This is a genomic window from Aquabacterium sp., assembly GCF_036279675.1.
GTDB lineage: Bacteria > Pseudomonadota > Gammaproteobacteria > Burkholderiales > Burkholderiaceae_C > Aquabacterium.
The window spans coordinates 1-57,671 of sequence record NZ_DASUIS010000156.1 but is presented as its reverse complement, the minus strand read 5'-3'; the positions used below and the strand labels follow the sequence as shown (position 1 = coordinate 57,671).

At 63.1% G+C, this 57,671-nt stretch carries 44 protein-coding genes (1 of these 44 running past the window's edge); 16 read left to right on the top strand and 28 right to left on the bottom strand.

The window, feature by feature from the left end; all coding sequences use genetic code 11:
* Positions 1 to 417: the end of an EAL domain-containing protein gene (locus VFW93_RS18645; RefSeq protein ID WP_329695448.1), read on the top strand. Its footprint begins 2,133 nt before the window's first position; only the last 417 of its 2,550 coding nucleotides appear in the window; the start codon falls outside the window, past its left edge; it ends in the stop codon at positions 415 to 417.
* Here VFW93_RS18645 and hemH read toward each other — a convergent pair.
* The 11 genes from hemH to VFW93_RS18590 form a co-directional block, all read right to left on the bottom strand.
* Positions 400 to 1,497, bottom strand: a complete 1,098-nt coding sequence (gene hemH / locus VFW93_RS18640; protein ID WP_329695447.1) for a ferrochelatase — start codon at positions 1,495 to 1,497, stop codon at positions 400 to 402. The two genes, VFW93_RS18645 and hemH, sit on opposite strands and share 18 nt — an antisense overlap.
* Entirely contained in the window at positions 1,494 to 5,153 is a 3,660-nt protein-coding gene (locus VFW93_RS18635) for a PAS domain S-box protein (RefSeq protein WP_329695446.1), read from the bottom strand. The genes hemH and VFW93_RS18635 overlap by 4 nt, the downstream gene beginning before the upstream one ends.
* A 67-nt stretch (positions 5,154 to 5,220) precedes the next feature.
* Positions 5,221 to 6,150, bottom strand: coding sequence for an adenylate/guanylate cyclase domain-containing protein (locus tag VFW93_RS18630; protein WP_329695445.1), 930 nt, complete (start codon positions 6,148 to 6,150; stop codon positions 5,221 to 5,223).
* A gap of 177 nt (positions 6,151 to 6,327) precedes the next feature.
* The gene (rpoD, locus tag VFW93_RS18625; RefSeq protein WP_329695444.1) at positions 6,328 to 8,622 is read right to left on the bottom strand and encodes an RNA polymerase sigma factor RpoD; all 2,295 of its coding nucleotides are present in this window, start codon (positions 8,620 to 8,622) and stop codon (positions 6,328 to 6,330) included.
* A 124-nt stretch (positions 8,623 to 8,746) separates the two neighbouring features.
* A complete protein-coding gene (gene dnaG / locus VFW93_RS18620; RefSeq protein ID WP_329695443.1) occupies positions 8,747 to 10,921 on the bottom strand; it encodes a DNA primase in 2,175 nt (724 codons plus the stop codon).
* A gap of 96 nt (positions 10,922 to 11,017) precedes the next feature.
* Complete coding sequence (gene adk, locus VFW93_RS18615; RefSeq protein WP_329695442.1) at positions 11,018 to 11,674, bottom strand: adenylate kinase; 657 nt, start codon at positions 11,672 to 11,674, stop codon at positions 11,018 to 11,020.
* A 180-nt stretch (positions 11,675 to 11,854) separates the two neighbouring features.
* Positions 11,855 to 12,607 carry a 3-deoxy-manno-octulosonate cytidylyltransferase gene (kdsB, locus tag VFW93_RS18610; RefSeq protein WP_329695441.1) on the bottom strand — a complete coding sequence of 251 codons (753 nt, stop codon included), beginning with the start codon at positions 12,605 to 12,607 and terminating at the stop codon, positions 11,855 to 11,857.
* A 2-nt stretch (positions 12,608 to 12,609) separates the two neighbouring features.
* Positions 12,610 to 12,822 (bottom strand): Trm112 family protein, encoded by a 213-nt coding sequence (locus VFW93_RS18605; RefSeq protein WP_329695440.1) that lies wholly within the window; start codon positions 12,820 to 12,822, stop codon positions 12,610 to 12,612.
* Positions 12,823 to 12,833: 11 nt separating this feature from the next.
* Positions 12,834 to 13,934 (bottom strand): tetraacyldisaccharide 4'-kinase, encoded by a 1,101-nt coding sequence (gene lpxK, locus VFW93_RS18600; RefSeq protein WP_414639731.1) that lies wholly within the window; start codon positions 13,932 to 13,934, stop codon positions 12,834 to 12,836.
* Positions 13,935 to 13,985: 51 nt separating this feature from the next.
* Positions 13,986 to 14,432, bottom strand: a complete 447-nt coding sequence (locus VFW93_RS18595; RefSeq protein WP_329695452.1) for a biopolymer transporter ExbD — start codon at positions 14,430 to 14,432, stop codon at positions 13,986 to 13,988.
* Positions 14,433 to 14,456: 24 nt separating this feature from the next.
* A complete protein-coding gene (locus VFW93_RS18590; RefSeq protein ID WP_329695451.1) occupies positions 14,457 to 15,095 on the bottom strand; it encodes a MotA/TolQ/ExbB proton channel family protein in 639 nt (212 codons plus the stop codon).
* Positions 15,096 to 15,598: 503 nt separating this feature from the next.
* Between VFW93_RS18590 and xseA the strand changes: the two genes are divergently transcribed.
* The 7 genes from xseA (at position 15,599) to zapE (ending at position 25,290) form a co-directional block, all read left to right on the top strand.
* Positions 15,599 to 16,933 (top strand): exodeoxyribonuclease VII large subunit, encoded by a 1,335-nt coding sequence (gene xseA / locus VFW93_RS18585; protein ID WP_329695438.1) that lies wholly within the window; start codon positions 15,599 to 15,601, stop codon positions 16,931 to 16,933.
* Between the two features lie 104 nt (positions 16,934 to 17,037).
* Positions 17,038 to 17,619 (top strand): superoxide dismutase, encoded by a 582-nt coding sequence (locus tag VFW93_RS18580; RefSeq protein WP_329695437.1) that lies wholly within the window; start codon positions 17,038 to 17,040, stop codon positions 17,617 to 17,619.
* 317 nt (positions 17,620 to 17,936) lie between these two features.
* Positions 17,937 to 20,795 carry a 2-oxoglutarate dehydrogenase E1 component gene (locus tag VFW93_RS18575; RefSeq protein ID WP_329695436.1) on the top strand — a complete coding sequence of 953 codons (2,859 nt, stop codon included), beginning with the start codon at positions 17,937 to 17,939 and terminating at the stop codon, positions 20,793 to 20,795.
* A gap of 116 nt (positions 20,796 to 20,911) precedes the next feature.
* Positions 20,912 to 22,192, top strand: a complete 1,281-nt coding sequence (gene odhB, locus VFW93_RS18570; protein WP_329695435.1) for a 2-oxoglutarate dehydrogenase complex dihydrolipoyllysine-residue succinyltransferase — start codon at positions 20,912 to 20,914, stop codon at positions 22,190 to 22,192.
* Between the two features lie 109 nt (positions 22,193 to 22,301).
* Entirely contained in the window at positions 22,302 to 22,634 is a 333-nt protein-coding gene (locus tag VFW93_RS18565) for a PspC domain-containing protein (RefSeq protein WP_329695434.1), read from the top strand.
* A 45-nt stretch (positions 22,635 to 22,679) separates the two neighbouring features.
* Positions 22,680 to 24,107: a dihydrolipoyl dehydrogenase gene (gene lpdA / locus VFW93_RS18560; protein ID WP_329695433.1), complete on the top strand. Its 1,428-nt coding sequence runs from the start codon at positions 22,680 to 22,682 to the stop codon at positions 24,105 to 24,107.
* Positions 24,108 to 24,177: 70 nt separating this feature from the next.
* Entirely contained in the window at positions 24,178 to 25,290 is a 1,113-nt protein-coding gene (zapE, locus tag VFW93_RS18555; protein ID WP_329695432.1) for a cell division protein ZapE, read from the top strand.
* Positions 25,291 to 25,292: 2 nt separating this feature from the next.
* Here the strand turns inward: zapE and VFW93_RS18550 are convergent, their stop codons facing one another.
* Together VFW93_RS18550 and VFW93_RS18545 are read right to left on the bottom strand one after the other, a co-directional pair.
* Positions 25,293 to 26,429: an acyltransferase gene (locus VFW93_RS18550; RefSeq protein WP_329695431.1), complete on the bottom strand. Its 1,137-nt coding sequence runs from the start codon at positions 26,427 to 26,429 to the stop codon at positions 25,293 to 25,295.
* Positions 26,430 to 26,451: 22 nt separating this feature from the next.
* Entirely contained in the window at positions 26,452 to 27,219 is a 768-nt protein-coding gene (locus tag VFW93_RS18545; protein WP_329695430.1) for a PP2C family protein-serine/threonine phosphatase, read from the bottom strand.
* 101 nt (positions 27,220 to 27,320) lie between these two features.
* On the opposite strand from VFW93_RS18545, the gene VFW93_RS18540 reads away from it, so the two are divergent.
* Entirely contained in the window at positions 27,321 to 27,524 is a 204-nt protein-coding gene (locus tag VFW93_RS18540; RefSeq protein WP_290645140.1) for a YdcH family protein, read from the top strand.
* Positions 27,525 to 27,546: 22 nt separating this feature from the next.
* Here the strand turns inward: VFW93_RS18540 and VFW93_RS18535 are convergent, their stop codons facing one another.
* Together VFW93_RS18535 and map are read right to left on the bottom strand one after the other, a co-directional pair.
* A complete protein-coding gene (locus VFW93_RS18535; protein WP_329695429.1) occupies positions 27,547 to 30,138 on the bottom strand; it encodes a [protein-PII] uridylyltransferase in 2,592 nt (863 codons plus the stop codon).
* Positions 30,139 to 30,207: 69 nt separating this feature from the next.
* Entirely contained in the window at positions 30,208 to 31,020 is an 813-nt protein-coding gene (gene map, locus VFW93_RS18530) for a type I methionyl aminopeptidase (protein ID WP_329695428.1), read from the bottom strand.
* 140 nt (positions 31,021 to 31,160) lie between these two features.
* On the opposite strand from map, the gene purL reads away from it, so the two are divergent.
* Both purL and VFW93_RS18520 read left to right on the top strand, forming a co-directional pair.
* Positions 31,161 to 35,195 carry a phosphoribosylformylglycinamidine synthase gene (gene purL, locus VFW93_RS18525; protein ID WP_329695450.1) on the top strand — a complete coding sequence of 1,345 codons (4,035 nt, stop codon included), beginning with the start codon at positions 31,161 to 31,163 and terminating at the stop codon, positions 35,193 to 35,195.
* Positions 35,196 to 35,390: 195 nt separating this feature from the next.
* On the top strand, positions 35,391 to 36,524 hold the full coding sequence (locus VFW93_RS18520; protein WP_329695427.1) for a DUF898 family protein: 1,134 nt from the start codon (positions 35,391 to 35,393) through the stop codon (positions 36,522 to 36,524).
* Here the strand turns inward: VFW93_RS18520 and VFW93_RS18515 are convergent.
* The 6 genes from VFW93_RS18515 to VFW93_RS18490 all read right to left on the bottom strand — a co-directional run bounded on the left by VFW93_RS18515 (position 36,514) and on the right by VFW93_RS18490 (position 42,050).
* The gene (locus tag VFW93_RS18515) at positions 36,514 to 37,347 is read right to left on the bottom strand and encodes a class I SAM-dependent methyltransferase (RefSeq protein WP_329695426.1); all 834 of its coding nucleotides are present in this window, start codon (positions 37,345 to 37,347) and stop codon (positions 36,514 to 36,516) included. The genes VFW93_RS18520 and VFW93_RS18515 overlap by 11 nt on opposite strands.
* 273 nt (positions 37,348 to 37,620) lie before the next feature.
* A complete protein-coding gene (locus VFW93_RS18510; RefSeq protein ID WP_329695425.1) occupies positions 37,621 to 38,244 on the bottom strand; it encodes a class I SAM-dependent methyltransferase in 624 nt (207 codons plus the stop codon).
* Positions 38,241 to 39,149 (bottom strand): ribose-phosphate diphosphokinase, encoded by a 909-nt coding sequence (locus VFW93_RS18505; RefSeq protein ID WP_329695424.1) that lies wholly within the window; start codon positions 39,147 to 39,149, stop codon positions 38,241 to 38,243. The genes VFW93_RS18510 and VFW93_RS18505 overlap by 4 nt, the downstream gene beginning before the upstream one ends.
* 15 nt (positions 39,150 to 39,164) lie before the next feature.
* Positions 39,165 to 40,739, bottom strand: a complete 1,575-nt coding sequence (locus VFW93_RS18500; RefSeq protein ID WP_329695423.1) for a thymidine phosphorylase family protein — start codon at positions 40,737 to 40,739, stop codon at positions 39,165 to 39,167.
* A gap of 50 nt (positions 40,740 to 40,789) precedes the next feature.
* A complete protein-coding gene (locus VFW93_RS18495) occupies positions 40,790 to 41,104 on the bottom strand; it encodes a DUF2322 family protein (protein ID WP_329695422.1) in 315 nt (104 codons plus the stop codon).
* Positions 41,105 to 41,159: 55 nt separating this feature from the next.
* A complete protein-coding gene (locus tag VFW93_RS18490) occupies positions 41,160 to 42,050 on the bottom strand; it encodes a UDP-2,3-diacylglucosamine diphosphatase (RefSeq protein WP_329695421.1) in 891 nt (296 codons plus the stop codon).
* Positions 42,051 to 42,194: 144 nt separating this feature from the next.
* Between VFW93_RS18490 and VFW93_RS18485 the strand changes: the two genes are divergently transcribed.
* On the top strand, positions 42,195 to 42,578 hold the full coding sequence (locus VFW93_RS18485; RefSeq protein WP_329695420.1) for a translational machinery protein: 384 nt from the start codon (positions 42,195 to 42,197) through the stop codon (positions 42,576 to 42,578).
* 23 nt (positions 42,579 to 42,601) lie between these two features.
* On the opposite strand, the gene VFW93_RS18480 is transcribed toward VFW93_RS18485, so the two are convergent.
* Positions 42,602 to 44,569, bottom strand: coding sequence for a U32 family peptidase (locus VFW93_RS18480; protein WP_329695419.1), 1,968 nt, complete (start codon positions 44,567 to 44,569; stop codon positions 42,602 to 42,604).
* A gap of 40 nt (positions 44,570 to 44,609) precedes the next feature.
* On the opposite strand from VFW93_RS18480, the gene VFW93_RS18475 reads away from it, so the two are divergent.
* Together VFW93_RS18475 and rpiA are read left to right on the top strand one after the other, a co-directional pair.
* Positions 44,610 to 45,479 carry a heparan-alpha-glucosaminide N-acetyltransferase gene (locus VFW93_RS18475; RefSeq protein WP_329695418.1) on the top strand — a complete coding sequence of 290 codons (870 nt, stop codon included), beginning with the start codon at positions 44,610 to 44,612 and terminating at the stop codon, positions 45,477 to 45,479.
* Positions 45,480 to 45,526: 47 nt separating this feature from the next.
* Entirely contained in the window at positions 45,527 to 46,198 is a 672-nt protein-coding gene (rpiA, locus tag VFW93_RS18470) for a ribose-5-phosphate isomerase RpiA (RefSeq protein WP_329695417.1), read from the top strand.
* Between the two features lie 51 nt (positions 46,199 to 46,249).
* Here rpiA and VFW93_RS18465 read toward each other — a convergent pair whose 3' ends face one another.
* The 6 genes from VFW93_RS18465 to VFW93_RS18440 all read right to left on the bottom strand — a co-directional run bounded on the left by VFW93_RS18465 (position 46,250) and on the right by VFW93_RS18440 (position 54,518).
* Positions 46,250 to 47,560 carry a TIGR03862 family flavoprotein gene (locus tag VFW93_RS18465; protein WP_414639728.1) on the bottom strand — a complete coding sequence of 437 codons (1,311 nt, stop codon included), beginning with the start codon at positions 47,558 to 47,560 and terminating at the stop codon, positions 46,250 to 46,252.
* Positions 47,561 to 47,562: 2 nt separating this feature from the next.
* Positions 47,563 to 48,183, bottom strand: coding sequence for a glutaredoxin family protein (locus tag VFW93_RS18460; protein WP_329695416.1), 621 nt, complete (start codon positions 48,181 to 48,183; stop codon positions 47,563 to 47,565).
* A 19-nt stretch (positions 48,184 to 48,202) separates the two neighbouring features.
* Positions 48,203 to 50,254 (bottom strand): M3 family metallopeptidase, encoded by a 2,052-nt coding sequence (locus VFW93_RS18455; protein WP_329695415.1) that lies wholly within the window; start codon positions 50,252 to 50,254, stop codon positions 48,203 to 48,205.
* Positions 50,255 to 50,306: 52 nt separating this feature from the next.
* A complete protein-coding gene (folD, locus tag VFW93_RS18450; RefSeq protein ID WP_329695414.1) occupies positions 50,307 to 51,170 on the bottom strand; it encodes a bifunctional methylenetetrahydrofolate dehydrogenase/methenyltetrahydrofolate cyclohydrolase FolD in 864 nt (287 codons plus the stop codon).
* A gap of 121 nt (positions 51,171 to 51,291) precedes the next feature.
* On the bottom strand, positions 51,292 to 51,933 hold the full coding sequence (locus VFW93_RS18445) for a response regulator transcription factor (protein ID WP_329695413.1): 642 nt from the start codon (positions 51,931 to 51,933) through the stop codon (positions 51,292 to 51,294).
* On the bottom strand, positions 51,930 to 54,518 hold the full coding sequence (locus tag VFW93_RS18440; RefSeq protein WP_329695412.1) for a PAS domain S-box protein: 2,589 nt from the start codon (positions 54,516 to 54,518) through the stop codon (positions 51,930 to 51,932). The genes VFW93_RS18445 and VFW93_RS18440 overlap by 4 nt, the downstream gene beginning before the upstream one ends.
* A gap of 200 nt (positions 54,519 to 54,718) precedes the next feature.
* Between VFW93_RS18440 and aceE the strand changes: the two genes are divergently transcribed.
* Positions 54,719 to 57,421: a pyruvate dehydrogenase (acetyl-transferring), homodimeric type gene (aceE, locus tag VFW93_RS18435; protein ID WP_329695411.1), complete on the top strand. Its 2,703-nt coding sequence runs from the start codon at positions 54,719 to 54,721 to the stop codon at positions 57,419 to 57,421.
* Between the two features lie 20 nt (positions 57,422 to 57,441).
* A partial coding sequence (locus VFW93_RS18430; protein WP_329695410.1) for a biotin/lipoyl-containing protein occupies positions 57,442 to 57,671 on the top strand: 230 nt, incomplete at its 3' end.

Here is a 57,671-nt window from a genome sequence, read left to right as displayed (position 1 = left end):
CTGATACTGGAAGTGACCGAATCGGCCGCCTTGAGCGACCGCGAGCGCGCCACGCAAATCCTGTCCAGGCTGCGAGAAGAGGGCGTCAAGATCGCGCTGGACGACTTCGGCACCGGCTACTCGTCGCTGGGCATCCTGCAGGAGATGCCGCTGGACGAGATGAAGGTCGACCGCAGCTTTGTGACCGACATCGCCGAGTTCGGCCGCAAGCAGGCCGTGTTGCAGGCCATGATCGAGGTGGGCCATCGACTGGGCCTGACCGTGACCATCGAAGGCGTGGAGCACGGGGCCAGCGTGGACTGGCTGGCCGACCATGGCTGCGATGTGGTCCAGGGCTACTTCTTCAGCCGTCCGCTGGACGCCGATGCCGCACGTACCTGGCTGACCCGTCCGATTGAATCAGTGGCGACTGCCTGAGGCCTTGGCACGTTCGCGCTGTTGCGCCAGATCCGTCGCACTGACCTGTTCGCTCGCCAGAGTTGGCCAGCCTTGCAGGTGGCGCTCGACCAGCTTGCTCAGGGCACGAATCCAGCTCATCTGGTCGTTGAGGCAAGGGATGTAGTTGAACTCCTTGCCGCCCTCGTCCAGAAAGGCCTGTTTGCCCTCCATGGCGATTTCTTCCAGCGTTTCGATGCAGTCCGAGACGAAGCCAGGGCAAATCACGTCCACACGTTGCTGGCCTTGTCTGGCCAGTTCACGCAGTGTCGGCTCGGTGTAGGGCTGCAGCCATTTGGCTTTGCCGAATCGGCTCTGGAAGGTGACGATGTAGTCGTCCTTGCCCAGGCCCAGGCGTTCGGCCAGCAGCCGGCCGGTCTTGAGGCACTCGCAGTGATATGGGTCACCCAGCAGCAAGGTGCGCTCGGGCATGCCATGAAAGCTCATCACCAGCTTGCCGCCACGGCCATGGGTGCCCCAATGGGCTTTGACGCTGTCGGCCAGCGCATCGAGGTAGCCCGGGTCGTCATGGAAGTGGTTGATGTGGCGCAGTTCGGGCAGGGCGCGTGTCTGCCGGCCCCAGGCAAACACATCGTCCATCACGCTGGCCGTGGTCGCGGCGGAGTACTGCGGGTACAGCGGCACGATCAGGATGCGCTGTGCGCCTTCAGCCTTCAGGGCGCTGAGCTGGCTGCCGATGCTGGGCTGACCATAACGCATGGCGTGCCGCACGATGAGCTGATGCCCGCTTTCACCCAGAAAGCCTTGCAGCAAGGTGGTCTGTTTTTGCGTCCAGACGCGCAGTGGCGAGCCTTCCTTGGTCCAGATGCTGGCGTACTTCGCGGCCGATTTGGCCGGCCTCACTCGCAGGATGATGCCGTGCAGGATGGGCATCCATACCAGGCGCGGAATCTCGACCACACGCGTGTCACTGAGGAACTGCGCCAGGTAGCGGCGCAGTGCGGCAGGTGTCGGTGCTTCGGGTGTCCCCAGATTGACCAGCAGGACGCCGGTACGTGGAGGTTGACCGTGTTGGTATTCGGGTTCTTTGGCTACGCTCATGGCGCAGCATTGTCGCCTCTGGCGGCCAACCTGCACAGTTCTGTGGTTACCGCGACGATGTCGATGGGTTTGGTCCAGTAGCCTGTGAAGCCAGCGGCCTGAGCGCGGGCCACGTCTTCAGGCATGGCATCAGCCGAACACATGAAGGCCGGCGCGTCAGCCAGTTGGGGCAAGGTACGCAGGCATTTGAGCACATCGAAGCCCGACATGCCGGGCAGATGGGCATCCAGGACCAGCACGTCCGGCGCGCGGTCACGGGCCATGGACAGGGCCATCTGGCCATCCTCGGCCACCACCAGTTCAATCTGAGGGAAGGGCCTCAGGGCTTCTTCGAAGAGCATCGCATTGATGCGGTTGTCTTCTACGTACAGCACGTGCAAGGCGGGCAAAGCCGCAGCGCCGTCTGAACTCAATTCAGTCGGGGACATGTTCGATTCGAGCGGGCTGCCCGGCTCCGACAGAGGCGGATAGGCAGAGTCAGGGGCAGGGTCAATGTGGTTGGGCGCGCGGCCTGCCAGCGGGAGGATGATATTGACCCTGGTACCAGAACCGGGTTGACTACGAATATCCATGCGACCTCCCATGGCTTCGAGCAGCGAGCGCGTGATGATAAGGCCTAGACCAGTCCCCTCGATATTGGATGTTTCACGCCCAAGACGCTCGAAAGGTTGAAACAGCCTCGACAGCTGTTGGGGGCTCATGCCCGGACCGGCGTCCTCGATTGTGAGCACAAGTTCGTTTTCAGGCAAGCACTCTGCATACAGGCGCACCGAACCGCCTGCCTGGTTGTACTTGATGGCGTTCGAACCGATGTTCATGATCACCTGGCGCAGCCTCTGGCGATCGGCCACGATGACCCAGGGCTCCTGCAGCATGTTGAGCATCGTGATGTTGCGCTTGTCCGCCATCGGGCTCAACATCGACAGGCACTGGCTGACTTCTTCCGTCAGGGGCAGGTGTTCGGGCTTGAAGCTGAGGATCCCGGTCTCCACCTGCTGCAGGTCCAGCACATCGTTGACCAGGCCCATCAGGTGGCGGCTCGCATGCAGGATCTGTTCGACGTAGTTCTGTTGGCCGGCGTCCGCTTTTTGCTGCGTCAATTGCAGTTGCAGCAACTGGGCGAAGCCGTTGACCGCGTTCAAGGGTGTGCGGATCTCGTGGCTCATGCGCGACAGGAACTCGGATTTGGCCGCGCTGGCCGCTTCCGCAGTCTGCTTTTCGCGCAGGGCGCGTTCAGCCTGTTTGACCGGTGTGATGTCCGAATGGGTGCCCACGACGCGCAACGCATGGCCATCGCGGTGCCGGCTGACCACCTTCCCTCGTGACAGGATCGAGAGGTAGTGGCCGCTCTTGTGCTGCAGCCTGAATTCGGTCTGGTGGATGCCATCACCCACCTTGAAGTAGCGGTGCAGGCTGTCCGCCACCAGATCGCGATCGGAGGGGTGAACGCGGCTGAGGAACTCGTCGGCCGTGCTGGCGATGTCGTGTTCGTCGTAGCCCAGCATCGTCTTCCATCGCTGGGAGTAGTAGACGCGGCCGGTCTGGAGGTCCCAGTCCCAGACGCCGTCGCCGGCGCCTTCCAGCGCGAACTTCCAGCGTTCTTCGCTGAGTTGCAGCTCCTGCTGGGCGTGCCGCTCCTGGGTGATATCGCGCAAGGTGGCCATGGCCGCGAACGGCGGTGCCTGGGCATCCACCCGCAACAGGTGGCAGGAGATCTGGACCCAGAGGATCTCGCCGTCTGCACGGCGCAGCGGGTGCACCTGCTTGTCCACGCGTTGGCCTGTGGCCAGCACGACGTTGATCGGCCAGCGATCAAACGGCACGGGCGTGACCAGATCGTCCTCCAGCAGCGTGAGGCCGGGCAGGCCTGGGGCGGCCACATGGGTCAGTTGCTCAGGTGACACGGCCAGGATGCGGCTGGCAGCCTGATTGAGCGCCACCACGCGGCCGCCGAGCTCCACGATGACAAGCCCATCGCTGATGGTGGCCGCCACAGACCGATAGAGCTCCTCGCTGACACGCAGCTTTTCTGCCGCCAGCTGACGTTCGGTGATGTCACGTGTCAGGAAGAGCGTCTGCCCCTCCGGCATGGGCGTCATGCGCGCCTCAAAGTGCCGGCTGATGCCATCCAGCTTGGCCAGGTCGTATTCGAAGCGCTGAGGCTGGCCGGTGCTTTGCAGCCTCTGCAAGGCCTGTCGCTGCAGCTCGGCGGTTTCCGGCGGCAGGTGGCTGCCCAGCGGCGTCTTCTTCAACTCGGCCAGCGGTTTGAGCAGCAAAGGGTGGTCGGCGTGGCCATCGATGTAGCGACCCTTGTGGTCGATGACGAACCAGAGGTCCGGCAAGGCGCGCAGGACGGCGCGCAAGCGGGCCTTTGTCTCGGTGAGCGCCTTCTGCTTTTCGCGCAGCTTCTCGGCGTCCTTCTTGCTTTGCGTGATGTCCATGGCGAAGTGCACCACGCTGCCGTCTGGCAACTGGTGGTCCTTGACCAGGATCCACTGGTTCTGGAATTGCACCTCCCGTGGCTCGACCTCGGTGTGCAGGTTCAGTCGCCAGGCGATGTACTCGTCTTCGCGACCATTTGCATCCGGGTAGATGCCGGCGCGGACCAGCTTGCGCAGGGTCTCGGACCAGTAGGGGTTGGCGTCGTCATGGGCCTGCCCGGCGTGATCGCGCCAGTGTTGGTTGGCGAGGACCACGCGCCCTTGTGGATCGGTGATCATCACGCTGATGTGGAAGGACTCGATGGCCTGGCGCAGCAACTGGTCTGCGCGCCGCGCTTCGTGCTCGGCCTCGATCTGGCGCGTCACATTGCGGCTGGCGCCTCGGTAGCCCATGAACTCGCCACGGCTGTTGAACACGGGCGTGCCACTGATGCTGACCGTGATGGGGCCGCGAGGCGTCATGCGCACGCCGATGGCATTGCTGAAGGGTTCGCGGCGGGCGCGGGCCAGGACAAAACGGTCCCAGCTGTCTCGCGTCTCATCGTCGCGGGGGACGTACAGCCCGGCACCTTTGAGGCCGATCTCCGTGGCGGGATCCAGCCCCGTGTGCTGCTTCAAGCCCGCAGAGACCCACTGCAGGACCCCGTCCTTGTCGGTCTCCCACAGCCAGTCGCTGCCGGCCAGGCTCGCCGTGCGCACACGGGCTTCCATCTTGCGCAGGCGCTGGGTGTCCAGGTGTTGCTGGATCAAGGCGGCTGCGGTGATGGCGAGATCCTGCAGCAAGATGGCTTGCGCATCGGTCCATTCGCGCGGCTGCCGATCCATGGCGCACAGGGTGCCCAGCGCGTGGCCTTCCACCAGCAGGGGCATGCCGAGGTAGGCCTTGACCTGGGCGTTGCCCGCCACCATCGTGATGTTCCTGAAGCGTTCATCCCGGCTGGCATCGCAGACCTTCAGGCCTGCCTTGCGTTGCACGACGGTGTGGCAGAAGGAGTCGTCCAGCGAGGTTTGCCGCACATCCAGACCTTGGCGGGCCAGACTCCAGATTCGATGGGTGTCGACCAGGTTGATGGCCGAGACGGGGCAGTTCAGCGTGCTGGCAACCAGGCGTTGAATGGCTTCGAAGGCAGGGGAAACGTCTGCGTCCAGCAGTTTGGTCGCATGCAGCAGTGCGACGCGTTCATTTTCATCATGTGGAACATGGTTCTGGGTCATGCAGGCTGCATCGCAATGATGGACGACCAGCGACTCTAGCCTATCAACCCGCCTCCACAACCCCGCGTCAATACTGAGGCAGCGTGTCCGAGAAGCTCAGAACTTCGAAGTGAATCTGCGTGCTGGTGATGTCCGTGGGCGGTGCGCCCAGGCAGATGACGCCGCTGCCGTGCAAGGTGCAGGTGCCGCGTCGGAGGGTCAGGACCTGATCATCGTGATCGAACTTGACGTGCGTGCCGTTGTAGCTGAGGTCCGTCAGGTAGAAGTGACCGCTGTGGGATTCGATGCGCGCATGGGAGCGCGAGACACGCGAATCACTCACGCAGAACGAGGCCTGCGGGCTGCGGCCCAGCACCAGCGGCATGCTGGCCGTGGAGAAGACGCGCTCGGTGCCCAGCCAGGTCAGACGCACACCATCGGGCATGTCGCTGGGTTCGGCTTCCATGATCATGGTGGACATGGTGTCGCCAAAGCGGCGGGTGTCCATGCGCAGCACGGGCACAGGTTCCTTGCGGCCGCGCAGGTGCAGTTTGTCGATGCTGCGAAAGCGTTCGTGCTGATCGCTGGGCAGTTCGCGCAGAAGCTGGGCCGTGGTCAGCGTTTCGTTGTCCCCAGCCAGATCCAGCAGGCGCGCAGCCACGTTGACAGCATCGCCAAAGCAGTCACCATCCACCTCGACCATTTCGCCCCAGGCGATGGCCACCTTGAGCTTGATGGCGGCCGCCTTGATGGGCAGGCCTTCGGCGACCGGTGCGATGCGCTCCAGGGACTCCTGCATGGCCACGGCGGATTCGACGGCGCGCTCGGCCTCTTCGAACACGGCCATGAGGCCATCTCCGAGGGTCTTGATGACGCGCCCACCAGAGCGGGCCACGAGTTGACCGAGCATGGCCAGGCTGTGCGTGACGACGGTGGCCGCCTCGCTGTTGCCCAGTTTGAGATAAAGCGCGGTGCTGCCGCGGAGGTCCGCAAACAGGATGGCGCGTTCTTTGGTCATGCCCATAACGCAGTATGTTCGCGCGCTTTGCGATATGCCAGCGTGACGAAATGCACGGTTTTTGGGCGTGAGTTTGGGGCTGAGGGGCCGGATGCGACTTGGCTAAAAAGAAAAAACCCGGCGCGTGGCCGGGTTTCGGGTCTGATCAGGCTCGGCCTGGGGGCCGAGAGACGTGGATCAGAGGTTGTCCAGATAGGTCCTGAGCTTGTCCGAACGGCTCGGGTGCTTGAGCTTGCGGATGGCCTTGGCTTCGATCTGACGGATCCGTTCGCGGGTCACGTCGAACTGCTTGCCGACTTCTTCCAGCGTGTGGTCGGTCGACATTTCGATACCGAAGCGCATGCGCAGCACCTTGGCTTCGCGAGGCGTCAGGCTGTCGAGGATGTCCTTGACGACATCGCGCAGACCGGCCTGCATGGCAGCCTCGATCGGGGCGGTGTTGTTGGTGTCCTCGATGAAGTCGCCCAGGTGGCTGTCGTCATCGTCACCGATCGGCGTTTCCATGGAGATCGGCTCTTTGGCGATCTTCATGATCTTGCGGACCTTGTCCTCCGGCATTTCCATCTTGGCAGCCAGCGTCGGGGCATCGGGCTCGAAGCCGAATTCCTGCAGGTGCTGACGCGAGATGCGGTTCATCTTGTTGATCGTTTCGATCATGTGAACCGGGATGCGGATGGTGCGGGCCTGGTCGGCGATCGAACGCGTGATGGCCTGACGGATCCACCAGGTGGCGTACGTCGAGAACTTGTAGCCACGGCGGTATTCGAACTTGTCCACCGCCTTCATCAGGCCGATGTTGCCTTCCTGGATCAGATCCAGGAATTGCAGACCACGGTTGGTGTACTTCTTCGCGATCGAGATCACCAGACGCAGGTTGGCCTCGATCATTTCCTTCTTGGCATCGCGTGAGGCCTTTTCGCCTTCGTTCATGCGCTTGTTGATCTCTTTCAGATCTTCAATGGGCACGACAGCCTTGGCCTGCAGGTCGATCAGCTTTTGCTGCAGTTCCTGGATGGCAGGCAGGCTGCGACCCATCACGGCGCTGTAGGGCTTGCCGGCTTGCGATTCCTTGACGGCCCAGTCCAGGTTCAGGATGTTGGGCGGGAAGGACTTGATGAACTGTTCTTGCGCCATGCCGCACTTGTCGACCACGATCTTGCGCAGTTCGCGTTCGTAGCGGCGAACATCGTCGACCTGCGAGCGCAGCACATCGCACAGACGTTCGATGGTCTTGACGGTGAAACGGATGGTCATCAGCTCCTGGCTGATGGCTTCCTGGGCCTTGTTGTAAGGCGCGGACTTGTAGCCGTCCTTTTCGAAGGACTTGGCCATCTTGTCGAAGTTCGTGCGCAGGGCATCGAACTTGACCATGGCCTGGTTCTTCATCTCTTCGAGCTTCTTGGTCAGTGCCTTGGAGCCGCCATTGCCATCGTCGTCGTCGTCTTCGTCGAACTCGTCGAAGTCTTCTTCGGCCACGTAGTCGTCGGCCTCGTCAGCGGCCACGAAGCCGTCCACCACGTCGGTGATGGGCTGCTCGCCAGCGCGGATCTTGTCGGACAGCGACAGGATCTCGGCGATGGTGGTGGGCGATGCTGAGATGGCCAGCATCATGGCCTGCAGGCCACCTTCGATGCGCTTGGCGATTTCGATTTCGCCCTCACGGGTCAGCAGCTCGACGGTGCCCATTTCGCGCATGTACATGCGAACGGGGTCGGTCGTGCGGCCGAATTCCGAGTCCACGGTGGACAGGGCGGCTTCAGCGGCTTCTTCGGCTTCTTCTTCGGTGGCCGTGGACTGCGCGCTGTTGGAGATCAGCAGCGTGGCAGCGTCAGGGGCCTGTTCGTAAACCGCCACGCCCATGTCGTTCAACATGGAAATGATGGCTTCGAGGATTTCGTTTTCGACCAGCTTTTCGGGCAAGTGGTCGTTGATTTCCTGGTGCGTCAGGAAGCCACGGGTCTTGCCCAGCTTGATCAGGGTCTTCAGATCCTGACGGCGCTTGTTGACTTCGTCTTCGGTCAGCGTGGTGTCGTCGATGCCGAATTCACGCATCAGGGCGCGCTCCTTGGCGCGCGACACCTTCATGCGAAGGGGCTTGGCCTTGGGCTTGTCGCCACCAGCATCTTCGGCACCGTCTGCTTCGACTTCACCGACATCCAGATCGGCTTCGACTTCGGCTTCGATGTCACCCACATCGTCTTCTTCGAAGGCGGCCTTCTTCTTGGCCACGGCGCCCTTGGCGGCCGGTGCAGCTTCAGCGGTTGCAGCCTTGGGCTTGCGGCCACGCTTCTTGGGTTCGGCGGGCGCGGCGACCTCAGCCGTATCGGCACCCTTGGCCTTGGCGGCACGGGTCGTGGACTTGGCCTTCTTTTCCGGGGTTTCCGTGGTCTGCTCGATCACCTCGGCTTCGGCGGCTGTTTTCTTCGCTTTAGTCGCGGTGTCTGCTGTCTTCGCGGTTTTTTTCGCGGTCATGCGCTTCCTCGAAAGAGAATTCTGGGTGCTTATCGAACCTTCCATTATCGCGCAATGAAAGGGGGGCGTCAAAAATCTTGGCCAAATAGCTGTTGAAATACTCAGTCCGGCGGCAGAGAAACGCTCATCCTGAGATGGGGCGCCGGCGGCTGATTTCAAGTTTCATGGCCAGGGTCAGCCGAACGAGCTCCATTTTTCGAGCCTCGGCTGCCTCTGAAAGTTCACCTGACTGGGTCAGCAGATCGAGTTCCTCGCGCAAGGCGACGAGTTCGATTGGCCGGATCAGGTTCATCAATTCCTCCACGGTGTCTTTGTTGTCCGGCACATCGACAAACTGGGTGACACGGCGTGCCAGCGTCTGGAAATGTCCGGTTTCTTCGGGGTGCTCGGGGTCGGCGGCATCTCCCCGCATGAGCTTGAGCAGGTCGTCGGCGTTGAGCAGGCCCTGGTCCAGCAGGATGCGGTCCAGCCAGCGGAAAAACTCGCCGTAGGGCGCCGGTTGATCGCACAGCAGATCATGCGTGGCACTGGGCAACTGCTCCCAGAACTCGCTGTGGCTGACCAGCACCCAGGCGATGCGGTCCAGCGGCGTGGCGGCCTGGGGCAGGGGGCGTTGCTCCACCGGGCTGCCCCGGCTTTGCCAGCGCGAGCCACTGCCGCCTTTCCAGGGCTTCCAGGGTTTGCCGTCGCGGCGTGTGCCACCATGGAAACCGCCTTGCTGATAGCCGCCTTGTTGCTGGCCTCGGCCTTGATACGGGCGGCTGGACTGGCCGCCCGATTCGTCGCCGCCGGATGGCTCGCCACCGTCGCCGCTGTAGGTCCAGTCATCACCGCCGGTGCCGCCGTCGGGCTCGAAGGCCGGGATGTCGCCGAAATCGCCGTCCCAGTTGCCTGATGAAGCACCGCCGGCACCTGCAGATCGCTGGCCGCCACTGGCCGCACCACCGCTGTAGCGGTCTCGCCCTGCGGCTTTCTGCTGCGCCTTTTGCAGATGCTCGGCCAGCCTGCGTCGCACCTCTTCCGGTGCGGTGCGGGCCATCTGCGCCAGCTCATCGGCAATCAGGCCTTGCAGCGCGCCCTCGGGGAACTGCGCCAGCAGCGGGATGGCCTGAACCAGCAGACGGGCGCGCCCTTCGGCGCTGTCCATGTCGCAGTCGGCGCCGGCGTGTTCGAGCACCTGGCGTGACAGCGGCACGGCCTGTTTGATGCACTGCTCGAAGGCTTCAGCGCCGAACTCGCGGATGTAGCTGTCCGGATCGTGCTCGGCAGGCAGGAACAGGAAGCTGATGCGGCGCGTATCGGTGGCGTAGGGCAGGGTGGCTTCCAGCGCGCGGCCGGCAGCGCGGCGGCCTGCGGCGTCGCCGTCGAAGCTGAACACCACCTGGTCGGTGAAGCGAAACAGTTTCTGGGCGTGGTCCGCCGTGCAGGCGGTGCCCAGTGTGGCCACCGCGTTGCCAAAGCCCCACTGGGCCAGGGCCACCACGTCCATATAACCTTCGGTGACGATGGCGTAGCCCTTGTTGCGCAAGGCAGCGCGGCCCTCGTACAGGCCGTAGAGCTCGCGTCCTTTGATGAACACGGGCGTCTCAGGCGAGTTCAGGTATTTGGGCTCGCCTTTGTCCAGCACGCGCCCGCCAAAGCCGATGACATCGCCTTGCGGGTTGCGGATCGGGAACATGATCCGGTCGCGGAAGCGGTCGTAGCGCTTGCCCTCGGACTCGCCAGGATCAGGATCATGCGCGATGACCAGGCCGGACTCCACCAGCAGCGGGTCATCGTACTTGGGGAACACGCTGGCCAGGCCGCGCCAGTTGTCCGGTGCGTAACCCAGGGCAAAGCGGGCGGCGATCTCGCCTGTCAGTCCACGGCCTTTGAGGTAGTTGACGGCGCGTGGCGTACTCTTGAGCTGCTGCTTCCAGTGGTGTGCGGCCTTGGCCATCACATCGGTCAGCGAGACTTGCTTTTCCTTGATCTGCTTCTGGCGCTCGCGCTCTTCCGGGCGGACGTTGTCGTCGGGCACCGGCATGCCCTGCATCTGGGCCAGGTCCTTGACCGCATCCACAAAGCCCGTGCCACCGAACTCCATCAGGAAGCCGATGGCATTGCCGTGCACGCCGCAACCGAAGCAGTGGTAGGTCTGGCGGCTGGGGCTGACCACAAAGCTGGGAGATTTTTCGCCGTGGAAGGGGCACAGGCCCTTGTAGTTGATCCCAGCCTTCTTCAGGGTGACGAACTTGCCCACGACATCGGCGATGTCCGTGCGGGCCAGCAGGTCCTGAATGAATGACGGTGGGATCACGGCAAAAAATGCAACGGTGAGGCTTCAAACGCAACGGCCCCGGCGCGACGGGGCGACGGGGCCGTTGCTGTCAGCCTCGGAAGGCCGACGGATGTCTTACTTGGACAGGGCTTCCAGCGCGCGGCCGGTGATGTCGTCCACCGAACCCACACCGCTGATCTTGCGGTATTGCGGTGCAACTGCGTCGCCAGTTGCGGCCCATTGGCCATAGTAGTCCACGAGCGGGCGCGTCTGCGAATGGTAGACGTCCAGGCGCTTGCGCACGGTTTCTTCCTTGTCGTCTTCGCGCTGGATCAGGTCTTCACCGGTGGCGTCGTCCTTGCCTGCCACCTTGGGCGGGTTGAACACGACGTGGTAGGTGCGGCCCGAAGCCACGTGCACACGGCGACCACTCATGCGCTCGATGATCGACGAGTCGGGCACGTCGATTTCCAGCACGAAGTCGATCTTCACGCCAGCAGCCTTCATGGCTTCGGCCTGGGGGATGGTGCGTGGGAAGCCGTCAAACAGGAAGCCGTTGGCACAGTCAGGCTGCGTGATGCGGTCCTTGACCAGGCCAATGATGATGTCGTCGCTGACCAGGCCGCCTGCGTCCATGATCTTCTTGGCTGCCAGCCCCAGTTCGGTGCCGGCCTTGACGGCTGCACGCAGCATGTCGCCGGTCGAGATCTGGGGGATGCCAAATTTTTGGCACAGGAACGCAGCTTGCGTACCTTTACCGGCGCCGGGTGCGCCCAACAGGATGAGTCTCATGTATCTCCTCGGTATCCGGTCTCACTGATGGCCGTGGGGCGATCAGTCCTTCAAGGGCGGGAGGATAGCATGCGTACCCCTCCGATGGGCGGGGGAATCACCGCATGCCGGCCCGTTCCGCCAGCAATTGGCATACCTGGTCAGGCACACCAAAGTGGTTCGTGAGCTGGTCAGGCCACGTCAGGCAAACAGGGCGCGAACGCGCGCCAGGTCCTCTGGTGTATCGACACCGGCCCCTGGCGCTTGTTGCGTGACGTGCACAGCAATGCGCTCGCCATGCCACAACACACGCAACTGCTCGAGTGACTCCACCGTCTCCAGCGGGCTGACCGCCAGCTGCGGGAAGCGGCGAAGGAAGCCCGCGCGGTAGCCGTAGATGCCGATATGGCGCAGCGGGTGGCCGGCGCCTGCTGCGGGTTGCCCGGCAGCGGGTGCGTCGCGCCACCAGGGGATGGGCGCGCGCGAGAAATACAGGGCGCGCCCCTGGGCGTCCAGCACCACCTTGACCACGTTCGGGTTGGTGAAGTGGGCGTCTTCTTCGATCGGGTGGGCGGCCGTGCTGACCACGCAATCCGGACGCTGGTCCAGTTGGGCGGCGCAGGCGTTGATCAGGGCCGGATCGATCAGGGGCTCGTCACCCTGTACGTTGACCACGGCATCCTGGCCGTCCAGGCCCAGGATGGTGCAGGCTTCGGCCAGGCGGTCGCTGCCTGTGGGGTGATCGGCGCGGGTCATCACACAGCGTACGCCGTGTTGTTCGCAGGCTTGCTGAATGCGCGCGTTGTCCGTGGCCACCACCACTTGGGCCGCGGCGCTCTGTGCAGCACGTTGGGCCACGCGCACCACCATGGGCACGCCGGCGATGTCGGCCAGGGGCTTGTCAGGCAGGCGGGTGGAGGCCAGCCGCGCCGGGATCAGAACCGTGAAGCCCATGCTCAGGCTCCCGTGGCGGACTTCGGCGCTGGGGCAACCGGCACGTCATTGTCGTCCAGTGGCACGGCTTCGTTTTCCAGCATCACGGGGATGCCGTCGCGGATCGGAAAGCCCAGACGGTCGGCGTGGCAGATCAGGTGCTGGCCTTGTGGCAGGCGTTGCAGGGGGCCTTTGCACACGGGGCAGACCAGCAGTTCAATCAATCGAGTATCCATGGTGTTCTTCTTCAGCCAGGTTGGTGGCAAGCAGGTAGCTTCTTCAAGGCGGCATCCAGAGCCAGCCAGAAAGACGCTTCAGGACGGAAGTCTAGTGCCGCAACCCACACGCGGCAGCCAGGGCGCTCGCGTGAGAGTCGATCAGGGTCAAGTTTGACGGCATCTTTTTCGGTAAGGATGACGTCGCGGGCCTGTTCAGGCCAGGGAATGTGGCTGAGATCGGCGTGGTCGTCCAGAGCGATGGTTTCACAGGCAAAGCCTTGCTGGCGCAGCGCGTCGAAAAAGCGTTGCGGGTGGGCGATGCCTGCCACGGCCCAGGTCGTCTCGTGCTTGCAGTCTGCGGGCTTCAGCGTGCTGCTGGGTGCGCGCCCCTGCCACCAGTCCGCCAGTTCGCAAAACGGGGCCATGGCCTGGCTGGCCAGGTGGCCGGGCAGGTCGGTGCTGGCCTGGTTCGCGTTGTAGAGCACCAGCGGCGGGGCCACCAGGCCAGGCGTGGTCGGGACGTGAATCGGCTCGCGCAAAGGGCCGGCGGGCAGCAACCAGCCATTGCCGCCACCACGGGCGTCAAACACGATGACTTCCAGGTCCCGCTGCAACTGCAGATGCTGGAGGCCATCGTCGCACACCAGCAGGTTGATTTCGGGGTGAGACTGGAGCAGGGCGCGGCCGCCAGCGGCACGTTGACGGCCCACCATGACCGGCACGCCGGTGCGTCGCCAGATGAGCATGGGCTCGTCACCCGTTTGGGCCGCGTTCAGCTTGTGTGCTGAGCTGGCATCCAGCAGCACGTGCGTTTGTGACTCGGGCAGTTGCGCCTTGTAGCCGCGGCTGAGCACGCCTGGCCGCCAGCCTTGTGCCTTCAGGTGCTGCAGCAAGGCGATCGTGGTGGGCGTCTTGCCCGCCCCGCCAACGACCCGGTTGCCAACGACGAGCACGGGCACGGGCAATTTGTCGGCGTGCAGCCAGCCCAACCGGTAGGCCCCGCGGCGCAGCGACACCAGCAACAGCATCAGCAGGGCCAAAGGCAGCAGGCACAGTGCGACCGGCCCTTTCTTGAGCCAGGCCTGATTGAGTTGCGCAGCGAGTTGGCTCATGCGTGGTGGGGCGGGCAGGTCAGCCGGCAGCGGGGTGGACGCCCGCGCCCGCCAGGCAGGTGCAAGACCTCAGGGTGCAGCGGCACCGGCCGCATTCTCGGTCTGCCCTTGTGTGGCAAAAGTCAGCTGGCTCAAGCCCACACGACGAGCGGCGTCCATGACGTTGATGACGCTCTGGTGCGTGGCCGACGCGTCGGCTGTCACCACCACCACCGTGTCCTTGGCACTGCCATTGGCGGAGGCCAGGCCAGCCGCCAGCACGTCCACGCTGCGGCCTTCCAGCTGCCGCTGGTTCACCACATAGCGGCCGTCAGCGGTAACCACGACCACCAGCTCATGAGGGCGGGGCTTGGCCGCCTGCGCATTCGCCGTGGGCAGGTTGACCTTCAGTTCGGTCAGCTTCGAGTAGGTGGTGGTCAGCATCAGAAAGATGAGGATCACCAGCAGCACGTCGATGAAGGGGATGAGGTTGATCTCAGGCTCTTCCTCGCGCAGGTGATGCTTGCGAAAGTTCATCGACATCGGCGTGGCCTCTGCAACTCAGCGGCGACCGGATGTCAGGCGCAGCAGATGCGGCACCATGCGCTCCGCCGCCTGTTCCATGGCCACCGTGTACGCATCGATGCGCGCACGGAAGTGGCGGTAGAACATGAGCGAAGGGATGGCCACGATCAGGCCGAACGCCGTGTTGTACAGCGCCACGGAGATGCCGTGCGCGAGCTCCATGGGGTTGGCGCCGGATGAGCCATTGGCTGCACCGGACGCACCAAAAATCTCGATCATGCCGATCACGGTGCCCAGCAGGCCCATCAGCGGGGCTGCACTGGCGATGGTGCCCAGGGCACTGAGGTTGCGCTCCATCTGGTGCACGGCATCGCGACCCGCAGACTCGAACGCACCTCGCAGGTTGGATTCGGTGATGCGCGGTTCGTTGGCAGCGGCGCGAAGCCCCTGGGCGAGCAACTGGCCCAGCACGGAGTTCTCAGCGAGCTTGTTGATCGTGTCGGCCGAGGGGACGCCCGAACGCGTCACGGAGAGCACCTCGTCGACCAGGCGGCCAGGCGCCACGCGTGCTTCGCGCAGACTGAGGAATCGTTCAATGACCAGTGCCAGCGCCACGACGGAGCACAGCACGAGCGGAATGATGGGCCAACCAGCGGCTTGAAGAATCGACAGCAACAGAGGACTCCCGAGGGACATGGCCTGTTCAGTCGGGCCGCATGGGCTGGCGCGCTGACAGGTACCGGACAAGCCGATGATTATGGGGCTGAAACGGGCATTTCCCGCATCGCGGTGCACAGGCGGGGGCGCCTGGGACTTTCCCCATGGGGGCGCGACAACGTGATCTCGGGCACGCGTGTTGCAATGCGGCAAAATCATCCACTGATCCTGTGGATAACTTTGTGGGTAAACCGGTTCGGTCGCGCTCAAACCCGCGAAAATCAACGCTACTTGACAGATTGCTTATTTTTTAAGCAGATGAAAAGCCTTTTAAATCATATGCTTAGAACAATATTAAGGCGCTGTGACAGGGGTTTGATGCCTGTGGCCCTGAGGGTGCCCGGGTGTGGACTTGTCCTCGAAGGCCCCCCCTGTGGCGCCCATTGTCCAGATGGCTCAGAGGGTGGCTGGCCAGCTGTGTTTGCCGGGCGCGCAACGGCTGGCGTTTCGGGGAAAACGACATGAGCAATTGGGCAACAGACAGGCCGGCCGGCGCGTCTCGCGTGTGGGGTGTGGCGGCGCTGGTTCAAGCGGTGGGTGACACCTTGTCGGCACGGTTTTCGTCGTGCGTGGTCAAGGGCGAGATCAGCGGTTTCACCCGTGCGGCCAGTGGGCACGGCTATTTCACGCTCAAGGACGAGCACGGCAATGCCTCGCTGCGCTGCGCCATGTTCAGGCGCGCGCTGTCTCAGGTGGATTTTTCGCCTTCCGAGGGCATGCTGGTGGAAGCGCGAGGCAACCTGGCCGTGTACGAAGCGCGCGGCGAGCTGCAGTTTGTGGTCGAGGGCATGCAGCGGGCAGGCGCGGGCGCCTTGTATGAGCAGTTCCTTCGCTTGAAGGCGCGCCTGGAGGCGGAAGGGCTGTTCGATGCCGATCGCAAGCGCATGCTGCCGCGTTTCCCTCGTCGGGTGGCGGTTGTCACATCTCTTGGGGCCGCTGCGCTTCGCGATGTGCTGACGGCCCTGCGCCGGCGTTCACCGCACGTCGAGGTGGTGCTGTCACCCTGTTCTGTCCAAGGGGTCGAGGCGCCAGCGCAGATCGTGCAGGCCTTGACCGGGGTGATCCTGGCGCATCGTGCAGGCCAGTTCATGGATGCCGTCATCGTTTGCCGAGGTGGCGGCTCTCTCGAGGATCTGTGGTCCTTCAATGACGAGCGGGTGGTGCGCGCGATCGCCGCATGTCCCATTCCCGTCGTCTGTGGCGTGGGCCATGAAACCGATTTCACGCTGGCCGATTTTGCCGCCGACTTGCGCGCGCCGACGCCCACGGCCGCCGCCGAGCTGGTCGCACAGGATCGCGAGACCTCTCTGGATCAGCTCGACGCGGCCGAGCGGCATCTGCAGCATCGCGTGCATCAGCGACTGGACAACCTGGCGCAGCGCCTGGATCAGGCAGCCGTTCGCATGGCGCGACCAGCGCAGGTGGTGGGGCAGCACAGGCAGGCCTTGAGCCTGCTCGAGCACCGCATGCTGGCGGCTTGTCAGGACCGCGTGCGCCGATCACGCCAGCTCCTGCCGCAATGGCAGCAGCGCCTGACGCGGGCGGTGTCCGTGCAACAGGCGCGACATCAGCACAGCGTGCAGGCATGGGATGCCCGCCTGGGTGCGCTCAATCCGCACAAGGTGCTGGAGCGTGGCTTCGCGTGGCTGACCGATGAGGCCGGGGCGCCAATGACGCGGGCATCCCAGGCGCGCCCACAGGCCCAGGTTCGGGGTGTGATGGCCGACGGGGTGTTGCACATGCACGTCACCCAGGTCGAGCTGGATGCAACGCCCGGGTCGGATCGTGGCGATTAAGCCCATCACCATGCGCAGGTAAAGCCCCCAGGCCTGCTGGCCCAGGCTGGCCGTGCCTACAATCCACCGTCGAATTTTCTTCACACCCATCAGGAACAAGCACCATGGCACACACGCTTCCTCCTCTGCCTTATGCGCAAGACGCTCTGGCCCCTCATCTGACGAAGGAAACCTTCGAATACCACTACGGCAAGCACCATCAGGCTTACGTCACCAACCTGAACAACCTGATCCCCGGCACCGAGTTCGAAGCCCTGTCGCTGGAAGACATCATCAAGAAGTCCAGCGGTGGCATCTACAACAACGCCGCCCAGATCTGGAACCACACCTTCTTCTGGAACTGCATGAAGCCCCAAGGCGGCGGCGCGCCCACTGGCAAGCTGGCTGACGCCATCAACGCCAAGTTCGGCAGCTACGATGCCTTCAAGGAAGCCTTCACCAAGTCGGCCGTGGGCAACTTCGGTTCCGGCTGGACCTTCCTGGTCAAGAAGGCCGACGGCTCGGTGGACATCGCCAACTTCGGCCCCGCCGGTACGCCCCTGACCACCGGCGACACCCCGCTGCTGACCATCGACGTGTGGGAGCACGCCTACTACATCGACTACCGCAACGCTCGCCCCAAGTTCGTGGAAGTGTTCCTCAACAGCCTGGTCAACTGGGACTTCGCTGCCAAGAACTTCGGCTGATCGCCGCTCCTGCAGTGTTGCTGCAGCGCAAAAAACAAAACCGGGCCTTGTGCCCGGTTTTTTCTTGGATCAGATTTTGTTGCGCCGCGCCAAATACCTGAGGTCTTTTTGTGCTTTCCGCAATAGTTTGTGGTCAATAACCACTTCGGTGGTACATTTGTCCCCGGTTCTTTACGGCCCTTCCCGTCGCCCTTGCTGGATTTTGTTTTCCAAGCAGTCAGCAAGGCGGGTCGCAATCCGCCAACCGGTCAAGCCGTGTCGCGGAAGGTTTTTCAACCAGCCAATGTCCAGGCAGACCCTGGAGCGAGGTGAGCGAAATGATGCAGCAGTTCAGGTCGAACTCGTACCTGTTCGGGGGCAACGCCCCATACGTTGAAGAGTTGTACGAGGCCTACCTCGACAACCCCGGTTCCGTCCCAGATAACTGGCGAGCCTACTTCGACGCACTCCAGAACGTCCCAGCCTCTGATGGCACCGATCACCGCGATGTGGCCCATGCGCCCGTGGTTGAATCGTTTGCCCAGCGTGCCAAGGCCAATGCCTTCATGGTCAAGACCAGCTCCGCTGATCTGGCTGTGGCGCGCAAGCAGGTTCACGTTCAGTCGTTGATTGCTGCCTATCGCTTCCTCGGTTCCCGCTGGGCGGATCTCGATCCCCTCAAGCGCCAGGAACGCCTCAAGATTCCCGAACTCGAACCGTCCTTCTACGACTTCACCGAGTCGGACATGGACATCACGTTCAGCGCCACCAACACGTATTTCACCAAGGCCGAGCACATGACCTTGCGCGAAATCGTGCAGGCCCTGCGTGAAACCTACTGCGGCAGCATCGGCGCCGAGTACATGCACATCACCGACCCCGGTGAAAAGCGTTGGTGGCAGGAAAAGCTGGAGTCCATCCGCTCCAAGCCCACCTTCACCGCAGAGAAGAAGAAGCACATCCTCGAGCGCCTGACGGCTGCCGAAGGCCTGGAGCGCTTCCTCCATACCAAGTACGTCGGCCAGAAGCGCTTCTCGCTCGAAGGCGGTGAAAGCTTCATTGCCTCGATGGATGAGCTGATCCAGCGTGCCGGTGAAAAGGGCGTGCAGGAAATCGTCATCGGCATGGCCCACCGTGGTCGTCTGAACGTGCTGGTCAACACGCTGGGCAAACAGCCCGCCGAGCTGTTCTCCGAGTTCGAGCACACCGCCCCCGAAAATCTGCCTTCCGGCGACGTGAAGTACCACCAGGGCTTCTCCAGCGATGTGACCACGCCTGGCGGCCCTGTCCACCTGTCCTTGTCCTTCAACCCGTCCCACCTGGAAATCGTCAACCCGGTGATCGAAGGTTCGGTCAAGGCCCGTATGGACCGCCGTGGCGATGTCAAGGGCTCGCAAGTGCTGCCCGTGCAGGTGCACGGCGATGCGGCCTTCGCCGGCCAGGGTGTGGTGATGGAAACGCTGGCACTGGCCCAGACCCGTGGTTACTACACGGGCGGCACGGTGCACATCGTGATCAACAACCAGATCGGTTTCACTACCTCCGACCCACGCGACAGCCGCTCGACGCTGTACTGCTCGGACGTGGTCAAGATGATCGAAGCCCCCGTGCTGCACGTGAACGGTGACGATCCCGAAGCCGTCGTGCTGGCCACGCAACTGGCTCTGGACTATCGCCAGGAATTCAGCAAGGACGTGGTGGTGGACATCGTCTGCTTCCGCAAACTGGGCCACAACGAGCAGGACACGCCTGCCATGACCCAGCCGCTGATGTACAAGAAGATCGGCCAGCACCCCGGCACCCGCAAGGTGTACGGCGACAAGCTGGTTGGCGGCGGTACCTTGCCCACGACCGGTCCGGACGACATGGTCAAGGAGTATCGCGCCGCGATGGAAGCGGGCAAGCACACGGTCGACCCGGTGCTGACCAACTTCAAGAGCAAGTACGCCGTTGACTGGACGCCTTACCTGGGCAAGAAGTGGACAGACAGTGCCGATACCGCACTGCCGCTGGCCGAGTTCCGCCGGCTGGCCGAGCGCATCACCAACGTGCCCAAGGATTTCAAGCCACACCCCCTGGTGCAGAAGGTCATCGATGACCGTGCTGCCATGGGGCGCGGCGAGATCAATGTGGACTGGGGCATGGGCGAGCACATGGCGTTCGCCTCGCTGGTGGCATCGGGCTATCCGGTGCGCCTGTCCGGTGAGGACTGCGGTCGCGGTACCTTCACCCACCGCCACGCCGTGCTGCACGATCAGAACCGCGAAAAGTGGGACATCGGCACCTATATCCCTCTGCAACACGTTGCTGACAATCAGGCACCGTTTGTGGTCATCGACTCCATCCTGTCCGAAGAGGCCGTGCTGGGCTTCGAGTATGGCTACGCCGGCTCGGACCCCAACAGCCTGGTGATCTGGGAGGCCCAGTTCGGCGACTTCGCCAACGGCGCCCAGGTGGTGATCGACCAGTTCATCGCTTCCGGTGAAGTGAAGTGGGGCCGCGCCAATGGCCTGACCCTGATGCTGCCTCACGGCTACGAGGGCCAGGGCCCCGAGCACAGCTCGGCCCGCCTGGAGCGCTTCATGCAGCTGGCTGCCGACAACAACATGCAGATCGTGCAGCCAACTTCGGCTTCGCAGATCTTCCATGTGCTGCGTCGCCAGATGGTGCGCATGTTCCGCAAGCCGCTGGACATCATGACGCCCAAGTCGCTGCTGCGTAACAAGGACGCCACATCCCCGCTGACCGAGTTCACGCGCGGTGAATTCCGCACCGTGATCGGCGAGGTGGACGAGAGCATCGACAACAGCAAGGTCAAGCGACTCATCTGCTGCTCAGGCAAGGTCTATTACGACCTGGTCAAGAAGCGTGCAGAAAAGAAAGCCACCGACACGGCCATCATCCGTGTCGAGCAGCTGTATCCCTTCCCGCACAAGGCCTTCGCGGCCGAGATCAAGAAGTACCCAGGCCTGACGGATCTGGTGTGGTGTCAGGACGAGCCTCAGAACCAGGGTGCCTGGTTCTTCGTTCAGCACTACATCCACGAGAACATGGCCGAAGGGCAGAAGCTGGGTTACGCGGGTCGTCCCGCCTCGGCCTCGCCTGCAGTGGGTTACGCCCACCTGCACCAGGAGCAGCAAAAAGCTTTGCTGGATCAGGCATTCGCCAAGCTCAAGGGCTTCGTTCTCACCAAGTAAAGGTTCAGGTGCCCTGCGGGGTGCCCGAACCGAGCTGCCTGCAGGTGCACCCGGTGCGCACCAAACAGACAGGCAGCAGGTGAGGGCGAGAGCAGGGCCGAATGGAGATACACATCATGGCAATCATTGAAGTCAAGGTTCCTCAGTTGTCCGAGTCGGTGGCCGAAGCCACCCTGTTGCAGTGGAAGAAAAAGCCCGGCGATGCCGTCGCGGCCGATGAAATCCTCATCGAAATCGAGACCGACAAGGTCGTGCTGGAAGTGCCAGCCCCCGGTGCTGGCGTGCTGGCCGAACTGGTGGTGGCCGATGGCGGTACGGTGGTGTCCGATCAGGTGATCGCACGCATCGATACCGAAGCCGCTGCGGGTGCGGTGGCTGCCCCTGCGGCATCGGCACCAGCCGCGGCGGCTGCACCTGCTGCGCCGGTGGCAGCGGCCGCCGCTACCGGTGGCAGCAAGGCTGACGTGGCCATGCCGGCCGCTGCCAAGCTGCTGGCTGACAACGGCCTGAGCACGGCTCAAGTGGCTGGTTCCGGCAAGGATGGCCGCGTCACCAAGGGCGATGTGCTGCAAGCGGTGGCTGCAGGCGCCAGCAAACCTGCTGCTTCCGCGCCTGCTGCACCTGCCATCCCGACGGGCGTGCCTTCCAGTGCACTGCCAGCCGTTCAGGCTCCGAGTGTGCCTAACCCATTGGGCGAGCGCCCCGAGCAGCGCGTGCCCATGAGTCGTCTGCGCGCCCGTGTGGCCGAGCGTCTGCTGCAATCGCAAGCGACCAATGCCATCCTGACCACGTTCAACGAAGTGAACATGGCGCCCCTGATGGAAATGCGCAAGAAGTTCCAGGAGAAGTTCGAGAAGGAACACGGCACCAAGCTGGGTTTCATGAGCTTCTTCGTGAAGGCTGCGGTGCATGCGCTCAAGAAGTACCCTGTGCTGAACGCCTCGGTGGACGGCAACGACATCGTCTATCACGGCTACTTCGACATCGGCGTGGCCGTGGGCTCGCCCCGTGGTCTGGTCGTGCCGGTGCTGCGCAATGCCGATCAGATGACCTTCTCGGAGATCGAAAAGAAGATCGCCGAGTTCGGTGTCAAGGCACGTGACGGCAAGCTGGGTCTGGATGACCTGACCGGCGGTACCTTCTCGATCTCCAATGGCGGCACCTTCGGCTCCATGCTGTCGACCCCGATCATCAACCCGCCTCAATCGGCCATCCTGGGCGTGCACGCCACCAAGGATCGCCCTGTGGTGGAAAACGGCCAGATCGTGATCCGTCCGATCAACTATCTGGCGATGTCGTACGACCACCGCATCATCGACGGCCGCGAAGCCGTGCTGGGCCTGGTGGCGATGAAGGAAGCGCTGGAAGATCCAGCTCGCCTGCTGTTCGACATCTGATCAACACCTGATCGTTCATGACCTGATTTTTTGCGGCCGGGCGGGCCTCACAAGGGCCCGCTCCGGACTGTCAAAGCCCCAACAGCATCACGACCGGACCACATTCACCATGTCCCTGGCTGACGAACTCGAACGCATCGCCTCGTTGCATGAACGCGGCGTGCTCAGCGATGAAGAGTTCCAGCAGATCAAGGCCCGCCTTATCCATCAATTGCCCCAGTCGGGCGACGGCTTACCGGCCGGCGCATCCGGCAGCCTGGAGGTCAGTCAGCTGCGTCGTTCACGAGACGACCGCTGGCTGGGCGGCGTATGTGGTGGCATCGCGCGCCTCACGGACATGGAATCGTGGATCTGGCGGCTGATCTTTGCAGCCATGTTCATGCTCTGGGGCACGGGTTTATTGCTCTATATCCTGCTGTGGATCTTTGTGCCTGACGACTGAGGTCCGGGCAGATCAACACGGCGCAACAAGCGGATCGACACCATCATGTCCAATCAATTCGACGTCATCGTCATCGGTGCAGGCCCTGGCGGCTACATCGCGGCCATCCGTGCTGCGCAACTGGGCTTCAAGGTGGCCTGTATCGACGAGTGGAAGAACAGCAAGGGCGGCCCCGCACCAGGCGGCACCTGTACCAATGTCGGCTGTATCCCGTCGAAGGCCTTGCTGCAGTCGTCCGAGCACTATGACCAGGCGGCTCACCACTTTGCAGACCACGGCATCACCGTGGAAGGCCTGAAGATGGATGTGTCCAAAATGGTGGCCCGCAAGGACACGGTCGTCAAACAGAATAACGACGGCATCCTCTACCTGTTCAAGAAGAACAAGGTGAGCTTCTTCCACGGTCGAGGTTCGTTCGTGAAGGCCGCCGATGGTGCCTATGAAGTGGCGGTGAGCGGCGACAAGCCCGAGACGCTGTCGGCCAGGCACATCGTGGTGGCCACGGGCTCCAGCGCTCGCCAGTTGCCGGGGGCAGCGTTTGATGAAAAGCTGATCCTGTCCAATGAAGGCGCGCTGGCCGTGACCGAAGCACCCAAGAAGCTGGGTGTGATCGGCTCGGGCGTGATCGGCCTGGAAATGGGCTCGGTCTGGCGCCGTCTGGGCGCGGAAGTGACCGTGCTGGAAGCGCTGCCAACCTTCCTGGCGGCCGTCGACGAGCAAGTGGCCAAGGAGGCCCAGAAGCTGTTCGTCAAGCAGGGCCTCAAGCTGGAACTCGGCGTGAAGATCGGTGAGGTCAAGGCCGGCAAGAAGGGCGTGACTGTCAGCTACGCCAATGCCAAGGGCGAAGAGCAGAAGCTGGAAGTCGACAAGCTGATCGTGTCCATCGGCCGTGTGCCCAATACCAATGGCCTGAATGCCGAAGCCGTGGGCCTCAAGCTCGACGAGCGTGGCGCCATCGTGGTAGACGATGACTGCAAGACCAATCTGCCCAATGTCTGGGCCGTGGGCGACGTGGTGCGTGGCCCCATGCTGGCTCACAAAGCTGAAGAAGAAGGTGTGGCTGTGGCCGAGCGCATTGCCGGTCAACACGGTCACGTCGATTTCAACCTGATTCCCTGGGTGATTTACACCAACCCGGAGATCGCCTGGGTCGGCAAAACCGAACAGGCGTTGAAAGCGGAGGGCCGTGCCTACAAGGCCGGTTCCTTCCCCTTTATTGCCAATGGTCGCGCCCGTGCTTTGGGTGACACGACCGGGTTCGTCAAATTCCTGGCCGATGCCGCGACCGACGAAATCCTGGGTGTGCACATCATCGGGCCGTTTGCGAGTGAGTTGATCGCCGAGGCCTGCGTGGCCATGGCTTTCAAGGCCAGTGCAGAAGATATCGCGCGCATCTGTCACGCTCACCCCAGTTTGAGTGAGTCGACCAAGGAAGCAGCGCTCGCGGTGGACAAGCGCACCTTAAACTTCTGAGTTCTGCGCAAGCTACTCACATCAGGGGCGGCTGGGCTGCCCCTTTTTATTTTGCTTTTCACATCGTCAAATGCCAGCGTCCGCGATTTCCGTTACCAAGCTGTATGAGCAAAGTCTGGCCGAGCGCGGCTACAAGGCCGATGCGGCACAGCTCAAGGGCATTGCGGCATTGCAGCGTTGCCAGGACGAGTGGGCAGGCTACAAGCGCCAGCGCTCCAATGCGCTGACCAAGATGCTGCGCTACCCCGATCTGCCCAAGGGCGTGTACATGTACGGCGGGGTGGGGCGTGGCAAGAGCTTCATCATGGACTGCTTCTACAACGCCGTCCCCCTGCAGCGCAAGACGCGCCTGCACTTTCACGAATTCATGCGGGAAGTGCACCGCCAGTTGCATGAGCTCAAAGGTGTGCAGGACCCGCTGGAGGTGCTGGCCAAGCGCATGTCGCGCAAGCACCGCCTGATCTGCTTTGACGAGTTCCACGTGGCCGACGTGACGGACGCCATGATCCTCTACCGTTTGCTGGACGCCATGTTCCGCAACCGCATGAGCATCATCACCACCTCGAACTTCCACCCGGATGGCCTGTATCCCAACGGCCTGCATCGCGACCGCATCCTGCCGGCCATCGAGCTGCTCAAAAGCCAACTGGAGGTGGTCAATGTGGACAGCGGCAATGACTACCGCCGCCGCACGCTGGAACTGGCCAATCTGTACCTCACGCCACTCAATGAAGGGACGTCCAGGGAAATGGACGAGATCTTCGGCAAGCTGGCCGAAACGGCAGATGAAGACCCGAACCTGAACATCGAGCATCGCGTGCTCAAGGCCAGGCGGCGCGCCGGTGGTGTGGTCTGGTTCGATTTCCAGACCCTGTGCGGTGGCCCCCGCTCCCAGAATGACTATCTGGAGCTGGCCTCACGTTTTCACACAGTGATCCTCAGCGATGTGCCGCACATGCCGGTGCGCATGGCGTCGGAGGCCCGCCGCTTCACCTGGCTGATCGACGTGCTGTATGACCGCAAGTGCAAGCTCGTGATCTCGGCCGAAGTGCCGCCGGATCAGCTGTATACCGAGGGGCCGATGTCACACGAGTTCCCTCGCACCGTGTCGCGGCTGACCGAGATGCAGTCCAAGGAATACCTGAGCGAAGAGCGCCGCGTGGTCGACACCTCGATCACCTGAACTCAGGCGAAGCGCTGCTTGAGCTTGAGGAAGTGGATCTCGTACAGGTTGTATGACAGCCAGGCCGCCACATAGGTGACCGCCACGATGCCCACCATGTGCAGGCTCGCGTACAGGATGCTGCCTGCGGGCTGGATACCCAGTTTGTTGAGCACGTCCTTGCTGAACAGGTCGTGCAGAGGCTTGTGGATCACATACATGCCGTAGCTGTACTTGCCGATGCTGCGCAGAGGCGCGAACTGCAAGGCCTTGTGCCAGAGGGAGCGAGGGCCGGCATCACCGGCCTGGGCATCACGCCAGGCTGCCGCGTAGATGATGACGGCAAACAGGATGGCCAGCACCGTGTAGCCATAGATCATGCCCTTGGGCGTGGCGCGCGGGTAGCCGTGCGTCCAGACGCCGGTGACGGCAAAAAGGATGAAGGCGGCTGCGACCAGCTTGGTACCGTGTTGCTTGAGCCAGTCGGCACAGGCCGGCATGCGCCAGCAGGCGGCAGCAAAGCCGCCCAGCGCCAGCGCATCGATGCGGCAGATCGTCCACGAGTACACGGCCTCGGTGGGCACGCTGCCGCTGTGAAGCAGCCAGGCCCGGCTGATGAGGCTCAATACGGACACGATCAGGCAGGCCCAGGCCACCTTGGCCGGGCCTTTGAGCGCAAAGACCAGCAGTGGCCAGAACAGATAGAACTGTTCCTCGACCGAGAGGGACCAGAAGTGGGGCAGGGAATCGGGGCCCCAGCCCAAGGGGGCCGTCCAGTTCACCAGATACGCCCAGAGCCAACCTTGGTAAGGCACCTCGGCCTGGTAGATCTTGGGCTGCATGCCCAGCAAGGGCAGGATCACGAAGATCAGCGTCAGTGCCGTGTAGTACAGCGGAAAGATGCGCAAGGCCCGGCGAACCATGAAGTTGGGCAGCGCCTTGGGTTTGCCTGCGGTATCCAGCAGGATCCCGGTGATCAGGAAGCCACTGAGCACGAAGAACAACTGCACCCCGATCCAGCCGATGTTGAGCAGATACTGCGCGGCCATGGTGGCGCCATGCATCTCGGGGGCTTCGATGAGCTGTGCGTTGTGGGCCATCACGAGAAGGATGGCGAGGCCGCGCAGGCCATCCAGCGCGGGCATGTAAGTCGTGCGCACCTTGAGAACTCCGAAAATTGAATCAGTTGGCCGCTTCGATGCGCACCAGGGCCAGCGACAGGTTGTCGCCACCGGCTCGGGCACGGTGGCGGGCCTTGCCCACCAGCATCTCGACGGCCTCACGCGGTGGCAGGGTGTGCACGATGGCACCCAGCTCCTTGGGCGTGAAGTAGTGCCACAGCCCGTCCGAGCAGACCAGCAGGCTGTCGCCAATGTCCAGTTGTTGGATGCGGTGGGTGTTGATGGGCGGATCCTGTTGCGTGCCCAGGCAGCCCGTCAGCAGGTTGGCCTGTGGGTGCACATTGGCTTCTTCTTCCGTGATCTGACCTTCTTCAACCAGCCTTTGCACAAAGGAGTGATCCAGCGTGCGATGAGCCAGCTCGGGGCCTCGGAAGTGGTAGACCCGGCTGTCGCCCGCGTGGGCGATGTCGGCCGACAAATCCGGGTTGATGATGAAGGCTCCTACAGTGGAGTGCGGTTCTTCTTCAAAGGCGATGGCCGTCAGCTTGATCATGAGGTGGGCCTCGTTGATCAGTTGCACCAGGGTCTGGTCGGACTCGTCCTTGGCCGGCACATAGCGGTCAAAAACCTGGCGGGCCGTCATGATGACCTGATCGGCGGCTTTTCTGCCCCCGCTCTTGCCGCCCATGCCATCGGCCACAACGGCCAGCAGGCATCCCTGAACCCGTGGGTGAGGGATGACTTCAACCTGGTCTTGCTGATAGGGCCGATCCCCCCGATGGATGCCCGTGGCAGCCACCAGGCGAAAACTGGACGGTGGATTGATCATGGGGAAAACTATAATCGCTATTCAGTAGGATCCGGGGGGTGGCGATGCCCCGGGGCATCCCTTGTTCAAGCGCCTAGTCACGGAGCCTTCGAGCTTCCCCGATGCAAGAAAACCTGCATTCTCCCCATCGCCAGCTGATCGAGTTGCGCATGGAGCACGCTGATCTGGACAACCTCATCGATCGGGCGGCAGAACAGACGCCGGTAGACGAACTGTCGCTACGGCGCCTCAAAAAGCGCCGTTTGTTGCTGCGAGACCAGATCGCACGCCTCGAGCTGATGCTCGACCCCAAAGAGCCGGCCTGATTGGTTTTGCCGGCTTTTTGACTCAAGGCGCCAGCGCCTCGAGCAGTTCGGTTTCGAGCGTCAACTGCAATTTGTCCTGGCGCAGCGCGTCGCCGGTGACCAGGAAGGTATCTTCCACGCGCTCGCCCAGGGTGCTGACCTTGGCGAGTTGCACATTGACGTGGTGGCGAGCCAGGGTTCTGGCGATCACATACAGCAGACCGGAGCGGTCGCTGGCAGACACGCTCAGCAGCCAGCGCTGCGCGCGCTCATCCGGCCGCAGACTCACGCGGGGTTGAACCGGGAAGGACTTCACGCGACGCGACAACCTGCCGCGGCTGGGCTCATGCAAGGGCTTGTCGGACGCCGCTGCTTCAGCCAACTGGTTTTCCACCAGGGCGATCAGGTCCCGATAGTGCACGCCGTCGAAGGCCATGTTGTCGCTGGCCAGGATCTGGAAGGTGTCGAGCGCGTAGCCTGACTTCGAGGTGTGAATGCGGGCGTCCTGAATGTTGAAGCAGGCCTTGTCGAAGTAGCCGCAGATGCGCGCGAACAGATCAGGTCGATCAGGGGCATACACCAGCACCTGCAGGCCTTCCCCCACCGAAGACAGGCGTGCTGCCACGATGGGTTTGTCTGTCTCGACATGGCGCCACAACATGCGCGTGTGCCAGGCGATGTCGGCGGAGTCGTGGCGAGCGAAGTAGCTCATGTCCAGCGTCTTCCACAGCTTTTCTTCGATGCCGGACGGCATGTAATAGAGCGCCAGGGTGTGACGGGCCTGCTGCTTGCGGGCTTCGATTTCGGCGTCCATGTGCGGGCGAGCACCGCCAAGCGCGCGCAGCGTGAGCTTGTAGAGGTCTTCCAGCAGCTTGCCCTTCCAGGCGTTCCAGACCTTGGGGCTGGTGCCGCGGATGTCGGCCACGGTCAGCAGGTAAAGGCCGGTCAGGGTGCGCTCGTTGCCCACGCGCTTGGCAAAGGCCTGGATCACGTCCGGGTCGGACAGGTCTTCCTTTTGGGCGATGCGTGACATCGTCAGGTGCTCGGCCACCAGGAACTCGATGAGTCTGGCGTCCTCACCCTTGATGCCGTGGTCACGGCAGAAGCGGCGGACTTCCACCCCACCCAGCACGGAGTGATCGCCCCCGCGACCCTTGGCCACGTCATGGAAGAGCGCCGCCACGTACAGCAGCCAGGGCTTGTCCCATTCGGCCGCCAGTTGGGTGCAGAAGGGGTATTCGTGGGCGTGTTCGGGGATGAAGTAGCGCCGCACATTGCGCACCACCATCAGGATGTGCTGGTCCACCGTGTAGACGTGGAACAGGTCGTGCTGCATCTGGCCCACGATGCGGCGGAACACCCAGAGGTAGCGGCCCAGCACCGAGGTCTGGTTGAGCAGGCGCATCACACGTGTCTGGCCCTGTTGTTCGCGCAGGATCGCCATGAAGGCTTCGTGGTTGACCGGGTCCTTGCGGAAGGCGCCGTCCATCACGTTGCGGGCGTTGTAGAGCCCGCGCAAGGTCCGGGCGGAGAGCCCCTTGAGCGTGTCGTCCTGTTGCAGCGTCAGGAAGGTGGCCAGGATGGCGTGCGGGTCCCGCTCGTACAGGTCGTCGCTGGTGATTTCCAGGAAGCCGCCCCGGTCCATGAAGCGCTCGTTGATGGGGCGCATGGGCGCGTTCTGCGAGCCGAACACGCGCTCCTCGATGTTGAGGATCAGGATCTGGTTGAGCTGGGTGACCGCCTTGGCCGCCCAGTAGTAGCGGCGCATCAGGGCCTCGCTGGCGCGCAAGGCCTTGGTGTTGGCGTAGCCGAAGGATTCGGCCACCGCGGTTTGCAGGTCGAACACCAGGCGGTCTTCACGGCGGCCGGCGATCTGGTGCAGGCGCGTGCGGATGAGCTTGAGCGTGCCTTCGTTGCGCGAGAGCTGGCGGGCCTCGAACGGCGTCAGCAGGCCGTTCTTGGCCAGTTCGTGCCAGGTCTTGCCCAGTCGCGCGGCGCGAGCCAGCCACAGCACCACCTGGAGGTCACGCAGGCCGCCGGGGCTTTCCTTGCAGTTGGGCTCCAGCGAGTAGGGCGTGTCTTCGTACTTGGTGTGCCGCTGGCGCATCTCCAGCATCTTGGCGGTGACGAAGGCCTGCACGTCCATGTGCTGGAAGGTGGATTGCTGCAGCTCGTCAAAACGCATGCGCGAGCCGTGGATGAAGCGCGCTTCCAGCAAGGCCGTCTGCACGGTGATGTCGCGCAGGGCTTCTTCGCTGCATTCTTCGACGCTGCGCACGCTGGAGCCGATCTCCAGGCCGATGTCCCAGCAGGCGCTGATGAAGCTCTCGACGCTGGGCGCCAGGCTCTCGTCGCCCGTGATCGAGGGCGACAGCGGCAGGAGCAGCAGCACGTCCACATCCGAGTGCGGGAACAGTTCGCCGCGGCCATAGCCGCCCACAGCCACCAGGGCGGCGCCGCGGGGCATGGGGTGCGCCTCCCAGATCTGGATCAGGGTGCGGTCAACCAGGCGAGCCAGTTGGGTGAGCAGGCGGCCCGCCGTGACGGTGGAGGCACGACTTTGCTGGAACTGTGTCAACAGTTCGGCTTTGGCGGTCTTGAACTGCGTGCGCAGCGCGGCGACGTCCAGGGACATGTTCTTGGTGGGTACTTCAATGACAAAGGCCTCGTCAGGTGGGAGACGAGGCCTGTATGGATCAGAGGATCAGGTCTTGGTAGACGTGATGAAGTCGGGCGGGGGCGGGCTGCCTGCGGACAGCGTCAGCACCTCGTAACCGGTTTCCGTCACGAGCACGGTGTGCTCCCATTGTGCCGACAGGGAACGGTCCTTGGTGACAATGGTCCAGCCATCTCCCAGGGATTTGATGTCCTTCTTGCCGGCGTTGATCATGGGCTCGATCGTGAAGATCATGCCGGGCTTGAGTTCTTCCAGCGTGCCAGGGCGGCCGTAATGCAGCACCTGAGGCTCTTCGTGGAACTTCTCGCCGATGCCGTGGCCACAGAACTCGCGCACGACCGAGAAGCCCTGGTTTTCGGCGAAAGTCTGGATGGCGTGGCCGATGTCGCCCAGGCGGATGCCCGGCTTGACCTTGGCGATGCCGCGCCACATGGCTTCGTACGTGACAGCGCACAGGCGCTTGGCCGCGATGGAGCCGTTGCCGACGATGAACATGCGGCTGGTGTCGCCGTGCCAGCCGTTCTTGATCACCGTGATGTCGAGGTTGACGATGTCGCCATCCTTCAACTGTTTGTCACTGGGGATGCCGTGGCAGACCTGCTGGTTGATCGAGGTGCAGATCGACTTGGGGTAGGGCTTGTGGCCGCCAGGGGCGTAGTTCAGGGGCGCGGGCACGCAGCCTTGTTCGTTGACCATGTAGTCATGGCAGAGCTTGTCCAGCTCTTCCGTGGTGACGCCAGGTTTGACGAAAGGGGTGATGTAGTCCAGCACCTCGGATGCCAGTCGGCCGGCCAGACGCATGGCGTCGATGTCGGCGCCTGTTTTGATTGTGATGCTCATGGACGCGAATTATCCGTATTTCGCGTGGGCTATGACGCGCACAGGGTAATCAGAAAGACATCGTTTTACGGCTTTTGTGGCTGGCAGCCGGTAAAATGCGCGTTTTTCCCGATGTCGTCGCCCTACGCACCACCTACGTGATGTCCATCCTGATGCACTTTGAAGGCGGCAACGCCTTGGCTCCTCACCAAGTTCAGGCCCTGCTGCCCAAGCTGCAAGCCATCAACCCTCGCATCAGCGGCGTGCATGCACGCTTCGTGCACTGGGTGGCCATGGACCAGGCCCTGCCTCAAGGCGAGCTGGACAAGCTGTCGGCCCTGCTGACCTATGGCGACGCCTATGACGGCCCCAAGGACGGCGATCTCATCGTGGTGGCGCCACGTCTGGGTACCGTGTCGCCCTGGGCCTCCAAGGCCACGGACATCGCCCACAACTGCGGCCTGGGCATCCGCCGCGTGGAGCGCGTGACCGAATTCCGCCTGACCGTGAAGGCCGGCGTCATCGGCGCCCTGATGGGGGGCGCCAAGGCCCTGGCTGTGCAGGATCTGCAAGCCTGCGCGGCCTTGCTGCATGACCGCATGACCGAAAGCGTGCTGCTGGCGCGCGACGAAGCCCGCCACCTGTTTGACGAGCAGCAGGGCGCGCCGATGGCGCACGTGGACGTGCTGGGCCAGGGTCGCAAGGCGCTGGAAGAAGCCAACGTGACCTTCGGTCTGGCCTTGTCGGATGATGAAATCGAGTACCTGGTCAACGCCTTCACCGGCCTGAAGCGCAACCCGACCGACGTCGAATTGATGATGTTCGCGCAGGCCAACAGCGAGCACTGCCGCCACAAGATCTTCAACGCCCAGTTCACGATCGACGGTGAGGCGCAGGATCTGTCCATGTTCGGCATGATCCGCAACACGGAAAAGCTCAATTCCCAGCACACCGTGATCGCCTACAGCGACAACGCCTCGGTGATGGAAGGCCATCAGATCGAGCGCTGGATGCCGGCAGGCTACACCAACGCCCCTCAGTACCAGGCCCGTGAAGAGCTGGCCCATGTGCTGATGAAGGTGGAGACCCACAACCACCCGACCGCGATTTCGCCATATCCCGGCGCGTCGACCGGTGCCGGTGGCGAGATCCGTGACGAAGGCGCCACGGGCCGCGGTTCGCGCCCCAAGTCGGGCCTGACGGGCTTCTCCGTCTCCAACCTGAACCTGCCCGGCACCAACGAGCCCTGGGAAGCCGTGAAGTTCGGCAAGCCCGAGCACATCGCCAGTCCGCTGCAGATCATGATCGAAGGCCCGCTGGGCGGCGCCGCGTTCAACAACGAATTCGGCCGCGCCAACCTGGGTGGCTACTTCCGCGTGTTCGAGCAGACGGTGGGCGAGGGCCCTGCGGCCATCCGCCGTGGCTACCACAAGCCCATCATGATCGCCGGTGGCATCGGCACCATCAGCAGCGAGCAGACCAGGAAGATCCAGTTTGCCGCTGGCACCTTGCTGATTCAGTTGGGCGGCCCCGGCATGCGCATCGGCATGGCCGGCGCGGCAGCATCGTCCATGGCGGCGGGTACCAACTCGGCCGCGCTGGATTTCGACTCCGTGCAGCGTGGCAATCCTGAAATCGAGCGCCGTGCGCAAGAGGTGATCAACCACTGCTGGGGCCTGGGTGCCAACAACCCCATTCTGGCCATCCACGATGTGGGTGCGGGCGGTATCTCCAACGCTTTTCCCGAACTGGTGGACGGCGCAGGCAAGGGTGCTCGCTTCGATCTGAGCAAGGTGCCGCTGGAAGAAACCGGCATGGCCCCGAAAGAGATCTGGTGCAACGAAAGCCAGGAACGCTATGTGCTGGCCATTGCCCCTGAATCGCTGCCCGTGTTCACCGAAATGGCCAACCGCGAGCGTTGCCCGTTTGGCGTGATCGGCGTGGCCACCGAGGCCTGCGAGCTGATCCTGGAAGACACAACCAAGCCCGAGTCCGACAAGCCCGTGGACATGCCCATGGACGTGCTGCTGGGCAAGCCGCCCAAGATGCACCGTGACGTCAAGCGCGTGCAGTGGGACGGTGGTGCCTTGGACCTGACCGGCGTCGCGCTGGACAAGGCTGCCTTCGACGTGCTGCGTCACCCCACCGTGGCCAGCAAGCGCTTCCTGATCACCATCGGTGACCGCACCGTGGGTGGCCTGAATTCGCGTGACCAGATGGTTGGCCCCTGGCAGGTTCCGGTGGCCGACGTGGCCGTGACCCTGGCTGATTTCAAGGGCTTTGCCGGTGAAGCCATGGCCATGGGTGAGCGCACCCCGCTGGCATCGGTCAACGCACCCGCATCCGGCCGCATGGCCGTGGCCGAAGCCATCACCAACCTGCTGGCAGCGCCCATCGAACTGCCTCGCGTGAAGCTGTCCGCCAACTGGATGGCCGCCTGCGGTGAAGCCGGTGAAGACGCGGCCCTGTATGACACGGTCAAGGCTTTGGGCATGGAACTGTGCCCCACGCTGGGCGTGTCCATCCCCGTGGGCAAGGACTCGCTGTCCATGCGCACCAAGTGGAGCGACAAGGGCGAGACCAAGTCGGTCACCGCACCTGTCTCCCTGATCGTGACGGCCTTTGCCTCGATCAGCGATGTGCGCACCACGCTCACTCCACAGTTGATCACCAGCGAGAACGGCCAGGCCCTGGACACCAGCCTGATCCTGATCGACCTGGGTGAAGGCAAGAAGCGCATGGGCGGTTCGATGCTGGCCCAGGTGCTCAACCAGTTCGGCAACGACGTGCCCGACTGCGACAACCCCGAGATGCTCAAGGCCACCGTGGCTGCCGTGAACGCCCTGCGCGCACAAGGCAAGCTGCTGGCTTACCACGACCGTGGTGATGGCGGCCTGTGGGCCACCGTGTGCGAAATGGCCTTTGCCGGCCATACGGGCGTGAGCATCAATGTGGACATGCTGGTCACCGAAGGCGATGGCATCACCGACAGCCGCGCTGACACAGGCGATTCCAAGAACTGGGCTGGCCAGGTGGGCGAGCGCCGCAACGAGCTGACGCTCAAGGCTTTGTTCAACGAAGAGCTGGGCGTGGTGCTGCAAGTGCGCACGGTTGACCGTGACGCCGTGATCCAGACCCTGCGTGAGCACGGCCTGAGCAAGCACAGCCATGTGATCGGCAAGCCCGTGCTGACAGGCGCTGCGAAGGATGAGGTGCAGGTCTGGCGTGATGCCAAGCCCGTGTTCGGCGCGCCGCTGGAACAGCTGCACAAGACCTGGGACGACGTGAGCTGGCGCATCGCACAACTGCGCGACAACCCCGCCTGCGCGAACAGCGAGCACGCCGCCATCGGCCTGCCCAACGACCCCGGCATGCATGTGGCGCTGAGCTTTGACCCGCTGGACAACGTCGCGGCGCCCTTCATCAACAAGTCGCGCCCCAAGGTGGCGATCCTGCGCGAGCAGGGCGTGAACTCGCACGTGGAAATGTCCTACGCCATGGCGCAAGGTGGCTTTGACACCTTCGACGTGCACATGAGCGATCTGCAAGCTGGCCGGGCTCGCCTGGATCAGTTCCAGGGCTTTGTGGCCTGCGGTGGCTTCAGCTACGGCGACACCCTGGGTGCCGGCGAAGGCTGGGCGCGCTCCATCATGTTCAACCCCCAGTTGGCAGAACAGTTCGCCGCCTTCTTCGGCCGTCAGGACACTTTCGCCCTGGGCGTGTGCAATGGCTGCCAGATGCTGGCCGCACTGAGCCCCATCATCCCGGGCGCGCAGGATTGGCCCAAGTTCACCCACAACAAGAGCACCCGCTTTGAAGCCCGCCTGAGCCTGGTCGAAGTGCTGGAAAGCCCTTCGATCTTCTTCGAAGGCATGGCCGGAAGCCGCATGCCGATCGCCGTGTCGCACGGTGAAGGTTTTGCCGACTTCTCGCAGCGTGGCAACGCCGCCCAGGTGCACAAGGCCATGCGCTTTGTCGACAACACCGGTGCGGCCACCGAGGTGTACCCGTTCAACCCGAACGGTTCGCCCGGCGGCCTGACCAGCGTCACCACCGCCGACGGTCGCTTCACGGCCATGATGCCGCACCCCGAGCGTGTGTTCCGCAACATCCAGATGAGCTGGACCAGCGGCAACAAGAGCGATGCCAGCCCCTGGCTGCGCATGTTCCGCAATGCGCGCAAGTGGGTGGGTTGACAGGGCCTGCCTGTTGATCGTCAGGGGCTCGCCAGAGCCCCTTTTTCATGGGCGATTGGTGACGACACCCGCGAATGAATGGGTGAAAAGCATGGGATGGCGGCCGCGGCGGGGGAATACACCACGATAGGCCGGGATTCGCATAACGGACAATAGAAAGCTTGGCGCAGCCCACGTTTCGAGCCCGTTTTCAAGATGTCCCATACCCGTTACGAGGTGAGCTTCACCGGCAATGTAGAGACTTACCGCCCCATCTGGCGCAAGAACATGCTGCTGTTGTTGTTGACAGCGGGTTTCGCCTTGCCCTGGGCGCTGGTGGGCAGCCTGCGTTATTTCTACCAGAACACGCACGTGGCGGGCGCCAACCTCGATTACCACGCCAACCCGTGGAAGATGTTCGCCGGCAACGTGATCGGTACCGTGATCCTCAACGCGATCTACTATGGCATCTCTTTGACCGGGCCTTACCAGATGATGGGCGTGGCCGCGATGCAGATCCTGACCGCCGCGTTTCTGCCCATTGGCTTGCATGGGTTTCTGGAGTTTCAGCTCATGCACACGAGTTGGCGCGGTCAACGCCTGAGTCTGGCCGCCACGCCGGCTGATGCGATCAAGGCCATGGGCTTGCCAACGCTGCTGTACATCGTGGGTGGCGTGCTGGCGGTGTGGGCCGTGATCGCGGGCATGGGCGGTCAACGGGTGCAGTCGTATGTGCTGGGTGCATGCGCGGCTGCCGCGTTGTCCGTCGCTTTGCCATGGGTGTATGTGCAGTTCAAGCGGTATCAGCATCGTCATGCAGCGCTGGGCGACTGGCGCAATGAACAGGGACAGACCTTCCGCCCGCGCGATGCCATGCGCGTGACCTTGCGCACCGGGTTGCTGGCCTTGCTGGCCTTGTTGCTGGTGATCCTGCCCCTGATCTGGGGGCTGTCCGAGCTCGTCGGGCTGGATTGGGAGACGGTGGCTCGGCTCAAGCAGAACGAGCACCGCAGCGAAAGCATTCGGCTGGCGCTGGTCCTAGTGCCGGGCATCTTCCTCGGCATCGTGATGATGATGGCCTTGCCTTACCCCTACCTGAGCGTGCAGTTGCAGAACCGGCTGTGGTCGGACACGGCGCACAAGCAGATCCGCTTTGACAGCGCGGTACCAGAGGGCGAACTGCTCAAGCTCACCCTGCGCAACTGGCTGCTGATCGGCTGCACCCTGGGCTGGTATTACCCGCACGCAGCGATCAGCGAGGCCAGGCTGCGCTTGCGGTCGGTGTCGGTGTGGATCAAGCCAGAGGTGATGGGCGATCTACAAGACAAGCCCGCAGCGGCTACTTCCTGACCTTCAGCAAGAAGCACCCCGTCGCGTAAGACAAGCTGGGGTCGCCCGCCCTGAACATGTTGGCGATCACGGTGGGCAAGGGCACCTTGTTCAGCGCCTCGTGGCGCACCAGCTCGAAGCCGAGCTCGGCAAACATCTCTTCGTAGTCGTAGTGGCGCAGCCGGTTCTGGTAGTGCACCTTGTGGTTGTACTTGCTGAACTCCTTGTCGGAAAAGCTCAGGAAATTGAGCCTGGAGATGGATTTGTCCGTGTGGGCATAGTGATCCGAATAGTCGATCACGGCCGAGATCAGGCCGCCCGGCCTGATGATGCGCCTGAGTTCGCTGAAGATCTGCACCAGCGATTCCCGCGGTATGTGCTCCAGGGTGTTGGTGGACACACAGGCGTCAAATGTGTTGTCGTCGAAGTCTGTCCGGCTGGCGTCATAGGGCGCCTTGTAGGTGATGTTGTAGAGGTCGCGGATGTCGGTGAGCGAGTGAACCGGCTTGAACCAGCCACGTTTGAGGTGGGCGATCTTCCTGGCGGCTTCATTGAAGAGGTCGATGTCCAGCATGTTGACGATGTCGACCACGAACTGCCCGCGCGTGTAGTCCGACAGGTAGATGTTCTGAGCCAGATTCTTGCCGGCTCCGAACTCGATCACCAGGGGTCTGGGCAGGCTCGACAGGTTTTCCCGGTGAACCAGCCAGTTCTTGTTGATGTCAGGTATGTCCACGCGGGCCCGGCGTGTCACGTATTTCTGCAGCAGGAACAGGACGCTGTAGAGCGAATACATGTCAATGACGCGGAACGCGGACGACTTCAGTTTCCAGTGGATGTTCATGCTGTGTCCCATCGTCAGGATGTAGGGTCGAGCCAAGGCATGCGCGTGCGCAAAAGCGACGAGCAAGCTGCTGAACCTCTGTTGTGGACGGTGTCTGACTGCACGCCCGCAAAAGATGGGCGCAAAGAGAAAGACGCAGGCACCCGTTCCGGAGCGGGTGCTGGTGCGTCAACAGCAGTGAAGTGGGCACAGTGAAAAGTGCCTGTGGTGCTGGACTACGACGGACCAAGGATACGCTTTGATGCCCGCGGTGCCATCCCTAGAACGACACCCCTAACTGGCGCTGGCCTCACCCCAGTAGTGATACGAAACGAAGCGTGGCCCGGGCAGGTAGCGCGATTGCGTGGCCGCGCAGAAGCCCGCGTCCTGGAGCAGCCGGGGGATGTCACGATCAAGCATGCAGCCGCCAGCGAGCTTGCTCCAGTAGGGCTGCAGGCGGGTCTGCCAGCGCGCTACGTTGGCATCGGGCGCGCGCCCGTGCTCGGAAAACAGCAGCTTGCCGCCCGGTTTGAGCACGCGCCGCATCTCGGCCAGCGCGGCGGCTGGATCCGGGATGGTGCACAGCGTATAGGTGCACACCACGGTGTCGAAGCTGGCGTCGGCCACGGGCAGCTTCTCGGCAGACAGGCCGATGAGCTCGACGTTCAGGCCTGCTCGTGCGATGCGCTTGTCGGCCAGGTGGTGCATGCGCAAGGCCGGGTCCACGCCGACGATACGGGTCACGCGTGTCCGGTCATAAAAGGGAATGTTGAGGCCGGTGCCCATGCCCACTTCCAGAACCTGCCCATGCGCCTGCGGGATGATCTTTTCGCGTTGCCTGGCCACCGGGCGGATGCCACAGGCCATGTCGATCAGGTAGGGCAATACGTGCCGGTCGTACCAGCTTTCATGGATCATGGTCTACCACCCTTCAGCAAGGGCAGCAGGGCTTGCGCGAGCAGGGGTGCCATGTCGATGGCGTTGCTCTCGTGGGCGATGCAATCGGTGCTCCACACATGGCGCACGCCAGCGGCCTTGATGACCGCCAGCGCGTCGCCGGCAAACAGGGCGTGGGTGACGGCGACGTCCACAGACAGCGCGCCGGCTTGCAGCAGCAGGCGGGTGGCACCAGCGAGTGTGCGGCCGGAACTGGCCACATCGTCGAGCAGCACCACGGCTCGCTGATGCACATCGACCCTGGGCAAGGTGATCTCGACATCCTTGTCGCCGTGGCGTTCCTTGGTGCACACGCCATGGTCAAAGTGAAAGGCCTGGGCTGCGGCCTGGATCCATTGGGCGGATTCGGCGTCCGGGCCGATCAGCAAGGGCTTGTCATGGTGGCGTGCAATCAACTGGGCCAGCATGGGCGCGCCGGACAGGCTGATGGCGTGCTCCAGCTGAATCGCTTCCTTGAGCGTGGCGATGCGGTGCAGGTGGGGGTCTACCGTGATGACGGCATCAAACAGGTCGGCCAGGAATTGGCCCACCACTTTCTGGCTGACGATTTCACCGGGATGGAAGGCGATGTCCTGGCGCATATAGGCCAGGTAAGGGGCCACCAGTGTGATGTGGCGGGCGCCCAGTTCACGGGCCTGGCGCGACACCAGCAGCAACTCGATGAGTTTGTCGTTGGGGCGGTCCAGGCTGCGGTAGATCACGAGCTGACCGGGCAAGGCGCCGTGGGCATCCAACGGTAGCCGCAACCTCAGTTCATCGTCCGGGAAACGGTGAGTGGCCACGCACGCGGCTTGCATGCCGCATGCCTGGGCCAGGCGCTCGGCGGCTGCCTGTTCGTCGGCAAAGTAAAGCAGGAGAGCGCTCATGGTGGCAGTGTGTGGTCAGAACTCGACGAACAGGCTGGGCACCTCGGATGGCAGGCCCAGGGTGAAGCCGCTGCTGCGCTCGCAAGCCTGGCGGGCAAATTCGAGGTCGGCAGGATAGGCCGCGTACACACGGTACAGCGGTTCGCCCGCCTTCACAGGCTCGGCCAGCTTGCGCAGCAGATCCACGCCAGAGCCCTGCACCTTGGGCGCGCCCGCCAGACGGGCGATACGGGCCAGTTGCAGGTTGTCGATGCTGGTGACCACGCCATCGCCAGGTGCAAACACGTCGAAGCTCAGTGGTGCCAGTTCGGGCTGTTCGGGGTCGAAGGGCTTGGCGCCTTGTGCCTCGATGATGGCCATCATCTTGTTCAGTGCGCGACCAGAGTCCAGGATGTCGCGTGCGATCGCGTAGCCATCACCGCCGCGCACATCGGGGTCGAACTCCAGCATGCGGCCTGCCAGGCGCAGGGCCTTCTGGCGCAGGTCGGCCGGGGCGCGCGGGTCGTTGCGCAATACGCGCATCACATCGCGTGCTTCCAGCACGGGCCCGATGCCATTGCCCACGGGCTGTCGGCCATCGGTGACGACCACATCCAAGGTGAGGCCCAGGCGGTTGGCCACGAACTCGAAGAGCTTGCGCAGTCGCTGGGCTTCCGGCATACCCTTGACCTTGGCCGTCGGGCCAACCGGAATGTCCAGCAAGAGGTGCGTGGAGCCAGCGGCGATCTTCTTGGACAGGATGGAGGCCACCATCTGGCCAGGCGAGTCGATCGACAGGGGGCGCTCGACGGCAATCAGCACGTCATCGGCCGGCGACAGGTCGCTGCTGCCACCCCAGGCCAGGCAGGCGTGGTGCTCGCGGACGATGTCCCACAGGCGCTCGAATGGCGGCTCGACATTGGCCAGTACCTCCATGGTGTCGGCGGTACCGGCCGGCGAGGTGATGGCGCGAGAAGAGGTTTTGGGGCACACCATGCCGTGCGCCGCCACGATGGGCACCACCAGCATGGATGTGCGGTTGCCGGGGATGCCGCCGATGCAGTGTTTGTCCACTACAGGGTGTTCGCGCCAGTCGAGCTTGCGGCCAACGGAGGCCATGGCATCCGTGAGGTAGTAGACCTCTTCGCGATCAAGCTCGCCCTGGTTGGACGCCACCACGAAGGCGGTCAGTTCGATCTTGGAATAGCGGTGTTCGGCGATGTCGCGCACGATGGCGCGGAAGTCGTCCTGTGTCAGGCGTTCGCCAGCGATCTTGCGATGCAGTGCCGGGATGGAGGAGGGCGGCTCGGCCTGGCTGATGCGCGAGGGGTGCCCGCTTTCCACACCCAGTTGCACGAAGGCGTCTTCGGACACGCCCAACTCATCGACACCCACGATGCAGGGATCGTCCACCACATTGAGGCTGGCGAGGATGCGTTTGCCGTTGGCCCGAATCTCGACCTTGGACAGGGCCTGGAAACCCTCGGCACGGTAGATCGCGCAGTCCCGGTGCAGGTAGGCGACGTTTTCGCGGTAGGTGTCGATGGCCACCCGCTTGAGCTTGAGCAGCGGTGCGGCGGTGGTCTCTTTGGATTCGGTGTTCGTGACCATGGAGGGAACGGTTGTTTGACTCAATCGTACCCCCCACGGTAGGGCTGTCGTCAAGCCGGGATCAACTTCACCGTGAAACCTTGAGCGTTCTCGATGATCTTGATCAGACGATCGATATTGGGGTGCTTGCCGGGGTTGGCGCGGGAATCCGCGGTGTGCTCTGCATAGATATCCAGGCCTTCCTGGGCGGCGGCGGCGTTGATGCTGCCATGCTTGTCAGCCAGGGCGGCATACACGGCGAGCGAGCCGGCCTGACCGGGCTTGTTTTCGATGGTGGCAGACACGTTGCCGGCGGCATCGATCAGTTGCAGGGCGGCCAGGTGGGCCACGGGCGGGAGTTGTTTGAGGTTGTCGGCGAAAGCCATGTTGAGTCGCTCCTGGGGCAAGGGGCGCTATTTTGCCGCAGGTCGTGAGGCGCGTTCAGGCAGGCTGCGTCAGGGCTTGTGGCAGTTGTTGCCGTCTGGCCATGATGGCCGCCCAATCCAGGATCTCCAGGCTGCCATCCGGGTGCTCAACGAGGGCAGTGAGGCTCTCCACCCAGTCGCCATCGTTGCAATACAGGATGCCGCCGATGTCGCGCATCTCGGCATGGTGGATGTGGCCGCACACCAGGCCATCGACGCCGCGTTTGCGGGCTTCGCGGGCCAGGGCCTGCTCGAAGTCGCCCACATAGCTCACCGCCCGTTTGACCTTGAGCTTGAGGTATTTGGACAGTGACCAGTACGGCAGGCCCATGCGTGCCCGCCAGGAGTTGAGATGCCGGTTGAGCTTGAGCGTGAATTCGTAGAGCGTGTCGCCCAGCAAGGCGAGCCAGCGCGCGCACTGGATCACGCCGTCATACAGATCGCCATGGGTGACCCACAGCTGGCGGCCATCGGCGGTGGTGTGGATCCATTCTTCGGCCACCTCCACGCCGCCGAATGAATGCTCCAGGAACTTGCGTGCGAACTCGTCGTGGTTGCCCGGGATGAAAATCACGCGTGTGCCTTTGCGCGCCTTGCGCAGCAGCTTTTGCACCACGTCGTTGTGAGCCTGCGGCCAGTACCAGTTGCGGCGCAATTGCCAGCCGTCGATGATGTCGCCAACCAGGTAGAGCGTGTCGCACTCGACGTGCTTCAGGAAGTCCAGCAAGGCATCGGCCTGGCAGCCCGGGGTGCCCAGGTGCACGTCGGAGATCCACGCAGCGCGCACGCAATGGCTGGGCGATTTGTCCTCGTCGTTCGCCGAATGGCGGCGGCGTCCCGGGCTGGACAGCTGTCCAGCAGGCGATGTCAAGGCTCTCAGCAAAGGGGCGTTGATCCAGGGCCGCATGTGCCCATGTTGAGCAAGGCGTGTGACAGGCGCGCGACCGTACGGTGACGTTTTCGCTCAGATCAAGGGATGGTGCAAACGACTAGGCGGATGTCAGCAATCGGAGTAGCCTGAAAACATACCCACTTCACTCAAGGATCGCTCATGTCGCACTATCACGCCGTTGTCTGGGTGGACCATGCCCAGGCCCATGTCATGCACATCAGCCCAGATGATGTGGAAAAGTCGGTGGTGCACCCGGCGCGGCCGCACCAGCACCTGCATCACAAGCGCGGTTCGATCGGCAGTGGTCACGCCGCAGAAGATCGTGATTACTACCATGCGATCGTTGAAGCACTGGCCGGCGCGAGGGAAATCCTCATCGTCGGCCCCGGCAAGGCCAAGCTGGAGTTGCTCAAACACGCCCAGGGGCATGACCCGGAAATCGGGCAGTTGATCGTCGGCATCGAAACCGTCGATCACCCGACCGATGGCCAACTCGTGGCCTATGCCCGCAAGTACTTCGCCGCCAAGGACCGGATGCTCTGATCAGACCTTGATCAGGCATTGGATCAGGCGTTCGGCCTGGCCTTGTAGAACTGGATCGGTGCCGCCGGGATCTGGTTGAGCACCGACTTCTTGATCTTGCCCACCACATGCATTTCGCAGGGCTTGCAGTCAAAGCGCAGCGTGAGCTTTTCCTTGCCGTTGATCAACTGCAGGGGCTCGGCCCTGACCGTGCCCTGCACACCCGTCACACCCTTGGCCTGCTTGGGGCACAGGCTCAGCGAGAAGCGCACGCAGTGCTTGGTGATCATCAGGCTGACTTCGCCCAGCTCTTCGTGGCTTTCGTACGCGGCGTCAATCACCTTGACGCCGTGTCTGGCATAAAAGTCGCGCGCCTTCTGGTTGTACACATTGGCCAGGTAGCTCAAGGTGTCCTCAGGATAGGGCACGGGGGGCTCGACCGCCGGCGTGCGCTGGGGCCGGATGTAGGCTGCAGCGCGTGCCGCTTCGAGCGCGTTGATGGCGTCGCGGCGCAGGGTGTTCACGGCGGATGCGGGCACGAACCACGGCTGGCTGGTGGCGAGCGTCACATCGTTGGCCGAGAAGATGGTGGTACCCAGCTTGCCCAGGTTCTCGCGCAGGCTGGTTTCCGATTTCTCGACGTTCTGCGGGGCCTGCTTGTCGCAGGCCACCGAGGCTTCTCCCACGTTGCCGTTTTCGTCGGTCACGGCCAAGTGCAGGCCATCTGCGGTGTCACTCAAGCTCATCCACACGCCAATGCGGCGCTCGGATGACTTCTTGCTCAACTGGTTTTCCCAGGAGCGATCGCCATTGCGGTTGATGGCCACGCCGACCTTCAGGTCCTTGAGCGTGTCCATGGCCTCGTTGGGGTACACACGCCAGATGCGGCCGGCCTTGCCGATGGGCTCGACCACATTGAGCTTCATGCCAACGATGTCTTTGGTGAGCGTCAGGTAGTTGATGCCGTCACCATTGCTCATGCCCGAGGCTTGTTGTTCCTCGTTCAAGGCGATGTCGAACCACTTGTCGCCGACCTTGGCCACCTCGCCCAGTGGCAAGCCCAGGAACTTCGGTGATTCGAACGCGCCGATGTCTTCCTTGCGGCCATTGACGAAGTAATCGGTGGCTCCACGGTTGAAGTTGCGATCCGGATCGGGCTGGAAGTAGAAGGTGCATTCGCCCGAGGAGGACGGTTGCAGTTCGGGGCGCGCCTCCAGGATCTCGTCGAGCAACATGCGGTAGTGCGCCGTGATGTTCTTGACGTAGCCCATGTCCTTGTAACGGCCTTCGATCTTGAAGGAGCTCACGCCGGCATCGATCAGGGCATTGAGGTTGGCGCTCTGGTCGTTGTCCTTCATCGACAGCACGTGCTGTTCGAAGGCCACGACCTGACCCGCGCCGTCCATCACGTTGTAGGGCAGGCGGCAGGCTTGCGAGCAGTCACCCCGGTTGGCACTGCGGCCCGTGTGCGCGTGGCTGATGAAGCACTGGCCGCTGTAGGCCACGCACAGGGCGCCATGGATGAAGAACTCGATGGCGCAATGCGTGTTGGCCGAGATGTCGCGGATCTGATTGAGCGTGAGTTCACGCGCCAGCACGATCTGGCTGAAGCCGCTGTCTTGCAGGAACTTTGCCTTTTCAACCGTGCGGATGTCGGTCTGCGTGCTGGCATGCAGCTGGATGGGAGGCAGATCCAGCTCCAGGACGCCCATGTCCTGCACGATGAGGGCATCCACGCCCGCGTCATACAGCTCCCAGATCAGCTTGCGTGCCGGCTCCAGCTCGTCGTCGCGCAAGATGGTGTTGAGCGTGGTGAAGATCTTCGCGTTGTAGCGGTGGGCATGGGCGACCAGGCGGGCGATGTCCGAGACCTCGTTGCTGGCGTTGCTGCGCGCACCAAAGGACGGCCCACCGATGTAGACCGCGTCCGCGCCATGGTTGATGGCTTCGAAACCGATCTCGACGGTTCGGGCGGGGGCAAGCAGTTCAATTTCGTGGCGGGCGAGGGACATGTGGCAAGGCGCGAAAGAGCAAACCGCCGATACTATCGCCATGCGCTCAGGAAAAGGCAATTCCCCTGCAGATTCAACCCGTTCTGCCTCCCTTGAAAGCGGGATTCAGGGCGGTGGCGTTGCACCTGGTGCAAGCCGCTATGACCGGCTGGACGCGCTGCGCGGCTTCGCCCTGATCTGGATGGCGTGCTTCCACTTCTGTTTCGACCTGAGCAACTACCGCCTGCTGGATGCCAACTTCTACAGCGACCCGCTGTGGACCAACCAGCGCACCTGCATCCTGTCGCTCTTCCTGTTGTGTGCGGGCGCAGGGCAGGCCGTGGCTACCACCCAAGGGCAGAGCTGGCCACGCTTCTGGCGCCGTTGGGCACAGATCGTGGGCTGCGCCGCGCTGGTGAGCCTGGGCAGCTGGTTCATGTTTCCCAACAGCTTCATCTACTTTGGGGTGTTGCATGGCATGGCCGCGATGCTGATCGTGGCCAGGTTGACGGCGCCGCTGCGTGCCTGGTTGTGGCCTTTGGGCTTGCTGGCCATCGCCTTGCCGCATCTGGTGGCCGATCCCTTCTTCGATACGCGCCTGACCAACTGGGTAGGCCTGGTCACCCACAAGCCCATCACGGAAGACTATGTGCCCATCCTGCCCTGGTTGGGCGTGATGTGGTGGGGCCTGGCTGGCACGCAATGGATCCTGGCTCGTCGGCCTTGGCTGTTGTCCTGGGTTGATGCTTCGCCCGCGGGAAAACCCCTTGATTCCGGCGACAATGGCGGCCTGGCGCCTCTCATGCGCAAGCTCAGGCAAGGCCTGGCCTTGCTGGGGCGCTGGAGCCTGACTTTCTACATGGTGCATCAACCCGTGCTGATCGGCGGCCTGCTGGCGTGGATGACGCTGACGGGTCGGCCTGTGCCCTGATGCGCCATGCCTTGCTCTCGACTTCCGACACGCCAATGACATCTGCCATGACCCAAGACGAACTCAAGACCCTGGTGGGCCGCGCTGCCCTGGATTACGTGCAAGCTGGCAGCATCGTGGGTGTGGGTACCGGCTCGACCGTGGACAAGTTCATCGACGCCTTGGGCGAAGCCTTGAAGGCCGATCCCGCACGGGTGGCGGGTGCCGTGTCCAGCTCGGTTCGCAGCACGCAACGCCTGGAAGCGCTGGGCATCAAGGTGCTGCCCTCCGAGTCGGTGACCGCGCTGGGTGTCTATATTGACGGCGCTGACGAAATCGACCATCAAGGCAACATGATCAAGGGTGGCGGTGCGGCCCTGACGCGTGAAAAGATCGTCGCCGATCTGGCCGAGAAGTTCGTCTGCATTGCCGATGAATCCAAGCTGGTGCAAACACTCGGCAAGTTCCCGCTGCCTGTGGAAGTGATCCCCATGGCCGCGGCCCAGGTGATCCGCGCGTTCGCCAAGCTGGGCGGTACGGGCAAGGTGCGTGAAGGTGTGACCACCGACAACGGCAATGTGATCGTGGACGTGACCGGCCTGAGCATCACCGCACCTGCGCAGTTCGAGTCGGACATCAACCAGTTGCCCGGTGTGGTGACGGTGGGCGTGTTTGCGCGTAACAAAGCCTCGGTGTGCCTGTTGGGCACCTCGCAAGGCGTCAAGACGCTGAGCTTCTGAGCTTCTGAATTGCGCGTGATGCAGGCTGGCGCCCTCAGGCGCTGGCCTCGCTCAGCCGGCCTCGTTCAGATAGCGCCAGACACCTTCACCGGTTGCTCGGCCAGATGCCATGCTGGCTGTGAGCAGGTAGCCGCCCGTGGGGGCTTCCCAGTCCAGCATTTCGCCGCAGCAGAACACGCCTGGGCGAGCCTTGAGCATGCCATTGGCATCCAGTGACTCGAAGGTGACGCCACCGGCCGTGCTGATGGCCTCGTCAATGGGGCGCGCTCTGTACAAGGTCACAGGCAAAGCCTTGAGGCGTTCAGCCAGGATGGCCGGGTTGTTCAGTTCTTCCGGGCTCAGGAGTTCGTGCAACAAGGCCATCTTGATGCCTTGGATGCCCAGCCTGCTCTTGAGGTGGGTCGACAGGCTGCGCGGGCCTCTGGCACGTGTGGTCTCCGTCAGCACCTGCTGAGGCGAGTGCGATGGCAACAAATCCAGATGGATGGTGGCCTGGCCGGCGGCAGCGATCTGATCGCGGATGCGAGCCGAGAACGCGTAGATCAGACTACCTTCCACACCGGTGTCCGTCAGCACGAATTCACCCTGCTGGCGGATGAGCCCGTCCTGGGCATCATGAAACGCAATGACCACAGGTTTGATCGGCTGGCCGGCGAAACGCGTGCGCAGGTGATCGCTCCAGCCCTGAAGTTGCGGCCCGGTTGGCGCCACATCGAAACCGCAGTTGGACGGGCGCAGCGGGCTGATGGCTGCACCCACATCTGTCAGCCGCTCCACCCAGGCGCCATCCGAGCCGAGCCGGGCCCAACTGGCACCACCCAGCGCCAGCACGGTGGCCGTGGCGCCTTGCTGGACTTCGCCCTGGGGTGTGGCAAAGCGCAGGGTGCCGTCTTCAGCCCATCCCAGCCAGCGATGGCGCATGTGAAAGCGTACGCCCGCCTGCCTCAGGCGGTGAAGCCAGGCGCGAAGCAGCGGGGCGGCTTTCATGTCGGTGGGGAACACGCGGCCCGAGGTGCCCACGAAGGTGTCGATGCCCAACCCTTGTGCCCACGCGCGGAGCTGGTCCGGAGGGAAGCTCGCGATGATGGGTGCCAGATCGTTCTGCCGTTGGGCAAAACGCGTCATGAATGCGGGGAGTTCTTCGGAGTGCGTCAGGTTCAAGCCGCCACGGCCTGCCAGCAGGAACTTGCGCCCCACCGAGGGCATGGCGTCATACAGGTCGACACGGGCGCCTTTGCTGGCCAGCATCTCGGCGGCCATCAGGCCGGCCGGGCCGCCACCGATGATGGCAACGGACGAAGTCGATGGCGATGGCGATGGCGACGCGCTCGCGGGCGTCGCTTCTGGAATGGAGTGGGTCAAAGTCAGAACCGGAAGCCGGGGGGCGCAGAGCCAGCAGGTGCGTTGTTATTGGTGTCAGCGCCGGGAACGGTTTTGGTGGCCGGGGCCGATGCCGCTTTGGACGATGCCGGTGCGATGGGCGCCATGGGTGTGGCCTCAGGCTGACGGTAGTTCAGCGGCAATGCAGACTTGGCAGGGTAGCCCGCCGCATCGACATAGCTGGTCCATTCAGCCTGGTTGTAGCCCAGCAACTGCTTCTGGCCGATGCGGGCGGAAGGCAGCTGATCCGTGCCTTCCTGTTTAAGGTAGGCGCGTGCGTCGTCGGAGGTGCTGACCGTCTTTTCAACGAAGGGGACGCCGCGTTCCTTGAGCATCTGGCGCGCGGCGTCGCAAGCTGCGCACTTCGGGCCGGTGAACAGGCTCACGGGGTAGCGGGCGACCACGCGCTGCAACTCGTAAGGCAGGCCTTCGGTCGAAGCCGTAGCGCCATTGGCCTTGAGCGACTGCGCGGGCTTGTCGCTGGGCGCGCGGTCCGTGTAGGTGATGCGGCCATCAGGGCCGACCACCTTGTAGAGCGCCCAGGCCGGTGTGGCCATCTGGCAGGCCATCACGGCCAGCAGCAGGGAAAGTACAACGCGATGCATCTTGTTCCTGTCGAGTTGATCAGCTCATGCCCTGGTGCCGCAGCAGTGCGTCGATCTTCGGCTCGCGTCCACGGAAGGCCTTGAAGTTCTCCATGGCAGAGCGGCTGCCACCGGCTTCCAGGATGGATTCCAGGTAGCGGCGGCCCACTTCCGGATTGAGCACCCCAGTGGCCGGCGTGGCCGCTTCCTCGAAGGCGGCATAGGCATCTGCAGAGAGTACCTCAGCCCACTTGTAGCTGTAGTAGCCCGCGGCGTATCCACCTGCAAAGATGTGTGAAAAGCTGTGCTGGAAGCGGTTGAATGCAGGCGGGATGTTGACCGCTACCTCCCGGCGCACTTCGTCAATCACGCTTTGGACGTCGTTTTCGCGGCCCGGTTCGGCATGCAGGCGCATGTCGAACAGCGAGAACTCCACCTGGCGCAGGGTCTGCATGCCGCTCTGGAAGTTCTTGGCTGCGTTCATCTTGTCAAACAGCTCGCGGGGCAGATGGGCACCGGTATCCACATGGCTGGTGAGCTTCTGGACGACTTCCCACTCCCAGCAGAAGTTCTCCATGAACTGGCTGGGCAACTCCACGGCATCCCATTCCACACCACCGATGCCGGACACACCCAGGTCTTCGACCTTGGTCAGCATGTGGTGCAGGCCGTGGCCGAATTCGTGGAACAAGGTGGTGACGTCGTCGTGCGTGAGCAGGGCGGGCTTGTCGCCCACACCCTTGGCGAAGTTGCACACCAGGTGGGCCACAGGCGTCTGGGTGCTGCCGTTGTCGGGGCGCTTCCAGCGGCCGCGCACATCATCCATCCAGGCGCCTGGGCGCTTGCCGGTGCGGGCGTACGGGTCAAGGTAGAACTGGCCGATCAGCTTGCCGGCGCGTTCGATGCGGAAGAAGCGCACCGACTCATGCCACACAGGCGCCGAATCCGGCAGGATCTTCACGTCGAACAGCGACTCGATCAGGCCGAACAGGCCTTTGAGCACGGTGGGCTCGGTGAAGTACTGTTTGACCTCCTGGTCGCTGAAGGCATAGCGGGCTTCCTTGAGCTTTTCGCTCACGAAGGCCACGTCCCAGGCTTGCAGGTCGTCGATGCCGCATTCGGTTTTCGCGAACTCGCGCAGCTCGGCCATGTCTTTTTCGGCGAAGGGGTGGGCACGCTTGGCCAGATCACGCAGGAAGTCCATGACCTGCTGCGGGCTGTTGGCCATCTTGGGCACCAGCGACACGTCTGCAAAGGTCTTGTAGCCCAGCAGCACGGCCTCTTCCTGGCGCAGGGCCACGATTTCTTTCATCAGGCCGGTGTTGTCGCGCTCGGTGGGGCCGAATTCGGACGCACGCGTGCTGTAAGCACGGTACAAGGTTTCACGCAGGTGGCGATTGGTCGCGTACTGCATGACGGGCAGGTAGATCGGCATGTGCAAGGTCAGCTTGTGGCCTTCCTTGGCTTCGCCTTCTGCCATGGCGCGGGTCGCCTGAATGATGTCTTCGGGCACGCCAGCCAGCTCGTCTTCGCGCACATAGTGGGCGTAGGCGTCGGTGGCGTCCATCACGTGCTCGGAGAAGGCCTGCGAGCGTGCAGCCTGCAGTTCCTGGATCTCGGCAAAGCGCACCTTGGCTTCACCTTGCAGCTCGGCGCCGCCCAGCACGAAGGCACGCAGCGCGTTATCGAGCGCACGCTGGCGAGCGGGGCTCAGGCGCAACTCCGGGTCGGCCGTTTTTTGTGCGGCGTTCAAGGCCTTGTACTTGGCGTACAGGCGCTCATCGGCGCCCAGGCGCGTGTAGAACTCGGTGATGCGGGGCAGGTTGTCGTTGAAGGCGGCGCGCAACTCGGCCGTGTCGGCCACGGCGTTGAGGTGACCCACAGCGCCCCAGGCGCGGCCCAGGCGCTCGGTGCTCACGTCCAGCAGCAAGGACAGCGCGTCGTAGTCAGGCGGCACATCCGGGCCCACCACTTTGGCCAGCGCCGCTTCGGCTTCGGCCAGCAGGGTATCCAGTGCCGGGGTGACGTGCTCGGGCTTGATCTGATCAAACAGAGGCAGGCCGGTGATGTCAAGCAATGGGTTGGTGCTCATGGTGTCCTGATGTGGCGATGACGTACTGATGCGCAATGATGCTGCTTGAAACTCAGGCGCGGGCAGCGGCCTCGCGTTCTGCGGCTTCGATGGTGTTGACCAGCAACATGGTAATCGTCATCGGGCCGACACCGCCTGGTACAGGGGTAATCCAGCCGGCGACTTCCTTGACACCCGCGAAATCGACGTCACCGCACAACTTGCCTTCGTCGTCGCGGTTCATGCCCACGTCGATCACCACGGCGCCGGGCTTGACCATGTCGGCTGTCAGCACATTGCGCTTGCCCACGGCGGCCACCACCACGTCAGCCTGGCGGGTGTGGAAGGCCAGATCGGCCGTGCCGCTGTGGGTGACGGTGACGGTGGCGTTGGCGGCCAGCAGCATCATCGCCATGGGTTTGCCCACGATGTTGGAGCGACCGATCACCACGGCGTGCTTGCCGCGCAGGTCCTTCATGCCGATGGATTCCAGCATCTTCATGCAGCCATAAGGCGTGCAGGCCTTGAAGCCGGGCTCGCCCACCATCAAGGCACCGGCACTGGCCACGTGGAAGCCGTCCACGTCCTTGGCGGGCGAGATGGCCTCGATGACCTTGTGGTCGTCGATGTGCTTGGGCAGGGGCAATTGCACCAGGATGCCGTGGATGGACGGGTCGTTGTTCAGCGCTTCCACGCGGGCCAGCAGTTCGGCTTCGGTCATGCTGGCGTCGTATTTCTCCAGCACGGAGTTCAGGCCGCTGTCTTCACAGGCCTTGACCTTGTTGCGCACATAGACCTGGCTGGCAGGGTTGTCACCCACGAGGATCACGGCCAGACCGGGCTTGATGCCTTGGGCGGTCAGTTTGGCGGCGCGGGTGGCGACTTCGCCACGCAGTTGTTTGGACAGGGCGTTGCCGTCGATGAGTTGGGCTGGCATGAAATGCTCCGGGGGAAAGCGGTGGATTTCTGAAATCTAAATGAACAAGGCCGCCACAGGGGGTGAGGCGGCCTTGGGAGGTCCGTGTGTCAGCAGGGCCGCCGTGCAGCCCTCGGACAGATTACTTGGTGGGTGCGCCGCCGGCCGGGGCGTTGGCACCCAGCGCGATCTTGAGCAGGTCGGCCACGGTGTTGGCGTTGAGCTTTTCCATCACGTTGGCGCGGTGGGCTTCCACCGTCTTGATGCTGATGCCCAGGTCGTCGGCGATCTGCTTGTTCAGACGGCCGGCCACGATGCGCTCCAGCACCTGTGCTTCGCGTGTGGTCAGGCGGGACAGCAGCGCTTCGCGGCTGGCAGCTTCCTGGGATTGCGAGAAGGCGGTGCGGGCTTGATCCAGCATGCGCTCGACCAGGGCCACCAGGGCGTCTTCCTTGAAGGGCTTCTCGATGAAGTCCATCGCGCCCTTCTTCATGGTGTTCACGGCCATGGGCACGTCGCCGTGGCCGGTGATGAACACGATGGGCAGCGGGGACTTGCGCTCCAGGAGCTTGTCCTGCAGTTCCAGGCCGCTCATGCCATCCATGCGGATGTCAGCGATCAGGCAGGCTACTTCACGGGGGTCGAAGCGGGCGAGGAAGGACTCGGCAGAGTCGAAGCAACGGACGCGATAGTCCTTGCCTTCCAGCAGCCACTGCAACGAGTCGCGAACGGCCTCGTCGTCATCAACCACATACACAGTGCCTTTTTTGGGGATCAAGCTCATGGGTTATCGGCAAGTAAGTCGTTGGAAGGGGTGGTGACCGTATCTTCGAAATCCGTGCCACTACCACTGTCAATCGGCAGGGTGAATGTGAACCGACACCCTACCACCGTGTCCTCATTGTAGATGTTCTCGGCCTTGATGCGGCCATGATGTGACTCAATGATGGATCTGCATAGACTAAGGCCTATCCCTAAGCCTTCAGCCTTGGTGGAGTGGAAAGCCTCGAAAAGTCGGGCCAGGATCTCCTCTTTCATGCCAGGGCCGCCGTCGCTGACGGAGAACTCGACCACGGGGCCTTGCTCCTCGGTCTTTTTCTGCTGCACGCGCAGGTCGATGATGCGACGCGACTGTGGCATCTGTGACGAATCGATGGCTTCTGCTGCATTTTTGAGCAGGTTGAGCAGCACCTGTTCGATCAGGATCGGGTCCGCCATGAGGATGGGCAAGCGGTTGGCGATGGACGCATTGAGCGTCACGCGGCGGCGCTTCATCTCGAAAACGGCCAGTTCCAGCACGGCGTCGGTGATGTCGCGTACCTTGGAAGGTTGGCGTTGCGGCTCGCTGCGTTTCACGAACTGGCGGATGCGGTGGATGATCTGGCCGGCCCGTTGCGCCTGGCGCGAGGTCTTTTCCAGCGCACCGACAAGCTGTTCGGTGTCGATGCTGCCGGATTGCACGCGGCTGATCATGCCGCTGCAGTAGTTGGAGATGGCCGCCAGCGGCTGGTTCAGTTCATGTGCCACCGTGGAGGCCATTTCGCCCATCGTGATCAGGCGGCTGGTGAACTGTGATTTTTCGGCCTGACGGGCGGCGGCTTCTTCGGCCTGTTTGCGCGCCGTGATGTCGGTGGCAATCAGCATCTGCGCGAGGTGACCGTCCGTCCACTGCACATAGCGGGCGCGCACGTCGAACCATTTCTGGACGCTGTCCATGAAGACTTCGCGGGTGTCGCTGCCGGCGTTCGTCAAGGCCTGGGTGGGCAGGCCACCGAAATGGTCCACGGATTCATCGCCGTCGATGATCTCGTCGGGCATGATCTCGCCGCCCGTCAACTGGGTATGGGCATCCGGATTGGCGCCGAACCACAGTCGGTAGGAGCGGTTGGCAAACAGCAGTTCGCCGCGCTGCACCGACACCACGGACACGGCCGCATCCAGCCCTTCCAGCACGGTGGTGAAGCGCTCGTGGGCGGCGGTGAGCTGGTCGCGCACGCGCTTGGCTTCGGTGATGTTGGTGACCGAGGTCATCCAGCCGGTCTGGTCACCCTGGGCGTCGATCAGTGGTGAGACGTACATGCGGGCATCGAACTGGCTGCCGTCGCGCCGTTGCATCACCACCTCGATGCCGCCCATGGGGCTGCGGCCCAGCAGTTCCTGCTGGAACATGCGGTTGAACTCGTCCAGACGGTCCTTGGGCCAGTAGGGGTAGGGCGGCACGCAGCCGATCAGCTCTTCTTCCGAAAAGCCGGTCATGGCGCAAAAGGCCGGGTTCACGTAGGTGATGCGGCCTTCCAGGTCGATGGTGCGCATGCCGGTGAGCATGGAGTTTTCCATCGCCCGGCGGAAGTTGGTTTCCTGCACCAGGGTTTTCTGGATCTGGGAGCGCCGACGCATGTGGCGCAGGGTGCCCATCAGCGTCCAGACGGTCAGGGCCGACAGCGCCACCACCATCCAGAACAAGGTGTTGCCGATGAGGTTGGACGATGTCCTGAACCCCATGCCGCGCAGCATCAGGCCATTGCCGACCGGCGTGACGATGACGTCATAGATGAAGGTGGGCTTGACGGAGGTGCCGTTGTCGCCACCCACGGTGCTGGTGAGCATGTCGCCATCGGCCTGGATCAGCCCCATGGCATGTCGGCTGGCGACTTCACGCGGCACCAGATAGCGCAGCAGGGATTCCAGCGAGTATTCAGTCACCACCGTGCCGATGAAGCCACTGCGGTCCATCAGGGGCACGTGCACCTGGATGACCCGGCCACCGATCTGGTTGGCGTAAGGCTTGGAGTAGATGGGCTGGCCTCGGTCCCGCGCCAGCTTGAACGCACTTTGCGGCTCCTTGGCCATGTGCAGCGGGTCGTAGGTTTCGGTGCGGCCACCCAGCGGGTCCATGTCGATGGCCTGGCCGGGATCCAGGGGCAGGCTCAAGGTGGTGCGTGCCGCCTTGACGCTTTCGTCGGCCTGCACCCAGGAGACGCTGATCACTTCCGGGCGGGCGCGGACGAAATCACCCGCCTGCCGCATGAATTGTTCCGGCGTGACGGCCTTGATACTGATTTCGCGGCCCAGGCGAAGCAATTGCTCCTGGTTTTCAATCAGGCGCAGGCGAATCTGTTGCTGAACCACCTCAGTGTCGCGTTTCACCGACTCCTGCTCGCGCTCCAGTTCTTCATTGCGCAGATACCAGAACGCGGCAATGATCGCCGCCAGAAACAACAGCACGGAAACCAGCGGGCCCAGCGTGGCGTACCTGTCTTGCTGGGAGGGTGATTGCTTGCGCCACCAGCGCCAGAACAATCGGTTCGTCTGGCCGGGGGCTGCCATGGGCAATGTCGCCGGCGAGTTGGTGGATGAGGAAAATGGCATGACGGAATTATCGGTGTGGACTCCCACAATTTGAGTGCCCCGGTTCAGGCGTATATTTTCTGCACCATGCAATAAGCGCTGATGGCAGAGATCGCCAAAACGCTTTGGAGTGTCCAGGTTTGCAGCGTTTATCCACGTTCGCGAATCGTCGGCTTATGTCCATACTGTGAAATAAGCCTCATCAACAGGAGACAGAACCCATGTCTGCAATTGATCCAATTCCGTCCGCATCCATGGACATGGATCCCCAGGAAACCCGTGAATGGCTGGATGCCCTGAGTGGCGTCATCGAAACCGAGGGGCGCGCCCGTGCGCACGACCTGCTCGAAACACTGCTGGATCATGCCCGTCAGGCCGGCATCGACATGCCTTTTTCGGCCACGACGGCCTATGTGAACACCATCGCCCCGGAAGACGAAGCCCACTGCCCGGGCAATCTGGAGATGGAAGAGCGGCTGCGCGCCTACATGCGCTGGAACGCCATGGCCATGGTGGTGCGTGCCAACCGCCACAACCCGGCCGATGGCGGCGACCTGGGCGGCCACATTTCTTCCTTCGCCTCGCTGGCGACCATGCTGGGCTGCGGCTTCAACCACTTCTGGCATGCCGACACGCCCGATCACGGTGGTGACCTGCTCTATATACAAGGCCATTCGGCGCCCGGCATCTACGCCCGTGCCTTCCTGGAAGGTCGCATCACCGAGGAACAACTGGTCAACTTCCGCCAGGAGACCGGCGGCAAAGGCCTGCCCAGCTACCCGCATCCCAAGTTGATGCCAGAGTTCTGGCAGTTTCCCACGGTGTCGATGGGCTTGGGGCCGATCACGGCCATCTACCAGGCGCGCTTCCTGAAATACCTGCACGCTCGCGGTATTGCGGACACCTCCAAACGCAAGGTCTGGGTGTTCTGCGGGGACGGCGAGATGGACGAACCCGAATCGCTGGGTGCCATCGGCCTGGCCGCGCGCGAAAAGCTCGACAACCTGATCTTCGTCGTCAACTGCAATCTGCAGCGACTGGACGGCCCGGTGCGGGGCAACGGCAAGATCGTGCAGGAGCTCGAAGGCGAGTTCCGTGGCTCGGGCTGGAACGTGATCAAGCTGCTGTGGGGCTCGTACTGGGATCCGCTGCTGGCACGTGACAAGGACGGCACCCTGCGTCGCATCATGATGGAGATGGTCGACGGTGACTATCAGGCCTGCAAGGCCAATGATGGCGCTTTCGTGCGCAAGCATTTCTTCGGGCGTGATCCCAAGACCCTGGAGATGGTGGCCCGCCTGTCTGACGATGACATCTGGCGCCTCAACCGTGGCGGCCACGATCCACAGAAGGTGTATGCCGCCTATCACGCGGCCGTGAACCACACCGGCCAGCCCACCGTGCTGCTGATCAAGACTGTCAAGGGCTTTGGCATGGGCAAGAGCGGTGAAGGCAAGAACACCGCGCACCAGACCAAGAAGCTGACGGACGAGGACATCAAGGCCTTCCGCGATCGCTTCAACATCCCGGTGCCCGATGAGGACATCGCCAAGCTGCCATTCATCAAACCGGCCGACAACACGCCCGAGATGCAGTACCTGCATGCGCGCCGTGCGGCCCTGGGTGGCTACCTGCCTCAGCGCCGCCCCAAGGCAGAAGAAACACTGGCCGTGCCGGATCTCGGTGCATTTCAGACGGTGCTGGAGCCCACGGCCGAGGGGCGTGAAATCTCGACCACCCAGGCCTTCGTGCGCTGCCTGACCCCGCTGTTGCGCGACCCGGCGCTGGGCCCCCGCGTGGTGCCCATCCTGGTGGACGAGGCCCGCACCTTCGGCATGGAAGGCCTGTTCCGCCAGATTGGCATCTATGCGCCGGAAGGCCAGAAGTACACCCCGGTCGACCGCGATCAGGTGATGTACTACCGCGAAGACAAGTCCGGCCAGATCCTGCAGGAAGGCATCAACGAAGCAGGCGGCATGAGCTCGTGGATCGCGGCGGCCACGTCGTACTCGACGAACAACCGCGTGATGATCCCGTTCTATGTGTACTACTCGATGTTCGGCCTGCAGCGCATTGGCGATCTGGCCTGGGCGGCGGGTGACATGCAGGCGCGCGGCTTCCTGCTGGGCGGCACCTCAGGACGCACCACGCTGAACGGCGAAGGCCTGCAGCACGAAGACGGCCACAGCCAGTTGGTGGCGGGCACGATCCCGAACTGCCTGAGCTATGACCCGACCTTTGCACACGAAGTGGCCGTGATCATCCAGGATGGCCTCAAGCGCATGGTCGAGAAGCAGGAAAACGTCTTCTACTACCTGACCCTGCTCAACGAGAACTACGCCCAGCCCGGCCTGCGTGCCGGCACGGAAGAAGAGATCATCAAGGGCATGTACCTGCTGCAGGATGCAGACAAGGCGCACAAGCTGAGCGTGAATCTGCTGGGTGCCGGCTCCATCCTGCGTGAGTCCATGGCCGCCAAGGAACTGCTGGAGGCCGAGTGGGGCGTGGGCGCCAATGTGTGGAGCTGCCCGAGCTTCAACCAGCTGGCCCGCGAAGGCCAGGATGCAGAGCGCCACAACCTGCTGCACCCCACAGGTGAGCAGCGCGTGCCCTTTGTGACGGCCCAACTCGGTGGCCACGCGGGCCCTGTGGTCGCGTCGACCGACTATGTGAAGGCGCTGCCCGAGCAGATTCGTGCCTACATCCCCAAGGACCGCACCTACAAAGTGCTGGGCACTGACGGGTTCGGGCGCAGCGACTTCCGTTATCGCCTGCGTGAGCACTTCGAGATCAACCGCCACTACATCGTGGTGGCTGCACTGAAGGCGCTGGCTGAAGACGGTCAAGTGCCGCTGACCAAGGTCGCCGAGGCGATTGCCAAGTACGGCATCGACACCAACAAGATCAACCCGCTGTACGCCTGAGGCGGGGAAGGCAGATTCTCATGGCTGTGATTGAACTGACTGTGCCCGACATCGGCGATGTGAGCGATGCCGCGGTGATCGAATTGCTGGTCAAGCCCGGCGACACCATCAAGGCCGAGCAAAGCCTGATCACCATCGAGTCCGACAAGGCGTCGATGGAGGTGCCCTCGGCTGTGGGCGGCGTGCTCAAGGAATTGCGCGTTCGCCTGGGTGACAAGGTGAGCAAGGGCTCGCTGGTGGGCTTGCTGGA

Excerpts from the sequence above, each read along its gene's own strand:
- hemH (WP_329695447.1), bottom strand. The coding sequence starts at position 1,497 with ATGAGCGTAGCCAAAGAACCCGAATACCAACACGGTCAACCTCCACGT.
- VFW93_RS18635 (WP_329695446.1), bottom strand. The coding sequence starts at position 5,153 with ATGACCCAGAACCATGTTCCACATGATGAAAATGAACGCGTCGCACTG.
- VFW93_RS18630 (WP_329695445.1), bottom strand. The coding sequence starts at position 6,150 with ATGACCAAAGAACGCGCCATCCTGTTTGCGGACCTCCGCGGCAGCACC.
- rpoD (WP_329695444.1), bottom strand. The coding sequence starts at position 8,622 with ATGACCGCGAAAAAAACCGCGAAGACAGCAGACACCGCGACTAAAGCG.
- adk (WP_329695442.1), bottom strand. The coding sequence starts at position 11,674 with ATGAGACTCATCCTGTTGGGCGCACCCGGCGCCGGTAAAGGTACGCAA.
- kdsB (WP_329695441.1), bottom strand. The coding sequence starts at position 12,607 with ATGGGCTTCACGGTTCTGATCCCGGCGCGGCTGGCCTCCACCCGCCTG.
- VFW93_RS18605 (WP_329695440.1), bottom strand. The coding sequence starts at position 12,822 with ATGGATACTCGATTGATTGAACTGCTGGTCTGCCCCGTGTGCAAAGGC.
- VFW93_RS18595 (WP_329695452.1), bottom strand. The coding sequence starts at position 14,432 with ATGAACTTTCGCAAGCATCACCTGCGCGAGGAAGAGCCTGAGATCAAC.
- xseA (WP_329695438.1), top strand. The coding sequence starts at position 15,599 with ATGAGCAATTGGGCAACAGACAGGCCGGCCGGCGCGTCTCGCGTGTGG.
- VFW93_RS18580 (WP_329695437.1), top strand. The coding sequence starts at position 17,038 with ATGGCACACACGCTTCCTCCTCTGCCTTATGCGCAAGACGCTCTGGCC.
- VFW93_RS18575 (WP_329695436.1), top strand. The coding sequence starts at position 17,937 with ATGATGCAGCAGTTCAGGTCGAACTCGTACCTGTTCGGGGGCAACGCC.
- odhB (WP_329695435.1), top strand. The coding sequence starts at position 20,912 with ATGGCAATCATTGAAGTCAAGGTTCCTCAGTTGTCCGAGTCGGTGGCC.
- VFW93_RS18565 (WP_329695434.1), top strand. The coding sequence starts at position 22,302 with ATGTCCCTGGCTGACGAACTCGAACGCATCGCCTCGTTGCATGAACGC.
- lpdA (WP_329695433.1), top strand. The coding sequence starts at position 22,680 with ATGTCCAATCAATTCGACGTCATCGTCATCGGTGCAGGCCCTGGCGGC.
- zapE (WP_329695432.1), top strand. The coding sequence starts at position 24,178 with ATGCCAGCGTCCGCGATTTCCGTTACCAAGCTGTATGAGCAAAGTCTG.
- VFW93_RS18545 (WP_329695430.1), bottom strand. The coding sequence starts at position 27,219 with ATGATCAATCCACCGTCCAGTTTTCGCCTGGTGGCTGCCACGGGCATC.
- VFW93_RS18540 (WP_290645140.1), top strand. The coding sequence starts at position 27,321 with ATGCAAGAAAACCTGCATTCTCCCCATCGCCAGCTGATCGAGTTGCGC.
- VFW93_RS18535 (WP_329695429.1), bottom strand. The coding sequence starts at position 30,138 with ATGTCCCTGGACGTCGCCGCGCTGCGCACGCAGTTCAAGACCGCCAAA.
- map (WP_329695428.1), bottom strand. The coding sequence starts at position 31,020 with ATGAGCATCACAATCAAAACAGGCGCCGACATCGACGCCATGCGTCTG.
- purL (WP_329695450.1), top strand. The coding sequence starts at position 31,161 with ATGTCCATCCTGATGCACTTTGAAGGCGGCAACGCCTTGGCTCCTCAC.
- VFW93_RS18520 (WP_329695427.1), top strand. The coding sequence starts at position 35,391 with ATGTCCCATACCCGTTACGAGGTGAGCTTCACCGGCAATGTAGAGACT.
- VFW93_RS18515 (WP_329695426.1), bottom strand. The coding sequence starts at position 37,347 with ATGAACATCCACTGGAAACTGAAGTCGTCCGCGTTCCGCGTCATTGAC.
- VFW93_RS18510 (WP_329695425.1), bottom strand. The coding sequence starts at position 38,244 with ATGATCCATGAAAGCTGGTACGACCGGCACGTATTGCCCTACCTGATC.
- VFW93_RS18505 (WP_329695424.1), bottom strand. The coding sequence starts at position 39,149 with ATGAGCGCTCTCCTGCTTTACTTTGCCGACGAACAGGCAGCCGCCGAG.
- VFW93_RS18500 (WP_329695423.1), bottom strand. The coding sequence starts at position 40,739 with ATGGTCACGAACACCGAATCCAAAGAGACCACCGCCGCACCGCTGCTC.
- VFW93_RS18495 (WP_329695422.1), bottom strand. The coding sequence starts at position 41,104 with ATGGCTTTCGCCGACAACCTCAAACAACTCCCGCCCGTGGCCCACCTG.
- VFW93_RS18490 (WP_329695421.1), bottom strand. The coding sequence starts at position 42,050 with ATGCGGCCCTGGATCAACGCCCCTTTGCTGAGAGCCTTGACATCGCCT.
- VFW93_RS18485 (WP_329695420.1), top strand. The coding sequence starts at position 42,195 with ATGTCGCACTATCACGCCGTTGTCTGGGTGGACCATGCCCAGGCCCAT.
- VFW93_RS18480 (WP_329695419.1), bottom strand. The coding sequence starts at position 44,569 with ATGTCCCTCGCCCGCCACGAAATTGAACTGCTTGCCCCCGCCCGAACC.
- VFW93_RS18475 (WP_329695418.1), top strand. The coding sequence starts at position 44,610 with ATGCGCTCAGGAAAAGGCAATTCCCCTGCAGATTCAACCCGTTCTGCC.
- rpiA (WP_329695417.1), top strand. The coding sequence starts at position 45,527 with ATGACCCAAGACGAACTCAAGACCCTGGTGGGCCGCGCTGCCCTGGAT.
- VFW93_RS18460 (WP_329695416.1), bottom strand. The coding sequence starts at position 48,183 with ATGCATCGCGTTGTACTTTCCCTGCTGCTGGCCGTGATGGCCTGCCAG.
- VFW93_RS18455 (WP_329695415.1), bottom strand. The coding sequence starts at position 50,254 with ATGAGCACCAACCCATTGCTTGACATCACCGGCCTGCCTCTGTTTGAT.
- folD (WP_329695414.1), bottom strand. The coding sequence starts at position 51,170 with ATGCCAGCCCAACTCATCGACGGCAACGCCCTGTCCAAACAACTGCGT.
- VFW93_RS18445 (WP_329695413.1), bottom strand. The coding sequence starts at position 51,933 with ATGAGCTTGATCCCCAAAAAAGGCACTGTGTATGTGGTTGATGACGAC.
- VFW93_RS18440 (WP_329695412.1), bottom strand. The coding sequence starts at position 54,518 with ATGCCATTTTCCTCATCCACCAACTCGCCGGCGACATTGCCCATGGCA.
- aceE (WP_329695411.1), top strand. The coding sequence starts at position 54,719 with ATGTCTGCAATTGATCCAATTCCGTCCGCATCCATGGACATGGATCCC.